The 56,782-nt window shown below is 66.4% G+C and carries 56 protein-coding genes (1 of these 56 running past the window's edge); 24 read left to right on the forward strand and 32 right to left on the reverse strand.

The features are described 5' to 3' along the window. The first annotated feature begins 57 nt into the window (after positions 1 to 57). The 3 genes from ASE82_RS08550 (at position 58) to ASE82_RS08560 (ending at position 2,710) form a co-directional block, all read left to right on the forward strand. Positions 58 to 510, forward strand: coding sequence for an invasion associated locus B family protein (locus ASE82_RS08550; protein ID WP_235524622.1), 453 nt, complete (start codon positions 58 to 60; stop codon positions 508 to 510). 243 nt (positions 511 to 753) lie between these two features. Continuing rightward, the gene (gene rlmN / locus ASE82_RS08555; RefSeq protein ID WP_056061442.1) at positions 754 to 1,959 is read left to right on the forward strand and encodes a 23S rRNA (adenine(2503)-C(2))-methyltransferase RlmN; all 1,206 of its coding nucleotides are present in this window, start codon (positions 754 to 756) and stop codon (positions 1,957 to 1,959) included. Further along, positions 1,952 to 2,710 carry a sulfite exporter TauE/SafE family protein gene (locus ASE82_RS08560; protein ID WP_082441379.1) on the forward strand — a complete coding sequence of 253 codons (759 nt, stop codon included), beginning with the start codon at positions 1,952 to 1,954 and terminating at the stop codon, positions 2,708 to 2,710. Before rlmN ends, ASE82_RS08560 begins: the two co-directional genes overlap by 8 nt. Here ASE82_RS08560 and ASE82_RS08565 read toward each other — a convergent pair. Beyond that, positions 2,701 to 4,245, reverse strand: coding sequence for an ABC transporter permease/substrate-binding protein (locus ASE82_RS08565; protein WP_056061448.1), 1,545 nt, complete (start codon positions 4,243 to 4,245; stop codon positions 2,701 to 2,703). The two genes, ASE82_RS08560 and ASE82_RS08565, sit on opposite strands and share 10 nt — an antisense overlap. 10 nt (positions 4,246 to 4,255) lie before the next feature. Then, positions 4,256 to 5,017 carry an ATP-binding cassette domain-containing protein gene (locus ASE82_RS08570; protein ID WP_056061451.1) on the reverse strand — a complete coding sequence of 254 codons (762 nt, stop codon included), beginning with the start codon at positions 5,015 to 5,017 and terminating at the stop codon, positions 4,256 to 4,258. Positions 5,018 to 5,068: 51 nt separating this feature from the next. On the opposite strand from ASE82_RS08570, the gene ASE82_RS08575 reads away from it, so the two are divergent. After that, positions 5,069 to 5,860, forward strand: coding sequence for an SDR family oxidoreductase (locus tag ASE82_RS08575; RefSeq protein WP_056061455.1), 792 nt, complete (start codon positions 5,069 to 5,071; stop codon positions 5,858 to 5,860). A gap of 144 nt (positions 5,861 to 6,004) precedes the next feature. Here ASE82_RS08575 and ASE82_RS08580 read toward each other — a convergent pair whose 3' ends face one another. Beyond that, entirely contained in the window at positions 6,005 to 6,301 is a 297-nt protein-coding gene (locus ASE82_RS08580; RefSeq protein WP_055881974.1) for a 4a-hydroxytetrahydrobiopterin dehydratase, read from the reverse strand. A 48-nt stretch (positions 6,302 to 6,349) separates the two neighbouring features. Here ASE82_RS08580 and ASE82_RS08585 point away from each other — a divergent pair, with 48 nt between their 5' ends. The 7 genes from ASE82_RS08585 to ASE82_RS08615 all read left to right on the forward strand — a co-directional run bounded on the left by ASE82_RS08585 (position 6,350) and on the right by ASE82_RS08615 (position 11,037). Further along, on the forward strand, positions 6,350 to 6,760 hold the full coding sequence (locus tag ASE82_RS08585) for a metallopeptidase family protein (RefSeq protein ID WP_235524623.1): 411 nt from the start codon (positions 6,350 to 6,352) through the stop codon (positions 6,758 to 6,760). Continuing rightward, positions 6,757 to 7,329 (forward strand): heme ABC exporter ATP-binding protein CcmA, encoded by a 573-nt coding sequence (gene ccmA, locus ASE82_RS08590; protein ID WP_056061461.1) that lies wholly within the window; start codon positions 6,757 to 6,759, stop codon positions 7,327 to 7,329. The genes ASE82_RS08585 and ccmA overlap by 4 nt, the downstream gene beginning before the upstream one ends. Then, the gene (locus tag ASE82_RS08595; RefSeq protein ID WP_056061464.1) at positions 7,326 to 7,967 is read left to right on the forward strand and encodes a heme exporter protein CcmB; all 642 of its coding nucleotides are present in this window, start codon (positions 7,326 to 7,328) and stop codon (positions 7,965 to 7,967) included. Before ccmA ends, ASE82_RS08595 begins: the two co-directional genes overlap by 4 nt. Before the next feature lie 10 nt (positions 7,968 to 7,977). Further along, positions 7,978 to 9,078, forward strand: coding sequence for an oxidoreductase (locus ASE82_RS08600; RefSeq protein ID WP_156348819.1), 1,101 nt, complete (start codon positions 7,978 to 7,980; stop codon positions 9,076 to 9,078). 96 nt (positions 9,079 to 9,174) lie between these two features. Further along, a complete protein-coding gene (locus ASE82_RS08605) occupies positions 9,175 to 9,600 on the forward strand; it encodes a hypothetical protein (protein ID WP_056061469.1) in 426 nt (141 codons plus the stop codon). Continuing rightward, positions 9,590 to 9,886: a hypothetical protein gene (locus ASE82_RS19690; protein WP_056061473.1), complete on the forward strand. Its 297-nt coding sequence runs from the start codon at positions 9,590 to 9,592 to the stop codon at positions 9,884 to 9,886. The genes ASE82_RS08605 and ASE82_RS19690 overlap by 11 nt, the downstream gene beginning before the upstream one ends. Further along, complete coding sequence (locus ASE82_RS08615) at positions 9,883 to 11,037, forward strand: acyltransferase family protein (protein WP_056061475.1); 1,155 nt, start codon at positions 9,883 to 9,885, stop codon at positions 11,035 to 11,037. Before ASE82_RS19690 ends, ASE82_RS08615 begins: the two co-directional genes overlap by 4 nt. Positions 11,038 to 11,039: 2 nt before the next feature. Here the strand turns inward: ASE82_RS08615 and ASE82_RS08620 are convergent, their stop codons facing one another. After that, on the reverse strand, positions 11,040 to 12,140 hold the full coding sequence (locus ASE82_RS08620) for a cell wall hydrolase (protein WP_056061478.1): 1,101 nt from the start codon (positions 12,138 to 12,140) through the stop codon (positions 11,040 to 11,042). A gap of 60 nt (positions 12,141 to 12,200) precedes the next feature. Between ASE82_RS08620 and ASE82_RS08625 the strand changes: the two genes are divergently transcribed. After that, positions 12,201 to 12,656: a Rap1a/Tai family immunity protein gene (locus tag ASE82_RS08625; protein WP_156348821.1), complete on the forward strand. Its 456-nt coding sequence runs from the start codon at positions 12,201 to 12,203 to the stop codon at positions 12,654 to 12,656. A gap of 43 nt (positions 12,657 to 12,699) precedes the next feature. On the opposite strand, the gene ASE82_RS08630 is transcribed toward ASE82_RS08625, so the two are convergent. From ASE82_RS08630 to ASE82_RS08650, 5 genes are all read right to left on the reverse strand, one after another. Further along, the gene (locus tag ASE82_RS08630) at positions 12,700 to 14,829 is read right to left on the reverse strand and encodes a GumC family protein (RefSeq protein ID WP_162236717.1); all 2,130 of its coding nucleotides are present in this window, start codon (positions 14,827 to 14,829) and stop codon (positions 12,700 to 12,702) included. A 125-nt stretch (positions 14,830 to 14,954) separates the two neighbouring features. Then, a complete protein-coding gene (locus ASE82_RS08635) occupies positions 14,955 to 15,656 on the reverse strand; it encodes a polysaccharide biosynthesis/export family protein (RefSeq protein WP_082441380.1) in 702 nt (233 codons plus the stop codon). A gap of 93 nt (positions 15,657 to 15,749) precedes the next feature. Then, positions 15,750 to 18,302, reverse strand: a complete 2,553-nt coding sequence (locus tag ASE82_RS08640; protein WP_156348822.1) for an O-antigen ligase family protein — start codon at positions 18,300 to 18,302, stop codon at positions 15,750 to 15,752. A gap of 542 nt (positions 18,303 to 18,844) precedes the next feature. After that, positions 18,845 to 19,117: a hypothetical protein gene (locus ASE82_RS08645; RefSeq protein ID WP_056061494.1), complete on the reverse strand. Its 273-nt coding sequence runs from the start codon at positions 19,115 to 19,117 to the stop codon at positions 18,845 to 18,847. A gap of 178 nt (positions 19,118 to 19,295) precedes the next feature. Further along, positions 19,296 to 20,021 (reverse strand): metallophosphoesterase family protein, encoded by a 726-nt coding sequence (locus ASE82_RS08650; RefSeq protein ID WP_056061497.1) that lies wholly within the window; start codon positions 20,019 to 20,021, stop codon positions 19,296 to 19,298. Between the two features lie 412 nt (positions 20,022 to 20,433). Here ASE82_RS08650 and ASE82_RS08655 point away from each other — a divergent pair, with 412 nt between their 5' ends. The 8 genes from ASE82_RS08655 (at position 20,434) to ASE82_RS08690 (ending at position 27,738) form a co-directional block, all read left to right on the forward strand. After that, positions 20,434 to 20,880, forward strand: a complete 447-nt coding sequence (locus ASE82_RS08655; RefSeq protein WP_056061499.1) for a hypothetical protein — start codon at positions 20,434 to 20,436, stop codon at positions 20,878 to 20,880. 5 nt (positions 20,881 to 20,885) lie between these two features. Then, positions 20,886 to 21,437 carry a glycosyltransferase gene (locus tag ASE82_RS08660; protein WP_235524625.1) on the forward strand — a complete coding sequence of 184 codons (552 nt, stop codon included), beginning with the start codon at positions 20,886 to 20,888 and terminating at the stop codon, positions 21,435 to 21,437. Between the two features lie 104 nt (positions 21,438 to 21,541). Continuing rightward, positions 21,542 to 22,093: a polysaccharide biosynthesis/export family protein gene (locus ASE82_RS08665; protein ID WP_235524626.1), complete on the forward strand. Its 552-nt coding sequence runs from the start codon at positions 21,542 to 21,544 to the stop codon at positions 22,091 to 22,093. A gap of 77 nt (positions 22,094 to 22,170) precedes the next feature. Further along, positions 22,171 to 23,526, forward strand: a complete 1,356-nt coding sequence (locus ASE82_RS08670) for an outer membrane beta-barrel protein (RefSeq protein ID WP_156348823.1) — start codon at positions 22,171 to 22,173, stop codon at positions 23,524 to 23,526. A gap of 64 nt (positions 23,527 to 23,590) precedes the next feature. Continuing rightward, entirely contained in the window at positions 23,591 to 25,711 is a 2,121-nt protein-coding gene (locus ASE82_RS08675; RefSeq protein WP_056061512.1) for a GumC family protein, read from the forward strand. Positions 25,712 to 26,188: 477 nt separating this feature from the next. Then, positions 26,189 to 26,488, forward strand: a complete 300-nt coding sequence (locus ASE82_RS08680; RefSeq protein ID WP_056061514.1) for a hypothetical protein — start codon at positions 26,189 to 26,191, stop codon at positions 26,486 to 26,488. A gap of 111 nt (positions 26,489 to 26,599) precedes the next feature. Then, a complete protein-coding gene (locus tag ASE82_RS08685; protein WP_056061517.1) occupies positions 26,600 to 27,325 on the forward strand; it encodes a hypothetical protein in 726 nt (241 codons plus the stop codon). Positions 27,326 to 27,414: 89 nt separating this feature from the next. Then, a complete protein-coding gene (locus ASE82_RS08690; RefSeq protein WP_056061521.1) occupies positions 27,415 to 27,738 on the forward strand; it encodes a Rap1a/Tai family immunity protein in 324 nt (107 codons plus the stop codon). An 80-nt stretch (positions 27,739 to 27,818) separates the two neighbouring features. Here ASE82_RS08690 and ASE82_RS08695 read toward each other — a convergent pair whose 3' ends face one another. The 9 genes from ASE82_RS08695 to ASE82_RS19390 form a co-directional block, all read right to left on the reverse strand. Further along, complete coding sequence (locus ASE82_RS08695) at positions 27,819 to 30,236, reverse strand: WD40/YVTN/BNR-like repeat-containing protein (protein ID WP_082441382.1); 2,418 nt, start codon at positions 30,234 to 30,236, stop codon at positions 27,819 to 27,821. Positions 30,237 to 30,273: 37 nt separating this feature from the next. Next, complete coding sequence (locus tag ASE82_RS08700) at positions 30,274 to 31,134, reverse strand: WecB/TagA/CpsF family glycosyltransferase (protein WP_235524627.1); 861 nt, start codon at positions 31,132 to 31,134, stop codon at positions 30,274 to 30,276. A 75-nt stretch (positions 31,135 to 31,209) separates the two neighbouring features. Further along, on the reverse strand, positions 31,210 to 32,811 hold the full coding sequence (locus tag ASE82_RS08705) for a hypothetical protein (RefSeq protein ID WP_056061523.1): 1,602 nt from the start codon (positions 32,809 to 32,811) through the stop codon (positions 31,210 to 31,212). Beyond that, positions 32,811 to 34,181, reverse strand: a complete 1,371-nt coding sequence (locus tag ASE82_RS08710; RefSeq protein ID WP_056061525.1) for an O-antigen ligase family protein — start codon at positions 34,179 to 34,181, stop codon at positions 32,811 to 32,813. Before ASE82_RS08710 ends, ASE82_RS08705 begins: the two co-directional genes overlap by 1 nt. A gap of 9 nt (positions 34,182 to 34,190) precedes the next feature. Beyond that, on the reverse strand, positions 34,191 to 35,285 hold the full coding sequence (locus ASE82_RS08715) for a glycosyltransferase (protein WP_056061529.1): 1,095 nt from the start codon (positions 35,283 to 35,285) through the stop codon (positions 34,191 to 34,193). A gap of 29 nt (positions 35,286 to 35,314) precedes the next feature. Further along, a complete protein-coding gene (locus tag ASE82_RS08720; protein ID WP_056061532.1) occupies positions 35,315 to 36,484 on the reverse strand; it encodes a glycosyltransferase family 4 protein in 1,170 nt (389 codons plus the stop codon). Then, entirely contained in the window at positions 36,481 to 37,818 is a 1,338-nt protein-coding gene (locus tag ASE82_RS08725) for an oligosaccharide flippase family protein (RefSeq protein WP_056061535.1), read from the reverse strand. Before ASE82_RS08725 ends, ASE82_RS08720 begins: the two co-directional genes overlap by 4 nt. Then, a complete protein-coding gene (locus ASE82_RS08730) occupies positions 37,815 to 38,825 on the reverse strand; it encodes a glycosyltransferase (protein ID WP_056061539.1) in 1,011 nt (336 codons plus the stop codon). Before ASE82_RS08730 ends, ASE82_RS08725 begins: the two co-directional genes overlap by 4 nt. Further along, entirely contained in the window at positions 38,822 to 39,994 is a 1,173-nt protein-coding gene (locus tag ASE82_RS19390) for a glycosyltransferase family 4 protein (protein WP_056061542.1), read from the reverse strand. Before ASE82_RS19390 ends, ASE82_RS08730 begins: the two co-directional genes overlap by 4 nt. Positions 39,995 to 40,117: 123 nt before the next feature. Here ASE82_RS19390 and ASE82_RS08740 point away from each other — a divergent pair, with 123 nt between their 5' ends. Continuing rightward, positions 40,118 to 42,058, forward strand: a complete 1,941-nt coding sequence (locus ASE82_RS08740) for an acyltransferase family protein (protein ID WP_056061545.1) — start codon at positions 40,118 to 40,120, stop codon at positions 42,056 to 42,058. Here the strand turns inward: ASE82_RS08740 and ASE82_RS08745 are convergent. Next, positions 42,042 to 43,523 (reverse strand): O-antigen ligase family protein, encoded by a 1,482-nt coding sequence (locus ASE82_RS08745; RefSeq protein WP_056061549.1) that lies wholly within the window; start codon positions 43,521 to 43,523, stop codon positions 42,042 to 42,044. The genes ASE82_RS08740 and ASE82_RS08745 overlap by 17 nt on opposite strands. Positions 43,524 to 43,859: 336 nt before the next feature. Here ASE82_RS08745 and ASE82_RS08750 point away from each other — a divergent pair, with 336 nt between their 5' ends. Continuing rightward, positions 43,860 to 44,363 (forward strand): MucR family transcriptional regulator, encoded by a 504-nt coding sequence (locus tag ASE82_RS08750; protein WP_056061551.1) that lies wholly within the window; start codon positions 43,860 to 43,862, stop codon positions 44,361 to 44,363. A gap of 86 nt (positions 44,364 to 44,449) precedes the next feature. Here ASE82_RS08750 and ASE82_RS08755 read toward each other — a convergent pair whose 3' ends face one another. The 13 genes from ASE82_RS08755 to ASE82_RS08815 form a co-directional block, all read right to left on the reverse strand. After that, positions 44,450 to 45,355: a flagellar motor protein MotB gene (locus tag ASE82_RS08755; RefSeq protein WP_056061553.1), complete on the reverse strand. Its 906-nt coding sequence runs from the start codon at positions 45,353 to 45,355 to the stop codon at positions 44,450 to 44,452. 4 nt (positions 45,356 to 45,359) lie between these two features. Next, a complete protein-coding gene (gene motA, locus ASE82_RS08760) occupies positions 45,360 to 46,223 on the reverse strand; it encodes a flagellar motor stator protein MotA (protein WP_056061555.1) in 864 nt (287 codons plus the stop codon). Positions 46,224 to 46,334: 111 nt separating this feature from the next. Then, positions 46,335 to 47,255, reverse strand: coding sequence for a flagellin N-terminal helical domain-containing protein (locus ASE82_RS08765; RefSeq protein ID WP_056061556.1), 921 nt, complete (start codon positions 47,253 to 47,255; stop codon positions 46,335 to 46,337). Between the two features lie 5 nt (positions 47,256 to 47,260). Then, positions 47,261 to 48,607: a flagellar hook-associated protein FlgK gene (flgK, locus tag ASE82_RS08770; protein ID WP_056061559.1), complete on the reverse strand. Its 1,347-nt coding sequence runs from the start codon at positions 48,605 to 48,607 to the stop codon at positions 47,261 to 47,263. Then, on the reverse strand, positions 48,604 to 48,936 hold the full coding sequence (locus ASE82_RS08775; protein ID WP_056061563.1) for a rod-binding protein: 333 nt from the start codon (positions 48,934 to 48,936) through the stop codon (positions 48,604 to 48,606). The genes flgK and ASE82_RS08775 overlap by 4 nt, the downstream gene beginning before the upstream one ends. Beyond that, positions 48,933 to 50,039 carry a flagellar basal body P-ring protein FlgI gene (locus tag ASE82_RS08780; protein ID WP_056061566.1) on the reverse strand — a complete coding sequence of 369 codons (1,107 nt, stop codon included), beginning with the start codon at positions 50,037 to 50,039 and terminating at the stop codon, positions 48,933 to 48,935. Before ASE82_RS08780 ends, ASE82_RS08775 begins: the two co-directional genes overlap by 4 nt. A gap of 179 nt (positions 50,040 to 50,218) precedes the next feature. Next, positions 50,219 to 50,908 carry a flagellar basal body L-ring protein FlgH gene (locus tag ASE82_RS08785; RefSeq protein ID WP_056061568.1) on the reverse strand — a complete coding sequence of 230 codons (690 nt, stop codon included), beginning with the start codon at positions 50,906 to 50,908 and terminating at the stop codon, positions 50,219 to 50,221. Continuing rightward, positions 50,908 to 51,696 carry a flagellar basal-body rod protein FlgG gene (flgG, locus tag ASE82_RS08790; protein WP_056061573.1) on the reverse strand — a complete coding sequence of 263 codons (789 nt, stop codon included), beginning with the start codon at positions 51,694 to 51,696 and terminating at the stop codon, positions 50,908 to 50,910. The genes ASE82_RS08785 and flgG overlap by 1 nt, the downstream gene beginning before the upstream one ends. Before the next feature lie 13 nt (positions 51,697 to 51,709). Then, a complete protein-coding gene (gene flgF / locus ASE82_RS08795) occupies positions 51,710 to 52,462 on the reverse strand; it encodes a flagellar basal-body rod protein FlgF (protein WP_056061576.1) in 753 nt (250 codons plus the stop codon). A gap of 24 nt (positions 52,463 to 52,486) precedes the next feature. After that, complete coding sequence (locus ASE82_RS08800; protein ID WP_056061578.1) at positions 52,487 to 53,755, reverse strand: flagellar hook protein FlgE; 1,269 nt, start codon at positions 53,753 to 53,755, stop codon at positions 52,487 to 52,489. A 28-nt stretch (positions 53,756 to 53,783) separates the two neighbouring features. Beyond that, positions 53,784 to 54,464 carry a flagellar hook assembly protein FlgD gene (locus ASE82_RS08805; RefSeq protein WP_056061581.1) on the reverse strand — a complete coding sequence of 227 codons (681 nt, stop codon included), beginning with the start codon at positions 54,462 to 54,464 and terminating at the stop codon, positions 53,784 to 53,786. A gap of 2 nt (positions 54,465 to 54,466) precedes the next feature. Continuing rightward, on the reverse strand, positions 54,467 to 54,877 hold the full coding sequence (flgC, locus tag ASE82_RS08810) for a flagellar basal body rod protein FlgC (RefSeq protein ID WP_056061586.1): 411 nt from the start codon (positions 54,875 to 54,877) through the stop codon (positions 54,467 to 54,469). 1 nt (position 54,878) lies between these two features. Continuing rightward, positions 54,879 to 55,241 carry a flagellar basal body rod protein FlgB gene (locus tag ASE82_RS08815; RefSeq protein ID WP_056061591.1) on the reverse strand — a complete coding sequence of 121 codons (363 nt, stop codon included), beginning with the start codon at positions 55,239 to 55,241 and terminating at the stop codon, positions 54,879 to 54,881. Between the two features lie 631 nt (positions 55,242 to 55,872). On the opposite strand from ASE82_RS08815, the gene ASE82_RS08820 reads away from it, so the two are divergent. Together ASE82_RS08820 and ASE82_RS08825 are read left to right on the forward strand one after the other, a co-directional pair. Then, complete coding sequence (locus ASE82_RS08820; RefSeq protein WP_082441386.1) at positions 55,873 to 56,547, forward strand: motility protein A; 675 nt, start codon at positions 55,873 to 55,875, stop codon at positions 56,545 to 56,547. Then, positions 56,544 to 56,782, forward strand: partial view of a hypothetical protein gene (locus ASE82_RS08825; RefSeq protein ID WP_056061593.1) — the 5' end (the start) only. It continues 298 nt past the right edge of the window; only the first 239 of its 537 coding nucleotides appear in the window; its start codon is at positions 56,544 to 56,546; its stop codon lies beyond the right edge, outside the window. Before ASE82_RS08820 ends, ASE82_RS08825 begins: the two co-directional genes overlap by 4 nt.

Genomic DNA, 56,782 nt, shown 5'->3' on the forward strand with positions numbered 1-56,782 from the left:
CCCTGCCCCTCCCTTCCAGGGAGGGGGGTTCTGTGGCGTTTGGTTTTGGCGGTGGGGGTGTTTGCGATTGCTGCTCCGGTAGCGGCGCGTGACACGATCGGCATCTACCAGGGATGGGGAGCGTTTCGCGATGCGAGTCCGGCGCGGTGTTACGCGATTGCGCGGCCGGTGATGGCGGGGGGGCGTTCGTCCGGCTTTGCCAGCGTCGCGACGTGGCCGAAGCGGGGTTTGCGCGCGTCCTTGCATGTGCGGCTCAGTCGGGAGCGGGATCGGTCGGCGGGGGTGACGCTGACGGTCGGCGAGCGGCGGTTCGCGTTGGTGGCGAACGGCTTGGATGCCTGGGCTGGCGATGCGCCGAGCGATCGCGCGATCGTCGCGGCGATGCGATCGGGGCGGAGTATGAGTGTGGAGGCGGTTGGTGTTGGGGGGCGGCCGTTTGTCGATGTGTATGCGCTGTCGGGGGCGGCGACGGCGATCGATGCGGCGGTGTTGGGGTGTAGCGGAGGGTGACGTTTTGCTGCCCCGCGTTTCCAATAGACGTTCCGAACGAACCTTCACGATCCTCCCCCGCAAGGGGGAGGTGTCGCCGCAGGTGACGGAGGGGGAGGACACGGAACGAACGTGAGCGCAGGCCTCCCCCTCCGTCAGGCTACGCCTGCCACCTCCCCCTTGCGGGGGAGGATCGGAAGGGTGTCTACTTCCCTCTCCCGCAGCCAGTAGAAAAATCACGAAAATTCCGCTACGGGCTCGCGCATGCAGACCGCCGCGAACCTCATGCCTATTCCCGGGCACATCGATCCCGTGCCCGTTCCCCGCAGCTTCGTGCCGCGCAGCGATGGGCGGATCGACTTGCTCGGGCTGTCGCTCGCCGATCTGCGGATGGCGCTGGAGACATCGCAGCTTGAGGAGAAGCAGGCCAAGCTGCGCGCGAAACAGCTGTGGCACTGGATCTACAATCGCGGTGCGACCGAGTTCTCGGCGATGACCGATATCTCGAAGACGATGCACCCGTGGCTGGAGCAGCGCTTCGTGATCAGCCGGCCGAACGTGGTCGAGGCTCAAGTGTCGACCGACGGGACGCGGAAGTGGCTGCTGCGGTCGGACGATGCGCAGGATTACGAGATGGTGTTCATCCCCGACGCGGATCGCGGTACGTTGTGCGTGTCGAGCCAGGTCGGCTGCACGCTCAACTGCACCTTCTGCCACACCGGCACGATGCGGCTGGTGCGCAATTTGACGCCCGCCGAGATCGTCGGCCAGGTAATGCTCGCGCGCGATTCGCTGGGCGAATGGCCGAGCCAGCCCGAGGGCCGCATGCTCACCAACATCGTGATGATGGGGATGGGCGAGCCGCTGTATAATTTCGAGAATGTCCGCGATGCGCTGAAGCTGGTGATGGACGGCGCGGGGCTCGCGCTCAGCCGGCGGCGGATCACGTTGTCGACCAGCGGCGTGGTGCCGATGATGGCGCGTGCGGGCGCGGAGATCGGCGTTAATCTGGCGGTGTCGCTGCATGCGGTGACGAAGGAAGTGCGTGACGAGATCGTGCCGCTCAACCGCAAATACGGCATCGAGGAGCTGTTGCAGGCGTGCGCGGATTATCCGGGCACGAACAACGCGCGGCGGATCACGTTCGAGTATGTGATGCTAAAGGACAAGAACGATTCCGACGACGATGCGCGCGAACTCGTGCGGTTGCTGCGGAAGTATGAGCTGCCGGCGAAGGTGAACCTCATTCCGTTCAATCCGTGGCCGGGGGCGCAATACGAGTGCTCGACGCCCGAGCGGATCAAGTCGTTCTCCAGCATCGTGTTCGGCGCGGGAATTTCGGCGCCGGTGCGGACGCCGCGCGGTCGCGATATCGACGCGGCGTGTGGGCAGCTGAAGACCGCGTCGGAGAAGAAGAGCCGCGCGCAGATCGATCGCGAGGCCGCTGCCGAGTCCGACGCCTTTGCTTGAGTGGACTGCGGTCGCGCTGGCGGCAGGGGCTGGGGTTCTCGGCGGGGCGATGAACGCGCTTGCGGGTGGCGGCAGCTTCGCGACGATGCCGACGCTGATCGGACTCGGCGTGCCCTCGACCTTCGCGAACGCGACCAGCAACGTCTCGCTTCAGCCCGGCGCGATGGCGAGCGCATGGGCGTATCGCCACGGGCTCCAGCCGATCTCGGGCGTCAGCATGAAGACGATGGCGGGGATCACCTTCGTCGGCGGGCTGGTCGGGAGCCTGTTGCTGGTGGCGACGTCGGCGCGCGCGTTCGACCTGATCGTGCCGTGGCTGCTGCTGTTCGCGACGCTGGCGATCGCGTTCGGCACGCGCGCATCGCTGTGGCTCCGGTCGCGGGTCGAGATCGGGCCGAAGTCGCTCGTCGCGGTGCAGGCATTGCTGGGGGTGTATGGCGGGTATTTCGGGGGCGGCGTCGGGCTGATGCTGACCGCCGCGTGGGGGCTGCTGTCGGGCGCGACGCCCGCGACGCTCGCGCCGCCGCGGACGCTGATGCTGGCGGTCGCGAACCTCGCCGCGACGATCATCTTCATCGCGACCGGGATGGTGGTGTGGGCGCTATGCGTGCCGATGCTGATCGGCGGGATCGTCGGCGGGCATTTCGGCGCGAAACTCGGGCTGTTGCTGTCGCCGCAGGTGATCCGCGTTTGGACGCTGCTGGTGACGATCGCGACGACGATCGTGTTCTTCTACCGCGCCTATTCCTGAAGCCCGGTCTTCGCGGCGAGCCATGTCGCCGCGGCTTCCGGCGTTTCCTTGTCGGTATCGCGGTCGACCCGGTAGTTCGCGGCGCGCATCGCCTCGACCGGGATTCGGCCGACCATCGGCTTCAGCGCGGCCAGGAACTTGGCGTCACCTGCCCGCTTCGGCGCGACCATCAGGATCGCGTCGTAGCCGGGGATCGCGCGCCGCGGGTCGGTGAGCACGGTAAGCCCGTCCGCGGCGATCCGGCCATCGGACGAGAAGGCGGAGATGACGTCGACATTGCCGCTCTCCAGCGCGCGGTACATGAAGGTCGGGCTGTACGGCGTCGTCTTGGCGAAGCGGAGCGGATAGGCGCGCTTCACCGCGGCCCATTCGGGACGTTCGAGGAATTCGAGATCGCTGCCGAGCGTCATGCCGGGTGCGGCCTTCACCAGATCGTCGAGGCTGGCGATGCGCTTGGCCTTCGCCGCGTCGCCCTTCATCGCGAAGGCATAGGCGTTCTCGAACCCGAGCGACCCGACCAGGCCGACGTGATGCTCGCGCTTCGCCCAGTCGGCGATCGCGGCGACCATCGCCGGGCGTTCGGGGACATCGTTGCGCTTCATCTCGTTCGCCCAGATCGTCCCGGCATAATCGACATAGACGTCGATATCGCCGCCGGAGAGCGCCCCGAAGACGACCGCGGATCCGAGGCCGTCGCGATATTCGACGGTATAGCCGGCATGTTCGAGCCGGTCGCCGATCAGCCGCGCAAGGATGTATTGCTCGGCGAAGTTCTTCGCGCCGACGACCACGGTGCGGTCTGCGCCGCCCTTGGGCCACAGCGGGGCGGTCGCCGCCGCGGTTCCCAAGACCAGCACCACCGCGCTCGCGATCCACAGCCAGCGGCGGCGCGCGCGGATGCCGTATTCGATCGCCCCGATCAGCGCGTCGACCGCCAGCGCAAGCGCCGCCGCCGAGACGCAGCCGGCGAGCACCAGCGCCCAGTTCTGCGTCTGCAATCCCGCGAAGATCATGTCGCCGAGGCTCGGCTGGCCGACCGTCGTCGACAGCGTCGCCGCACCGATCGTCCAGACCGCCGCGGTGCGGATGCCGGCGATCAGCACGGGCGCGACCAGAGGTGCCTCGACCAGCCGCAGTTTCTGCGCGGGCGTCATGCCGACCGCGTCCGCCGCCTGGATCACGGCGGGATCGATGCCGTGCAGGCCGGCGACTGCATTCCGCAGGATCGGCAGCAGCGCGTACAGCGTCAGCGCGATCAGCGACGGGAGGAAGCCCAATGCGGGGATGCCGCCGCCGACCAGCGCGGAGAGGCTGAGCAGCAGCGGATAGAACAAGGCGAGCAGCGCGAGGCTCGGGATCGTCTGGACGAGGCTTGCGAAACCGAGCGACACGCGCGCCACGGTCGCGTTGCGCGCGGACCAGATGCCGAGCGGCAGGCTGATCGCGATGCCGAGGAGCAGCGCCGCCGCGGAGAGCAGGACGTGGTTGGCGAGCAGCGGCGGCACGCGGCCGAGCGCATCGAGGAACGCGCTCATGCGCCCCCCCTCATGCGACTAGCGCCTGGAGGCGTTCGGCCTGCGCGCGCGGCACCTGCACCAGTGCCTGCGCGTCGTCGCCACCCTTGCCGGCGACGAGGTCGGCGGGCGTGGCGTCGGCGACGATCCGCCCCGCCTTCATCACCAGCACGCGGTCGGCGAGCAACAGCGCCTCCGCCATGTCGTGCGTGACGAGGATCGTGGTCAGCCGGAGCCGGTCGTGGAGTTCGCGGATCCGCGTGCCGAGCGCATCGCGCGTGACGGGGTCGAGCGCGCCGAACGCCTCGTCGAGCAGCAGCAGTTTCGCGCCGGGTGCGAGCGCGCGGGCGATGCCGACGCGCTGGCGCTGGCCACCCGAGAGCGCGTCGGGCATCCGGCCCGCAATGTCGCGGGGCAGGTCGACGAGGTCGAGCAACTCGCCGACCTTGGCCTCATCCGTGCGGCCGGCGATGCGCAGGCCGATCGCGATGTTCTCGGCGATCGTCATGTGCGGGAACAGGCCGATGTTCTGGAAGACGTAGCCGATCCGGCGGCGCAGTTCGGGCGCGGGCTCGGCAGCGACGTCGGCACCGTCGATCGTCACCCGGCCTTCGCTCGGCTCGACCAGGCGGTTGAGCGTCTTCAGCAGCGTCGACTTGCCCGAACCGGACGTGCCGACGAGCGCGACGAAACTGCCGCGTGCGATCTCCAGCGAAACGCCGTCGACGGCAATCGTCGTCCCGTATCTTTTGGTAACGCGTTCGAAAGCGAGCGCTGGGGAATTGTCTGGCATCTGCGCGCAGGATGCGGGAAACATACCGGAAAATCAAATGGAGAGGGGCGCATGACGCAGCAGAGCATTTTCATCACCGGTGGCGGATCGGGGATTGGCCGCGCCACGGCGCAACTGTTCGCTGCCAAGGGCTGGCGCGTCGGGTTGGCGGACGTCAACGTCGCAGGGCTTGCCGAGACCGCCGCGCTGCTGCCCGCGGGGATGGTCAGCACCTACCAGATGGACGTGCGCGACCGCGATGCGTGGGTGACGTCGCTCGATGCGTTCGTCGCGACCACGGGCGGGCGGCTCGACGTGCTGTTCAACAATGCCGGGATTGGATCGGGCGGACCGCTCGCGGAGACCGACTTCGCCGAGATCGACCGGGTGATCGCGATCAACCTGGTCGGCGCGTTGAACGGCGCGCGGATCGGCCATCCGTATCTGAAGCGGACGCCGGGATCGTGCCTGCTCAACACTGCGTCCGCGTCGGCGATCTACGGCTCGGCGGGGCTCGCGCCTTATTCCGCGACCAAGTTCGGGGTGCGCGCGATCACCGAGGCGCTCGACGGCGAATGGGCGGCGGACGGGATCAAGGTGCGCTCGATCGTACCGAGCTTCATCGACACGCCGCTGCTCGATTCCGCCGCGGGGAACACCAACCACTCGATCCGCGAGACGGTGACGGGGGCGGGACTGGAACTGACCGGCGTGGACAAGGTCGCGGAGGCGGCCTGGGCCGCGGTGCACGGCGACAAGGTCCACACGTTCGTGGGCAAGACTGCGCACCGCATGGCGTTCGCGGCAAGGTGGATGCCGGGCGCGCTGCGCAAGCGGATGCGCCGGGATATGCGGAAGGGCTGAACCCGCTTTAATCCTCCCCCGCCAGGGGGAGGTGGCTGGCACTTGCCAGACGGAGGGGGCGGTACGCGATGACCGAGGTTCCGTGCCCTCCCCCTCCGTCACCTTCGGTGCCACCTCCCCCTGGCGGGGGAGGATCATTTTACTTCAGGCGTCGCCGACGATCGCGTCGATCGCTTCGGCCATCTCGATGTCGCGTGGTGACAGGCCGCCTGCGTCGTGCGTGGTCAGCAGGATTTCCACGCGGTTCCAGACGTTCTTCCACTCCGGATGGTGGTTCGCGCGTTCGGCGATCAGCGCGACCTGCGTCATGAAGCCGAACGCCTCGACGAAATCGGCGAACACGATCGTCCGCGTGATCGCGTCGCGCGCATCGTCGTAATCCCACTCGTCGAGCCCATCGAGCGCCTCGGCCCGCTCGGTATCGTTCAGCGCTTCGATCATCGGGCTCTCCCTTGCCGCAACAGTTCGCCGACGCGTATGGCTGGCGGCATGAGCGGGCAAGCGACAATATCCGGGGAGGCCCCCGACGCCGACACGATCGAGGCGATCTGTCGCGCGACGATCGCCAGGCTGCCGCAGCAGTTCGCGGAGCATCTCGGCGACATCGTCTTCGCGGTCGAGGAGTTTGCCGACGACGAGACGCTGGCGGCGCTGGGCCTCGAACACCCGCTCGACCTGTCGGGCCTGTATCACGGTCGCCCACTCGGCGAGAAATCGTCGATGGACGTCGCGCCGATGCCCGACCGCATCGTCCTGTACCGCCGCGCTATCCTGGAGGAATGGATCGAGACCGGGGTGCGCCTCGACGATCTCGTCGCGCACGTGACGATCCACGAGATTGGCCATCACTTCGGCCTGAGCGACGACGACATGCACGCGCTGGAAGACTCCGCCGCATGAGTCTCGCGTTTCGCGACGTGGCGTGCGTACGGGGCGGAAGATTGCTGTTCTCAAGCGTGTCGTTCGACCTCGGGCCGGGCGATGCGGCGATCGTCACCGGCCCCAATGGCGTCGGAAAATCGAGCCTGATCCGCATCGCCGCCGGCCTGCTCGCGCCATTCGAAGGCGCCGTGACGTGTGACGCGAACAAGGCGTTGCTGACCGAGGCAAGTGCGCTCGATTCCGACCGCACGCTGATCGCCGCGCTTCGTTTCTGGGCCGCGTTGGACAATGCGCCCGCCCCCGATACCCGGATCGCCCAGGCGCTGTCCGCCCTCAATCTCGACACGCTCGCGGACATTCCGGTCCGCCTGCTGTCGACCGGGCAACGCCGCCGCGCGGCAATCGCCCGCGTTGCCGCTAGCGGAGCGCCGGTCTGGCTGCTCGACGAACCCGCCAACGGGCTCGACACGGTGTCGGTCGCTCGACTGGAAACGCTGATCGCTGAGCACCGCGCCACCGGCGGGATCGCGCTGGTCGCCACGCACCTGTCGCTAGCGATCCCTGCCGCGCGGAAGATCGCGTTGTGATCGCGCTGATCCGCCGCGATCTGCGGCGCAGCGTGTCGAGCGGCGGCGCAACATTGGTGGTCGCGTTCTTCCTGCTGGTCGCGACGCTGTTCCCGTTCGCGATCGGCCCCGACGCGGCGTTGCTCGCGCGGATCGGTGGCGGGGTGATCTGGACCGCGGCATTGCTTGCGGCCTTGTTGCCGGTCGAACGCCTCGTAAGTCCCGATCTGGAGGGGGGGCTGTTCGAACAGTTCGTCGTCCGCGGGATGTCGCTTGCGCTGGTCGCGTTGGCGAAGACGATCGCGCACTGGCTGAGCTTCGGCCCGCCGCTGATGCTCGCCGCAGTGATCGCCGCCGGCCTGCTCAACCTGTCGGCCGACACGCTGCTCCGCGTCGAGGTCGGCCTGCTGATCGGCACGCCCGGCCTCGCCGCGCTTGCCGTCGCGACGAGTGCGCTGGTCGCGGGCGTTCGCGGCGGCGGCGCGGTAACGGGCCTTGTCATGCTGCCGCTCGCGGTACCGTTGCTGATCTTCGGCGCGGGATCGCTCGATCCGGCCGGAGGCGCGGGCGCGGTCAAGCTGCTGGCCGCGGTCAGCCTCGTGTTCGTCGCGGGCGCGCCGTTCCTTGCGGCGGCGGCGATCCGCGCGGGCATGGACTGAGGCGATGAGCATGACGGACGAGCAAGCCGGCCCCGTACGCGTCGGACTGATCGGATACGGGTTCTCGGGCAAGACGTTCCATGCCCCGTTGATAGCGTCGGTCGCGGGGCTCGAACTTCGCGCGGTGTCGTCCAGCGATGCTCACAAGGTGCAGGCGGACTTTCCGGGGATGACGGTCCACGCCGATCCGCACGCGCTGATCGCGGCTGAGGACATAGACTTGGTCGTGATCGCGACGCCGAACGAGACGCACGCACCGCTCGCGAGGGCAGCGATCGCGGCGGGGAAGCACGTCGTGATCGACAAGCCGTTCACGCTCGACCTCGACGAAGCGCGCGGGCTTATCGCGCTGGCGGAAGATCGAGACGTGCTGCTGTCCGTCTTTCACAACCGGCGCTGGGACAGTGATTTCCTCACCGTGCGTGCCGCGATCGACGCCGGTATCGTCGGCAACGTCACGCATTTCGAATCGCATTTCGACCGGTTCCGGCCGGACGTCCGCGACCGCTGGCGCGAGCGATCGGGGCCGGGCAGCGGTGTCTGGTATGATCTCGGTCCGCATCTCGTCGATCAGGCATTGCTCCTGTTCGGCCTGCCGGACACGGTCCAGGCGTCGATCGCGACACAGCGGCCGGGCGCGATGACCGACGATTGGGCACACGTCGTCCTGTCCTACGGCGAGCGCCGCGTGATCCTCCAGGCGAGTATGCTGGTGGCAGGCGGCGTCGACCGGTTCACCGTGCACGGCACCGCCGGCAGCATGACGAAGCACTGCGCCGACCGACAGGAGGCGCAACTTCTAAGCGGAATGCGGCCGGGCGACGCGAACTGGGGCGAGGATCCCGATCCGCTGGTGATCCACGCCGCCGACGGGCAACGCGAACAGCGCGCGCTACCCGGCGACCAGCGCCATTATTATCGGGGCATCGCGGCGGCGGTTCGGGAAGCAGCGAAAAATCCGGTCGCGCCGATCGAAGCGCTGGCGGTGATGGCGGTCGTCGAGGCGGCGTTCCTGTCCGCAAACACCGGCACGACGACGGCATTGGCGCTGACCGATCGCGAGCGGGACGCCGCAGCCCGCGCGCTATCGTCCGCGACTGTACAAATCTGAACGATCCGTCCCGGCGTCGCGCGGGTATCGAATGCGTCGCTTGCGAAGCACCTCCGGTCGGTTGCCGATCCGGATCTTCTCTGACAGGATTGCTGCGTGCCCGACCCTCTTCACCATGGCCTCAACCAATCGCGTTGGCCCAAGCGGATCGGTCGACTGATCGATGCGATCTGCCTGGTGGCGCTGATCGTGGTGATCGTCACGGTCATCTATGGCTTCTGGCTGCGCGCGATCTGGGCGCATGGCTATTACCTGGCGGTCGCGGTCGCGGTGCTGGGCGCGTTCGTCATCCTGATCGGGCTTGCGCAGCAGGCGATCGCCGCGCGCGACGTGGCGACCTGGCGCGACATGGCCGAATGGCAGATCCGCGCGGCGCGGGTGGCGGCTGGACAGGCCGGCGCGACGCAGGCGGACGCCGACGACGAGATCGAGGCGAATGCCGCCGCCTATTACGAAATCCTGATCGGGACGCTGGTCGCGCATGCGGAACAGGACGAGCGGAGCATCGTCGATGAGCGGTGATCCGCATCTCGAACTGGGCGAAAGTCTGCCGCGATTCCTGTCGCACTGGCTGGCGGCGTGCTTCGGGCATTTCCTGATGGTGCTGCTGCCGCTGATCACCGACTGGGCGCATGTGAAGAACGCAACCTGGCCAAGCTGGTGGTCGCTGCTGCTGTTCGCCGCGTCTACCTCGCTGGTGGCGGCGATCATCAACGCCAATTTGCCGGTCACGCCGCGCGAGATGATCAAGAGCGTCGCGCTGGGGTTCGCGCTGAATGCGACCATCGTCATGCTGCGGCTGGCGTGATTGGCGCGCGCGTGCCGCTGGTTTCGCGGCTGTTCTCGCGCGATGCGGCGCTGGACCGCGACCAGATAGCGCCGCTCCAGCTGCTGCGCGGACTGGCGGCGTCGGGCGTCGTCGTGGAGCATTTGCTGGAGCGCTATGTCCGGCGCGGTGCGATTACCCACGACCTTCCCGATTTCACGACTCGGCTCGGCCAGACCGGGGTCGCCACCTTCTTTGCGATCAGCGGCTTCATCATGGTCTATATCGCGCTGCGGGAGGACCGGCCGCCGCCATCGGGCTGGTCGTTCCTGCGCAACCGGTTCCTGCGGGTCGCGCCACTCTATTATCTGACGACGCTGATGATCGTCGCGTTCGGCTGGCTGGCGCAGGCGATGGGCGCACGGACCATCGTCGCGGCGCGCCTGCCGAACGTGACCGAATTCCTCTTGTCGTTCGCGTTCATCCCCCACCGCGGCGCCAACGGTTTGATCCAGCCGATCTACGAGCTGGGGTGGACGCTGCATTACGAGATGTTCTTCTACCTGCTGTTCGCGGCGGGCCTCGCAGTGCTGGCGCGGCGCGGCGCGTTCCTTGTGCTGGCGGTACTTGGGCTGTTGGTCACGGTGGGGACCGGCATCGATGCGCCACCCGACCGGGTCGGCGTGTCGATCGCCGCCTATGTCTTCACGCGGCCGATCATGGGCTATTTCGCGATCGGGATCATCATCGCGCTCGTCCGCCACCGGATCGGCGACCGCCTGCCGGTGCTGCCGATGTCGGTGATCGCGGTCGTCGCCGTGGCCGCGCTGGGAGTCGCCGCAATCGACCCGAGCCAGATCGTGGCGATGGCGGTGATCGCGGTCGCAGTGGCGGTGACCGTGCTCACGACGCCCGCGACGACGCGACGGTCGGACGGGTTCGCCGCATTCTCGCGCGCGTTCGGCAACGCGTCCTACAGCATCTATCTCACGCACAGCTTCGTGTTGGGCGCGTTCGCGTCGGCGACCGTGTCGATCGTTGCATACGGCCTACCGGCGCTGCTCGCGATGGCGGCACTCGCCTGCATGGTGTGCTTCGGCGTGGGGTGGCTGTCCTGGCGGTTGATCGAGCTGCCGATCGCGGAGGCGCTGCGTGGACGGCGGCCGTCCAGGGCCGAACTCGTCGCCCCCTGAGGTTAGTTGGCGGTAGGCGATACCGGCAGGACGCGGCGCTCTGGAGTCGGCGAAGCGCTGCTGTCGCCGACTTCGGGACCACGCGGCAGCACGCGCCGTTCGCCAAGGCTGACGGTCGGCACCGGGGAGTCGTCGGGCAGGCTGGCGCGATAGCCGCTGAGGACGGGTCGCTCGCTCGGCGCAACCGCACCGGATGCGGTGGCCACCGTTGCGGCGGCGTTCGTCGCCGTCGGGGTAACGACCGCGGGAGGCAGCGTCATCGCAGGTTCGTTACCCGCATAGACTCCGCGGAATGCGCCACCGCGTCCGGCGGGACCGTTCCAGCGGTAGAAGATGTGCGCGCCGATCGCCGCGACCTTTTCCAGGCTCGATGCCCAATACGGCACGACGTAGTTGGCGTGATAATGCGTCGCCCAGCCGACCGGAGCGAACACCGCGCCGCCCAGAGCCGACGTCGCGACCCGCGAGGCGCGCAGCCAGCCCTTCTGCGACGGTAACCGGCCAAGCGCGCCGTCGCAGACGAAGGTGAACTGGCAGCCGGTCCTGCGTTGCGATCCGTCGAGGACGACGCCGCAGACCGTCTTGGGATAGGCGGGATGGCGGACGCGGTTGAGGATGACCTGCGCCACCGCGCGCTCGCCATCGTCCGATTCGCTGCCAGCCTCGTAATAGACCGCCATCGTCAGGCATTGCAGCGAGCGGCTGTAATCCTCCGCCTTGCCGGTCCGCAACGCGAAGGTGGACGCGGATTCGACGCGCTTCGCCACGGTCGGCGCGGCGGCGTTCCAGGCGACCGCCTGCTCGGGCGTCAGCGGGCGCATCGTCTTCGGTGCGAACGGTGCCTCGATCCGCGCCGTGCTCGCCCAGCGCGTGCCGCCGGTCGCGTCGAACGCCTTGTCCGGCGGCGTCCCGAGGCTGACGACCGCGACAATGATCGATCCGCCGATCAGGATCAGCGCCAGCAGGGCGGGCACGATCACGCCCAGGTGAAACCGACGCACCGGCGGCAACGACGAAACGGTGTTCGGATCGAGGATCAGCGTCGAGGGCGCCGGCTCGGGCGACGCGGGCGCCTGTCGCCGAATAAGGTCGAGAAGAGCCATTGCTTCGTCGGGTGTTAGTGAATTGAAGCGCACCGCGCCAGCGCGTAACGACGGGCGATCATGGTCATGCCCCTCGTCCTGCTGCTCGCCGCGCCGCTGTTGATCCAGTCCCAGAAACCGAATGGGGCGGTCGCGCAGGCCCCCACCCCGCAAGCGCCAAGCTCGCAAGCCTCAACGGGGCCGCTCGCCGGGGGGTTGTTCAGCGCCGGGCAGTTGCGGCAGCGCTGTTTGTCCAACGTGCCGGCCGACGCGTCCTATTGCTTCGCCTATATCACCGGCGTGCATGACACGGTCCGCGCATACGAGGCGTGGCTGAACCAGCGCGAATTCTGCGTGCCCCGGCATGTTCCGCAGGGCGATTTGCGCCAGGCGTTCATCGACTATCTGCGCGACAAGCCCTCCGACCTGTCCGGCGAAGCGGCCTCGGTCGTCGTCGTCGCGCTGAAGATCCGCTACGCCTGCGGTAGCGGCCCGCGCGGGACGCCGCCTGCCCCGTCTCGGAGCGGCAAACCCTGACGTGCGCTAGCTGCTCCGGCCCGAGCCGGAGCAGCGGTTCGGCTTATTTCGACGCGTCGTCGTAGCGATAGCGGTAGTAATCGTAGGACTGGCCGAAGCCCGCCTTCTTGGCGTTGTACTTGGTCATCACGCAGCCGATCACGGTGCCACCGGCGCGGAGCAGGCGGGACACGGCGTTGCGTGCCTGCCCAAAATGCGCGCTCGAGGCTTCGGCGACGAACACGGTGGCCTGCGCGGCGGCCGTCAACTGCGCCGCGTCGGCGAGTGCAAGAACCGGCGGGCCGTCGACGATCACGACGTCGTAGTCCGCCTCCAGCGCGGCGAGCAGATCCTGCATCGCCGTCCCCGCGAACAACGTCGCGGGATCCGGTGGTAGCCGCCCGCTCGGCAGGAAGCTGAGCCCGGGGAACGCGGTCGGCAGGATCGACGCGCCGCGTTCGGTCATCCGCGCGAGGACCGACGAAAGGCCGATTTCGGGCAAGGTGATCCCCAGCGTGCGGTGCAGCGACGGACGCCGCAAATCCGCATCGATCAGCAGGACGCGGCGGCCGAGCCCGGCGAAGTCGCGCGCGAGGGCGAACGAGGTGGTCGACTTGCCTTCCGACTTGCTGCTGCCGGTGACGAGGATCGACCGCGGCGGACCCTGGTTCGACGACAGTTCGATCGACGTCCGGATCGCGTGATACGCCTCGGCGATCTCCGACTTCGGATTGTTGAGCGCGTCGAGCGGCGAATCGCCCCGCGTGTCGGGCACGACGCCGAGCAGCGGGATGTGCAGCTTCTGCTCGACATCCTGCGGATCGCGGATCGAATCGTCGAGATAGTCCCGACCGAACGCATACAGCATCGCCAGCGCGAGCCCGGCGATCAGCGCGAGCGCGACGTTGAGCAGCGGCCGCGGCGACGTCGGGCGGCGGGGCTGTTCGGCGGTATCGACGCTGGAGACGTTGTTGGTCGTGATCCCCGCCTCGGCGCTGACTTCCTTGTAGCGCTGGAGCAGGCCCTCATAGAGCTGGCGGTTGGTATCCACCTCGCGGCGCAGGATATTGTAGCGAACGCTGCGGCCCTGTTCGGCGAGCGTCGCCCCCTGGAGCGCGGTAACCTGCTGGATGAGCGCGCGGTTCTGACGCTCGGCGGTGAGATACTGGTTCTCGATCGACTTGCGCGTCACCTCCGCAAGCTGGCGGATCTGCTGGTCGAGCGTGGCGATCTCGGCAAGCGCCTGGATCACGACAGGGTGGTCAGGCTTCAGGCGGCGGCGGACTTCGCTGAGGCTGGCGATATCCTCCGCGCGCTTCTGCGACAGGCGCTGGACCGCCTCGTTCGCCTGCACTTCGGGCAGCGACATCAGCGGCGCCCGACGCGCCTGTTCCCACCGCGCGCGCGTCCGCAGGCGATTGGCCTCCGACGTTGCCGAATCGGCGTTGAGCTGGATGAGGTTGGCGGTGACGAGCGAGCGCGGCGCGTTGTCCGCTTCCTGCTGGCGAGCACCCGCACTGGCGTCGATCAACCGCGCGGACCGGGCATAGGCGATCAGGTCGCGCTCCGACCCTTCGAGGCGGGTCTTGGCGAGGCCGAGCTGGTTCTGGAGGAACCGGCGGGAATAGGACGATGCGGAGAATTTCCGCTGGATATTCCCCTCGATGAAGTTGGTCGCGTAGCTGTTGGCGATCTCTGCGGCGAGCGCGGGGTCGCGGCTGGTGAAGATGATGTGGACGACGCGCGAGTTGCGGCGAAGGTCGATCGTCAGGTTCTTTTGCAAGACGTCGACGACCTGATCAGCAAGGCTGGCATCGCCCGGCTTGATCTCGATCTGGCGCGCGCCGGTCATTCGCTTGAGGAACTCGTCGTTCGCACTCAGCGCGAGGCTGTCCGAAACGCGGCGCGCGATCGCCCGGCTGTTGAGCACGTCCGCCTGCGTCTGGAGGAAGCGATCGGCGTCACTGCCGGCGACCTGCGGCTCCGAATCCTCGGTGCCGAGAACCTTGGCGACCTGCTGGTCGATCTGAATGCTCGACTGCGCCGTATACTTGCGCGGCATCAGCAACGCGGAGGCGATGCCGAGCATCAGCGCGACGCCGACGATCGCGATCATCATGTACCGATTGCGGAAGATCGTCGCCCATACCGCGCGAAGATCGATCGCCGGTTCGTCCCCCTCGCCCTCAGGCACGGAAAAGTCCTCGCGCTCGGCGAAATTCGACCCAGGGGCCGAACCGAAGTTCCGCCGGTCGTTCGGCGTGAGAGCGCCCTGAGAGACGTCGACACTCCCCATGAGTCAGTTCTCTTCCTGTGATCTTAGAATTGCGCGAAGACGCCGAAGCCCGCGAGCAACGGTGCCGCGCGCAGAATATCATGCCAGGCCGATTTGCCCGTCGAATGGCCGACGATGATCGTGTCGCGAGCCGCGATCGCGGGATCGGCATCGTCACCGCGGCGGATGCGCTTCAGATCGAACACCGCGCCCATCCGCTTGCCGTCGATGTAGCGGATCACGATCACCTCGCGCAACGACGCGTCCTCGCTCTCGCCCTTGGCGAGCGCGATCGTGTCGAGCAACGTGGTCGGTCCGGAAATCGGATAGATGCCCGGCTCCTTGACGTCGCCCTGCACGGTGACGCGCTGCGCGACCGAACTGGCGACGGTGACCGTGACTTGCGGATTGACGTAGAACCGCTCGGCCAGCTTTGCGGCGAGCAGGTCGGCGAGCTGCGTGCTGGTGTTGCCGGCCGCTTGAATCCGTCCGATCAACGGCATCGATATGACGCCCGCGGCATCGACGACGACGCCGCGGGTCGAGATGTCGGCTTCTTGGAACACGACGATGTCGAGCGTGTCGAGCGCGCCGATACGATAATCCTGCACCCGTGGCGCCCCCACAGGCGCCGGGATCGTCTCATACGCGGCTTCGCCGGTTCGGAGGTTAGGGCCGACATTATCGTCGGCGCACGCGCCGAGCATGGCGCTCAGCGCGACCACCCCTATCAAGGTCGCTCGCATCCGTTGATCTTGCCCCTTTGGAATGACGAACCCTCGCACTACCCGGTGCACTCGGTCAAGCGTCTAACCTGTGTTACCGGCACCTGCACGACGTCACTGCCCGGCCACGGCGGCGATGCGAACCGAATCGATCCAGAATACGCCGGGCTGCCCACCACGTTCGCGCAGGTTGAGACCCAGGATCTGCACCGGACAGCCGGTTCCGACCGTGACGACACCAGCCATCTGCCGCCAGCCCGCCCCTCGCCCGTCGAGCGCGATGCCGTCGGTCGAGATCGTGGCCGGTCGACCGGCGCATGTCAGCGAAAGCGTGGCCGGCACGTCGGCACCGCGAACCATCGCGCTCACCCGCCAGCGGCCCGGCGGCAAGGTTATCGCCTGCGCCAGCGCGGTGCCGCTCGACAGACCGTCCGAAACGATCTGCAGTGCATGGCCGCTGTTATCCGCGCCGCGATCCGCCGGGATCACGCGTACGCCCGGCAAGCTCGGCGCGCCCCAGGCATAGGGGATGACCCCACCCGGCAGTGGTGACGGCAACGCCTCGAACCCGCCATCCGCGACCAGTCCCCGGCCACCGCTCGCGAGCCAGACCTGACGCGCGCCGGCCATGTCGCCCCTGTCACCGAGCTGCCAGCGAATCAGCGTGGTTTCCAGTGGCGTCGCGGCGACGCCCGCCTTCTGCAGCTTGCCGAGAAACTCGAGCGTGCGCGGCACCGATTCGGCAGCGTCCTTGGCGATCAGGTTGAAGAACCCCTGCCGCCATTTGGGCACATCGCCGAGGCGCGCGACGACCGCATCGACGCCGCCGGGCGACAGATAGGTCCGGCGCATCTGGGGCATCAGCGCGTCGGGCAGCTGGGCACGGCGCAACAGCGCGTCTATACGCTCCGCGGCGACACCCGTGCTGCCAACCTCTAGCGCGCGCTCCGCCAGCCACAATTGCATCAACGTATCGCGCCAGCCCAGCGCGGCGCCCGCCTGTAGCAACGCGCTGCCGCGCACCGGCTGGTCGAGCGCGAGATCGGCATAGCCGTGCGCGCGGACTGCCCCCGCGTCGATCGGGTCGATCACCAGCGCACGGGCCGCAGCAGCGCGTGCCGCGGCTGGCTGGCTCGCGAGTTGCTCGGCATTGGCTAACGCGGACCAGGCGCTGGCCGACCACGGCGAGACCGTCGTCGCGGCCGCGGCCTGGCCTCGTATCGTCAGGAAGCGACCCGCCGCATCGCCACTCGCCGCCAACCCGACAATGGCCGCGACGATCGTCATCGTTATCGTCGAGGGCGTCCAGGCGAAGGACGCGGTCGTGCGGGACTGCGGACGACCGACCGCGGCGATCAAGCCGAGCGCGGCGCCGAACAGGCCTGCGATCCCCGCCATGCGCAGTGGATAATCGACCAGCGAGAACAGTAGGATCAGCGCGATCGCCGCCCCGCCCGCGACCAGTGTCGCGCGCTCCTGACGCGTACTCGCGTGGCGATCGCCGCTCTGCCGGTCGCTCGCGCCGCGAACGCCGGCGTGGCGCCAACCCGATACGAGCGCGACGATCAGCACGATCAGCCCTGCCGCGATCAGGATCGCTGCGGACAGCCCTCCTTCGAGGACGAGTTCGAGGAAGTCGTTGTGCGCATGATTGACGCTCAGCGGCGAGACCTGCCCGAGCGGTTCGACGCTGCGATAGACTCGCTCGAAGCTGCCAAAGCCGGTGCCGAACGGGAATGTCTCGCGGACGATGTAGAGCGAGTTTTCCCAATATTGATAGCGCAGCTCTTCGGCGACCGTGGTGAAGCGGGCGAACAGGCGCTGGACCAAATCGGTGCGCGACAACAGGAGCCCGCCGACGACATAGAGCGCGGCGGCCGCAGCGACCGACTTGCCGGTGCGCCGGACATCGCCGACCAGGGCGAACGCGACGATCAGCGAAATCGGCAGCAACAGCAACGCGGTGCGCGAACTGGTCGCGAGAATGCCGAGCGACAGGAAGCCGATGACGCCGAGCATCCCGAGCCGGCGCGCCGCCCCCGTGCCCATCACGCCCGGCACCGCTGCAAACACGATCGACACCAGCAGGAACGTCGCCTGATGATTGCGGTTGACGAAGAAGCCGACGCCGAACCCGCGATGCGCGGTGTCGTACAGGACCGGCGCGCTGCCGCCAGCCGCAACCTGCAACGCGGCGAGCACCGTCGAGATCACTGCGGCGATGACGATCAGCCTGAGCATCGTCACGCGCGACTGGAGCGGAAGTGCCGCCACCGTCAGCATCGCGGCCAGCGGTACGAGCAACGTGAGCAACGCGGTAAACGTCGTGTCGGGCGTCATGCTGAAGGCGTGCCACCGCGTCGTCCAGCCGAGCAGCGTGTAGACCTGCACCGCCGTCTCGCGCGCCGGTAGGCCGTGCCACCAGCTCGCGGGCAGCGGCACCAGCTGCGCCACCAGCAGGAGCGCCGCAGCGGCGAACACCAGCACGAAACGGCTCAGCGCGACCGATCTCGTGGCGGGCGGCGCGGACGCAAGCGTATTGATTTCGGAGGGTGTCGGACGCCCAGCGCGGACGATCAGGACAAGCGCCAGAATTTGCGCGGCGAGTTCGATCAGTGGGTAGCCAGTGCCCGCGCCCCCGCCGAACAGCAGGACCGCCAGGAACACCACCAACGGCGCATGGGCTCGCCACGGCGCCGACAAACCGAACCTATGAGTGCGAGACCGTCCGCTCGGCCGCCCGCCAGACCGGCCACTCTCTCTTCGAGAGCCGCGACGCTCGTTCATGCCGCTCATGCGGAACGCCCCCACGCACTGTAGCGATGATGCTCGCTGCGGCACGGCATGACCATCACGCCCACCGGGTCATGCGATCCCACGCCTGCCGTCAGCGATCGTACGTCACGTAAAGCCATCGATGGACCGCTTCGATAAGGACTGGGACAGGCAGGTGAGCCAGCCAGGCGATCGATCGTCGCGTTCGGCCGGGATGATCGTGCCGATTCGTCGATCAACGGCAATTGGCGAAGATCACGCCTCACAGTCGGTAAGTTATCCCTGCCTACACCCGGACGCACTTGACGTTACCGAACGCGACCGTGGATCAAAAACCACTGAAAGGCACAAAAAGATAAAGGCGAAGCACTCGTTCGAATGCTTCGCCTCAATAACTCTCGCGATCGCGTGCCTAGCGAGGACGCGTCAGCCGATCAGTTTGGGCTGGAGTCGTCGTCACCACCGCTGGCAACGACCGCAACCACTGCAACCAGAGCAACGACACCGAGCAGCGGCAGCAGGAATGGCGCGCCGGCAAGATCATTCTTACGCTTGGCCGACGTTCCGACGCGCATCGGCGAACCGGCAGCATCGACCATCTTTACGCTGTCGAAGCTGACTGCTTGCGGACGCGCCGGTGCTGCATACGCGGTACCGATGAAAGCCTGGCTAGCGAGCGCGGCTCCAAGAATGATCTTTTTGAACATGATTTCCGACCCCTGAATACGGCGGTTCCGCGCCTATACTTCAGTTACTCACGTGCTGGCAGAAGAGTCAAGTACAGGGATCGCGCCACTAACCTGGATTAATTGTACAAACCGTCTGTTTCTTACAACAGAATCGTTTGTTTTTTACAATTTGCTGCAACTGCTCACTTTTGCGAGTTCACATTGGCAACGAGACAGCAAGTATGTCCCTTTTTTCGCCTTCCAAGTAGACTGCACTGAGAACGCCTGTTCGATACGCACCCGTATCGATCCCAATCCGGTTCTCGCGGACATCGACGTCAGGGGTAATGCTGTGTCCGTGGACGACGACCGCACCGAAATCGCGTTCGGACCGAAGGAACTCGCCACGGATCCACAGCATGTCGTCGCGTACCTGCCGCGCAAGCGCGACACCGGGACGAACGCCCGCATGGACGAAGTAATAGTCTCCGGACTGGACGCTGAGCGGCAATTGACGAAGCCAGGCGAGCCATTGCCGCGGGATCGCGCGTCGCGCGCCGTTCATATAGTCACGTGGGTCGTCGTCGGTGCGCAGCGGCGCGATGCCGAAGCTGGCGAGCGTCGCATCGCCGCCCACCGCGAGCCATCGCCGCAATGCGTCCGGATCGCCGTCGAGCGCCTGGAGCATCGCCTCTTCATGATTGCCCAGCAGGACGATGACGCGGCTATTCTGGCGCTGGAGACCATAGAGCATCGCCAGCACCTCGGCGCTTTGCGGCCCGCGATCAACGACGTCTCCGATCAAAACCACGTAGAGCGAGCGGGCCGGCGGCAAGCTTGCAGAATGCTCGCCGATCCGCGCGATCAACATCTGGAGAAGGTCGTATCGGCCATGGATGTCACCGATGGCATATATTCGGTCACCAGAATCGGTGCTTGGCAACGCAACATCTCCGGTATAGCGTTTCCCGCAAGGTCGTGGGGGAAGCGCGGCGATCTAACTTGAATATGCCATTGCGATCAATTGGTTCGATTGCTGAAATATCAAAGTCTGCGATAGTGGAGCACTGCACATCCCATGGGCTGGCCGATAATTGAAGAGGGCCAGTCACGGACGGGATGCACCAAGTCGAGCATGATCCCGATGGACTGGTGGCGCAAGATGGGGACGCGACAAAGTGGCTGAGGTCGGATCAACGTCAGCCCGCTCCCTGCCCGAGCGGTTCTTCGTGAACCCGGGCAATGACAGCGATACTGCCACATCCTCGGCGGATTCTACGCCGCGGCGAACGAATACACCCGTTGCATCGATCGATCATTTGCGCTTCCCGGTAAATCCGGATAGCGGCACCCCAATGCGCGTCCTGCTTGTCGCCTCGGCCGGTGGGCATTGGATCGAACTTCACCGCCTTCGCGCGGCGTTCGTCGGCGCGGACTGCCAATTCGTCAGCACGTCCAAAGGCATGACGCCCCCGCTCGGCGACCGCGAGGTTCTTGAAATTGCCGACACCGCGCGGGATTCGGCGTGGGCGATGGCACCTACCCTGCTTGGCTTGCTGCGGGTCTTCCGCGCGTTCGATCCAGACCTGGTCGTGTCGACCGGTGCCGCACCCGGCGCGCTTGCGCTGATGATCGCCAAGATGTTCGGCGCACGAACGATCTGGATCGACAGTATCGCCAACAGCGAAACATTGTCGCTGTCGGGGCGCCTCGTGAAGCCGTTCGCCGATCTGCGAATCGCGCAGTGGCAACATCTCGCCGACGAGAACCCGTCGCTGCGTTACCTAGGGCAAATCCTGTGATCCTGGTGTCCGTCGGTACGCAATTACCCTTCGATCGCCTGATCCGCGCGGTCGACGGGTGGGCGGTCGACCATGGTCGGTCCGATGTGATCGCGCAGGTCGGGCCGACCCGCTATCGCCCGGTCGCCCTGAAGAGCTTTGCGCACGTCGCCTACGACGTCTTCCGCGATCTGCAGAAGGAGTGTCGCGTGATGGTGTGTCATGCGGGCATGGGATCGATTATCACCGCGATGGAATTCGGCAAGCCGATCATCGTGATGCCGCGAAACCACAAGCTGGGCGAACATCGCAACGGCCACCAGTTCGCGACCTTGCGGCAATTTGGCGATCGCCCCGGCATCTACCCCGCGGACACGGAAGTCGAACTGCGCGCGCTACTCGAGCGGGTCGATGACCTGACTGCGTATCCGACGCTCAATACCATCGCCTCGGATGCGTTTGTCGAGCAATTGGCGGAGATCGTTCATCGGCCCGCCAAGACCTCCAAGATCCGACAACTACGGCATTTTCTCTCCGGCAAACGGGCCGGTGAGCCCGACAGACCCGGTCTCCGATAGATACCGCGATGCAACAAATTACCTTGATGCTTTATTATCGGCATGTTAGCCAAGAACTGACAGTGTAAATGGGGGTTTGCGTGAAAAATAGAGCGGCTTTTGTCTTGCTAGCCGCCTTTGCGCTTGCCGGATGTTCGAAATCCGGCCCGCCCCCTATTTCGAGCGGTGAACGCTATGCCGAGGGCGCAGCTAGCGACGACATCTACAAACTGGGCGCTGGCGACAAGATTCGCGTCATTGTTTACAATGAGCCGCAATTGAGCGGCGATTTCTCGGTCAGCAGCGACGGCGAGATCTCGTTGCCGCTGATCGGCAACGTGCAGGTCGCAGGCAAGCCGATCGAGCGCGTCACGCAGGAGGTGCAGGCGCGCCTGTCCGATGGCTATCTGCGCGACCCCCGCGTGAACATGGAAGTGGCGACGTACCGCCCGTTCTTCATCCTCGGCGAAGTCCGCTCGCCCGGCCAATATCCCTATCTGAGCGGGCTGACCGCTTTGAATGCGATCGCCACGGCACAGGGCTATACGCCCCGCGCGCGCAAGGCGACCGTCCGCATCCGTCGGTTCGGCGATCAATATGAGCAGGAATATGTCCTGACGCCCAACCTGCGGATCTATCCGGGCGACACGATCCGCCTGACCGAGCGGTTTTTCTGATACCGAGCACGATCCGGTCAGGCCGGTCGATACGCTATCGCTTGTTTTCGACGAGCCGGACCTGGGACGCGGACGATATGACGGGGGTACGCAGCATCACGCAGACGCGCGCCGCGTCGAGGCACCGGGCCGCGGCATTGTGGCTTCGGGGCACGCTGATCGCAGCGTCCGCGCTTACCCCCGCCGTTGCCGCCGCGCAGACCAGCAGCCTGTTGCTGCCGCCGGCGACAACCAGCGGTGACGACTATGATCGTGGTCACAATGTCGGTGTCGTCGAACGTGGGCGGCCCGAATATGACGCGCTGGGCGTCCGGCTCGGCAGTTTCATCGTAAACCCGCAGCTAAACACGTCGATCGGTTACAGCGACAACATCTTCAACGACAACACGAACAAGAAGTCCGACGTCTACACGTCGTTCGAACCGTATGTGAACGTCGCGTCCGACTGGTCGGTGCATCAGTTGCGGCTTACCGGCGCCGCGGACATCCGGCGTTTCGCCAAGCAGACCATCCGCAACCAGGATGCGTGGAACGTCCAGGGCAGCGGCCGCATCGACGTGACTCGCGACCTGACGGTGCGGCTCGACGCACAGGCAGACCGGACGTACGAGTCGCCGTTCTCCGCAGACGTCGTCGCGAATCTGATCGAGCCGTCGCGGTATCTGCGCACGTTCCTGGGAACACGGACGTCGTACGATTCTGGCCGGTCGCGCGTGATCGGGACGATCGATCGCACCTCGTACGAATTCAGTTCGGTGCGCTTTGCCGACGGGTTGATCCGTGACCAGCGGTATCGCGATCGCGTCACCTATGCCGGCACTGGCACCTATGAACTCGGTTTCAGCCCCAGCCTGTCGCTTTACGCGCGGCTCGAGGCCGACCGGAACAACTATGGTCTGGCGCAGGCGTTCGGCGCACCCAACCGCGATTCAAACGGCTATCGCGGCGTGTTCGGATCGAACTTCGATATCGCCGGCGTCGCGCGCGGCACCGTCGGCATCGGCTATAGTTATCGCAAGTTCGACGCGAGCCAGACGTATCGTACGACGAGCGGCCTGTCGGTCGAAGCACGGGCGGACTGGTTTCCCAGCGAACTGACTACGGTCGGTATTCTCCTGCAACGCCGGTTGATCGACGTCGACTTGTCCAACGCGGGTAGTTCCTGGGACAACCGGATTCGAGTCACGATCGATCACGAACTTCTGTACAATCTGATCGTCACGGTCGGCGGCGAAGTCAGCAAGCGCGAGTATCCGGAGCGGTCGAGTTCCACGCAAGTCTATCGCGCGGAAGTCGGCAGCCGCTACCAGATCACGCGATGGCTCGGTCTCGATGCGAACATCGGCTACGGGTCCAACAAACCGAGCGGCATTGGCCTCGGCAATCCTTTTGACGAGTTGCGTGCACGTTTCTCGATCCGTATCAGACGATAGGACGCAACCATGTCTCAACTGAAGAACAACGGCCTGTCCGCCAGATACTTAGGAAAATCCTGACATGAAGGTCGTGAACGCGGCAGAGCCCGAGACCCGGTTGAGCGACGTGATCCGCACGGTGCGCGACGTCATCCGCCGGCGCATCCTGATCCTCCTGGGCATCACGGCGGTGGTCGCCGCGATCGGCATCATCCTGACGCTGCGGATCACGCCGGTCTATCAGGGCGTGACCCGCATCCAGATCGATCCGAGCCGCAACCCGCTGGCGCGCACCGCCAACGATGCGCAGGCGCAGCTCGCCAGTGAGGCGATCGAGACCGAGGTGTCGGTGATCCGCTCGCTCGACCTGGCGCGCGTCGTCGTCAAGCGGCTCAACCTGCTCAACGATCCGGAATTCGGTGGTGGCCCGCCCCCCGAAGGCAAGCCTGCGTTGTCGCCGGCGGCCAAGCTCGATGTCGTCGCGCGGTCGGTCAACAGCCACCTCGACGTCGCGCGCGATCGCCTGACCTATATCATGGCGATCCGCTTCAATTCGGAATCCGCCGACAAGGCCGCACGCATCGCCAATGCGTTCGCGACCGGCTATCTCGATACCAAGGTCGGCAACAAGATCGGTACCGCCGAGCGCCAGACGGCGTGGTACCAGAAGCGCATGGATGAACTCGCGGCCGACATCCGCGTCGCCGACGAGCGCGTCGCGCAGTACCAGGCGCAGGCCGGCATCGTCCGCGGTGCCTCGAACCAGACCGGGACGATCGTCGATCAACAGGTTGCGCCGCTGTCATTACAGCTAGCGTCGGCCGAATCCTTTGCCGCCGAAGCGCGTTCGAAGGAGCAGTCGGCTAAACAGCAGGTCCGCCGCGGGGCGCTCGACTCGATTTCCGATGTTCGCCAGTCGGCGACCATTCAGGATCTGCGGAGCAAGCGTGCATCCTTGTCGCAGACGCTCGAAGACGTCCGTGGCCGCTACGGCGAACGTCACCCCGATTTCATCAAGGTTCGCGATCAGGTTGCGGGGATCGACGCCGAACTGAGCAAGGAAATGGGTCGGGTCGTGCGCTCGCTCGATGCCGATGCAGGCGCCGCCGACGCACGGGCGGCCAGCCTGCGCCAATCGATGACCCAGCTCGAACAGAAGCAGGCCGGCAACGCTCGCGCATCGGTCATCGCGGCCAGTCTCCAGCGTGATGCCGACGGCAAGCACGACGCGTACGAGAAAATCTCGCAGATGGCGCTCGAATCGCGTCAGGCTGCGCAGAACTCGATCGCGCAGGCGCAGATCATCGACAATGCCGAGCCGCCACAGTCGCCCAGCTGGCCGAACCGCCCGCTGCTGTTCCTGTTGTCGCTCATCGCCGGGTTCGGCGTCGGCATCGCGGTCATCGTGACGCAGGAAATGCTGGTCACCGGCATGCGCAGCATCGACGAAGTCGAAAGCGAGCTGGGCGTGCCGTTGATCGCGGCGATCCCGAATATCCGGCAGGATCACCCTGCCGATATCGTGGTCGACAAGCCGACGTCGCAATATTCCGAGGCGTTGCGCAATGCCCGCGCCTCGCTGCTCGGCGTCCGCGGCCAGCCTCGGCCAAAGATCATCGCGCTTACCTCGGCGCTGCCGGGCGAAGGCAAGACCACCACCGCGCTGGCCCTCGCGCGCGTGATGGCGATGAACGGGGACAAGACGATCATCGTCGATGCCGACGTCCGCCGCGCGCAGTTGCGGATGATCACGCAGACCAAGGCCGATGGCGTCGGCCTGGTTGAACTGCTTCACGGCGACGTGACGCTCGACGAGGCGATCGAGCCGAGCGGGTTGCAGAATCTCGACCAGATCATCATCCACAAGCCATTCTTCTCGTCCGAGAATCTGTTCGGCAACGACCTGATGCCGAAGATCCTCGAGCAGCTGTCCGAGCGCTACGACACGATCATCCTCGATCTGCCACCGCTCGTCGGTCTGGCGGATGGTCGCTTCCTCGCGGCTCTGGCCGATGCGGTCGCGCTCGTGATCCGCTGGAACAACACGCCGAAGCACGCCGTCACGTCGGCCGCCGCATGGCTGAAGTCGGATGGCGCCAACTTGGTCGGCTCGATGTTCACGATGGTCGACACGAGCTCGCAGGCAGTCGGTTCGTATTATTACTATTCGAAGCAATATTCGGAATATTACCAGGAAGCATGATGGCGTCGCGCCGTTGGTGAAGGCGATTGCCTGACTTCACCAACGGCGTTCGAGCACGGAGCTACCACCGCTAAAGGTGGACCATCGGTGCGCTGCCGATAGGTTTGGCGAGACAGACGCTGACGCAGCGTTCACGACCGCGACAGGCAGGTCCGATCGCATTCCAGCGAACAGTCTAAATTCGCCTCTCACGAACTCTCTCGCAGTCCCGCGCTGCAAAGTGAGGAAGACCGTGGGCCGCGCGGCTTACCGAGCTCAGTCGTGATACGCCGCTAGTCTACCATCGCCTTGCAAACGCTCAACTTATCGCGAACCGGCCAACCTCTGAACGCCGCCAAACTGGCAAAACGACGCGCATATCGGGCAAGCCCGGCGCGTGGTTCCCGACGTATAAGCCGCACGTCTCGACTAAAATCGATTGTCGTGCGCCGCTGGCGTGGGATGGAAGATGCGATCCACGTTCGGAGAGGTGAGTATATGCGTTCCAATCTTCCTAAATTTACCACGGTCGCGCTGATTCTGGTCGGCGCCACGGGCCTTGGCGGTTGCGCCACGAAGGGCTTCGTCCGGGAGCAGATCGCTACCGTGAACACCCGCATCGACGGCATGGACGGGCGTCTGCGCACCGTCGAGGGCACGTCCGGCCAGGCATTGGCACAGGCTCAGGCTGCTGCCGGTCAGGCGCAGCAGAACGGTCAGCGGATCGACCAGATCAACGGTCGCGTCGATGGCATGGAGCAGCAGATGCAACAGCGGCAGCGCAAGCCACGCGGCTAAGCGCAGCATCGCGCACTCGGGTTGCCTGAAGGGACAAGTCTGCTGAACAGGACCGCCGCCGTAGACGGGCCGTGCCGTATCGCCTCGCGTACGGGCATAGCCGCGGCACTCATGATCGCAGTGCTTGCAGCGCAACCGGGTTTCGCCACGGCCCCCGCGTCGCACGCGACCGACCGCAAGGCCGTGTCGCACACGCGCGACCGCAAGGTCGTGGCGAAACCACGCCCGAAAGCCGTTCCGGCCGAGGACGTGACCGAAGATCCGGAACCCATGCGATCGGAAGCGGCCAGCCGCATGATCGCATGGGTGACGGCCGCCCACGACAATGGGCCGCTGCCCTATGTCGTCATCGACAAGCCGACGGCGACTTTGTTCCTGTTCAATGCCAAGGGCGACTACCAGGGACAGACCCCTGTCCTGCTCGGCGTCGGCATGGGCGATGATTCGACGCCCGGCGTGGGCGCGAAGAACCTCGCGGAGATCGGCCCGGCCGAACGGACGACGCCCGCGGGCAGGTTCGTCGCGAAATTCGGCAAGGCGCTGGGGCGCCAGCGAGTCCTCTGGGTGGATTATACGAATTCGGTGGCACTGCATGCGGTGATCACCACGCACAAGTCGGAGCATCGCGTCGAACGGCTGCTGTCTCCGACGCCGGACGACAACCGGATCAGCTTCGGGTGCATCAACGTCGGCACCAGTTTCTATACGAAGAAGCTTCGCCCGCTACTTCAGCGAAAAGGCGGCGTGGTCTATATCCTGCCCGATACCAAGTCGCTCGACGAGGTGTTCCCACGCGTGCGCCTGCTGCCGTATCTGAATAGCGTGGCGAGCGAGTAGGTGTATCCCGGCATGGCCATCGTGGCTTTGCCAATACGCTGGAACAGTGGCGGATCCCGGTCCGGGCGACGTCGAGAGGGACGAAGACGATGATATTGGCGCTTGCCCTGCTTGCTGCCGCGGCAGACCGACCGGTCGTCGTGAGCGCGCTCACCACCGATCAGCTCGTCGAACAGTGTCGCGGCAAGGACAACGACCCCGCGCCGACATTCTGCGCCGGCTATATCCTGGCGGCGTTCGACACGCTGTCGCTGGCCCGCCAGATTTGCCCGTCGCCGACGCGCTCCTCCAACATCGAGGTCATGGCGACTGCGCGCAAATATCTGCGGACGCGGGGCAAGAAGGCGACTGGCGCACCGTCGTTCGTGGTGCGCGACGCGCTGCAGCGCGCGTTCCCGTGCAAACGAAAGTAGCGCCGGCTACGATCTCGGACTGACACTAGGCGGGGAGCGTCAGTCCGCCTGAACCGCTCCCGCGCCCGCGGAGCTATCGCTTAGCGAACCGATGAGCATTGCCGATCCGCCAACGGGCGATAGGCGGCAGGTTTGCACGGAGCAGGCTCGCCCCATATCCAGCTCGAGCCGACATAACCGAGATATACCCGGCCAAAGACGTCGGGATCGGCGCCGACCACGCTGACCTGATCGAGCGTACCGACCGGGAAGTCCGTGAGCTGCTGCCAGCTCGCGGCGTCGTCGACCGAGCGCCAGATCCCGTATTCACCAGCGACCCGCCCCGACAGGAACAGCGTCGGATAGGTCTTGCCCTTGGCCGCCTTGCCGAACGCGATGTCGTCGACGCGGGTAACGCCGGTGACGGTTTGCCAGGTCTTGCCGCCGTCGATGCTGCGACGCAGGCCGGTGTCGCTGGTGTGCTCGAAGGCGGAGGTGAAGAACAGGTTGCCGGGATGGCCGGGCACCGAACGGAGCTTTGCCGCGAGTTCGCTCGACGGTGCGAGTTCGCCGTCGAAGACCTTGTCCCAGCCGACGCCGCCGTCGGTCGTTCGCCACAGGCCCTGAAGACCGGCGTTCGCGCCACCGCCGCTATGATAGAGGTAGAAGGTGCCGGGGACGGCCTTGTCCGCGGTCAGCGTCTTGCGCTGCATCCACTGCGCCTGGAACGATCCGGGGGTATCGCCGCTCGCGCCGGGCAGGCGGACCGGGGTCCAGCTGCGGCCGCCATCCTTGGTGTAATAGGGCTGGCGGTTGAACGCGGGTGCCCAGATGATGTTCTGCGGATCGCCGGACGAGACCGCGATCGTCCCGAACGACATCCGCCAGGGATCGTCGTCCTTGGTGCCGGGCGGCGTCGGCAGCGTCGGGAACTTGCCCCATTTGCGGCCGCCGTCTGTGCTGGTGCCCGCCATCACCGCATTGCCGTCCTCCGAACAGCAGCCCATCCGAGCATCGGACGCGTTGCTGACGACGAAGCCGGGCTTGGCCGGCGTCCAGTCGAGCTGCGGGACAGTCATCAAGGCACGCTCGCCGGGGCCGAACGTGGTCGAATAGGCGTTGAGATCGTCCTTCACGTGGATACCGAAATCCCAGCCCGCGAAGATCGGCGAGCCCCCGGACGGCTGGATGACGTCGTTGGCGACGAGTTCCTCGATCCCGCGAGTCTGGCTGACCCAGTCGAGCGCCCCCGTTCCGGGCGGCACGTCGGCATGGAACACGCCCATGCCCGCCGCGACCCAGACCCGGTTCGGCACCGCGGGATCGAACATCATGTCCGCGGTCGTGAAGAACGGCGCGTTGGCGACGCGCAGCCAGGGGGGATCGCCCTCCCCGGCCTTCGCGCTGTGCGATACGCTGTTCCAGGTCGCGCCGCCGTCTGTGCTGGCATAGCCCTGCCCGCCGCGATCGACGACGATGACCTGGTCGGCACGCGGATTGGCGACGACCGCGGCGTATTCGCGCACGGTCAGGCCGAGGTCTGCGGTGAGATCGCGCCAGCGTCCGTCGCGGTACGACCAGATCGACTTGGTCAGATCATCGACGCCGAAGAACGTGCCGCGACGATCGAACGTACCGCGCTGGAGCGTCATTGGCTGCGACCCGACCGCCGGAAGGGGGCGGAACGTCGCACCCGCATCGCTCGACACGAACATGCCCGCACCCGACGCGAGCGCGAACAGCCGCCCGGTCGGCTTGCCGCCGGCGGGTCGTTCGAACCACAGCATCGTGCCGGGTGTCTGCGCGCCGGCATCGGGCTTGCGATCCTTGCTGACCGGGACCGAGCCGACATGGGACCACTGTGCGCCGCCATCGGTCGAGCGCCACAGCCCGGTCGCCGGGGTACCGAGCAGGACGATGTCCGGATTGGTCGGATCGACCGCCATGAACGGGCCGTGCAGCCGGAACTCGCTGTTCGCGTCCCACACCATCGGGAACGGATTGCCGGCGTTGGGCTGGACCCAGTGCCTGCCGGTATCGTCGGAGCGGTAGACCCGGCCCTGCAGCGCCATGTAGAGGCGTTGCGCGCGCGAGGGGGCGACGACGATCTCGTACGCACCCGCGGCGGCGCCGTTCTGCGTGCGGATGCTGTCGGGCATCGACGCCGCTGTGACGAGCTGGCTCCAGCGGTTCGCCGACGCGTCCCAGATATACGCGCCATAGACGTCGGTGCGCGCGACGAAGGTCTTGCCCGACGCATCGCTCGACAGGCCGGAGATCATGCCGCCGCCGCCGATCGCGACGTGCTTCCACTGATAGGCCTCGGATGCGACCGGGCCACCGGCCTGCGACAAAGCGCGCGGCGCGGCATGCGCCTGGTGGTCGCCCCCGAACCAGAAGGCGGCGATCCCGGCGGCGAGTGCGAGCAGCATCACGACGCCCAGGATCCACGGCCAGCGACGGCGGCGGGGCTGGACGAAATCCTCGTAGCGGACGGTGCGGCGTACATGTGGTTCCATCGAACTCCCTGCCGATCCCGGCCCCGCGCGAGGGCTGTCAATCATGCGTTCTGGTTGCCAGATAGTAGATCGCGACCGGACTTGTCACGAGATAGCGCCAGCCGAGCCGCACCGGTTCGCGCGCGGCACGGTAGAGCCACTCCAGCCCGGTCGCCTGCATCCATGCCGGCGCGCGCGATACGCCGCCGCCATAATGATCGAACAGCCCGCCACAGGTCCGGATCCACGCGACCCCGCCGAGCAGATGGCGGTTGTCGAGCGCGAACCGCTCCTGCGCGGGGCTGCCCATGCCGATCCACAATACGTCGGCGCCGGACGCGCGGACCTTCGCGCAAATGTCCGGGATCGCGTCCGCCGAGAAGAACCCGTGGCGCGTGCCGACGACCTTGAGGCCGGGGAAGCGACTGCGGAGATGTTGCGCGGCGCGGGCCGCGACACCCGGTCGCGAGCCGAGGAAGAAGAAGCGGATGTCATCGCGCGCGGCGATGGTCGCCGCGTCGAGCAGGAAGTCGGTGGTGGCGATGCGCTCCTCGAGCGGCTCGCGGCACAACAGCCGGCTGGCGAACACCAGCGGCATGCCGTCCGCATCGACGATATCCGCGCCATCGATCAGCCGTCGATACTCTTCGTCGCGGTTATACGCGGCGATGACGCTGCCATTGGCCGAGGTGACGATGCGCGGTTCCGCCAGCGTCCCAGCCCGCGCGCGCGCCGTATCGGCGAGCATCAACGCCGCGAGTTCGTCGCGCCGCAGCCGGGCGATCTTCATGCCGCCGATCGTCGCGGTCCGCACGAGGCCTTCATCGACAGCGGACGCATCGACGGCATTTGGCGCAATACTGTGATGATCGCGTTCGAACAGCGGCTCGTCTCCCGTCCAGATCTTACAAGACCGCAAACGTCTGACCTGTATTGAGGATGCTATGCGCGAGCCCACCAAGGCATGGCAAGCCCGAGACCGTAATTGTGGACGTTACGGTGCCAGTCGATAGACGTCGTATACTTCATCGCCCGATGCGGTCCGCAGTGTCGCGAGCTTGGTGGTCGCCGCGCGGAACTTGGCGATGTCGTCCGGATCGAGGACCAGCGGCCCGAACGTGCCGCGATCGATGACCGTGCGCTGCCTGATATCGTCGAACGACGCGGAGAGCAGGATCACGACCGGCCTGTGCGTGGCCGTGGTGAGGCGCTTTGCGGTGGCGAGCAGGCGACCCGGGCTCATCGGCGCGGTCTCGGCCAGCGTCATCGGCACGAGCGACGTGAACCGATCGCGGCGCACCGACCAGGTCGGGTTCGCGCCGTAATAGGCGATGCTCTCGATCAGGAAGTCCGGATCGGCGATCACGACCGACCGGGACAGGCCTTCGGTCGCGAGCAGATCGACGAGCGCTTTCGCCTCGCCCTGCGGCTGCGCCTTCGCCGCCTGGACGACAGCGCGCACGGTCGCGGGAAGCTGCGTGGCGAGCAAGGCGAGGAAGGCGATCCGTCCGATCCGCTCTGCGCGACGGGCGAATACCGTGTCGTACCAGCCGCCAAACCCCTTCGCCGTCAGCCAGTGGAGCACGACGACGAACACGATCAGCAACGCATCGTGGCGATAGTGGCCCGGGTAGACGAACACGAACAGCAGTTGCAGCCCAGCCAGCGCTGCGATCGCGGCGACCAAGGCGGCAGGGCGACGCGCAAAGGCGGCGACGCTGCCGGTAACGAGCACCGCCGCCAAGATCGTGATCGGCAGGCTGGCGTTGAAATTGCCGAAGATCCGCTGGAACTCGACGCCGGGTATGAGGTGCAGCAGCGTCTGACCGAAACTCTGGTGCACGGCGGCGGGTGCGTCCTCGACCGACGGATAGACCGATACGAACGCGAGCAACGCCCCTACTGCGGCGACGATCATCGCGGTAAGCCATTGCCGCTTCGCCCGGCTCCAGCCCCTTCCCTCCTGCACGATCAGGTCGCCGAGCCAGAAGATACCGAACGCTCCGGTCAGCACGACCGCATGGACGTTGGCATTGCACAGCAGGAACAACAGGCCGCCGAGGATCAGCGGGTGAGCCCGGCCGCGCTCCCGAACTCCCGGATAGGCCCAGGCGACGAGCAACAGCAGCAGCATCGCGAGCCCGTAGTTCCGCGCCATCACGACATAATCGAACGTCGCGAACCCGCCGAACAGCGTCAGGATCATCACCGGCAGGGACAGGCGGGCGACAAATGCCAGGATCGCCGCGGCAACGATGCCGATCGCCAGCGCAAGGCCCGGTAAGACGAGTTTCGTCTCCAACAGGTCGGTGCCGAACCGCAGGAGCACATGCCAGAGCAGCGGATGCCCGTAACCGCGCGCCGCCGCCGGCATGTCGAGGATCGACGCCCCTTGCGTCGCAAGGCTGAGCGCGCGGACCTCGTCGCGCCACATCACATGATGCGCGACCAGAAACACCACGAGCGCGAGCCATGCGACGAAGATCAGGAGGCGTAGCGGCCAATGGCGTGCCGGCGGTCGCGCGGCGCCATCTTCAGCGGGAAACAGCCCGTCCACCAGTTCCCACAACCGCGCCGAACCGATCGCGCGGGCCATCAGCGGCGCGACAGCCGGGCCGGCCTCCGCAACAACCGCGTCATCCTCACACGCAGCGCGTGATGTGCGCCAGGGCTCGCATCGGACTCGCGATAGGTGATCGCGATCGCGATCAACAGGAACACTTCGACGAGCGACGCGGTGTTCAGCAACGTGGATTCAGCCAGATTATGCCCGGCGCAGAAGATGATGATCGCCACCAGCAGCGATCGCCGCGGCTTGCCGATCGACTGGCTGAGCAACAGCCGCAGCAACGGCCAGACGATCATCATGACGATCGCCAACAACAGGCCGGGCAGGCCGATCGTGACGAGCAGGTCGAGGAAGCCGTTATGCCCATGCGCGGCATACACCGCGACCCAACCACTGGTCAGCGTCCAGATCGGACTGTCCGGGCCGATCTGCCAGAACGAACTGAAGCCGGCGCCGGTCCAGAGATGCTCGCGCGAATATTCGAACAACAGCGGCCAGATCGCGCCGCGGCCGGTCAAGGCTCCGGGATCGTTGACGAAATCGCTCAACGCCGTGAGGTTTACGAACAGGATCTGCAACGCCAGCCCGACGACCATCGCAAGGCAAATCCCGACGGCGAAGCGATGACTGGCGTCATAGGGCCGGATCGCAAAACCCATCGCCAGCGCGAGGACGAGCGACAATTCCGACGTGCTCGAATGCGTGTAATACAGGAAGATCGTCGCCGCCGCGATCACCAGCGCAGAAACGATCCGCGGAAACTGCCGGTTGTCGAACGTGAAGAAGAGCACGGTGAACGCACATGCCGCCCCCGCGACGTTCTTATGCGGGATGATCCCGCGCCAGTCGCCGACCACCGACGACTCCTCGCCGAACACTTCCGAATGGATGCCGTAGGGCGTCAGGAACACCATCAAATAATTGACGATCAGCACCGCGATCAACACGTAGCGAATGAGCTTCAGTGCGCGTTCGGTACCGAGATCGTTGATCTGCCGGAACGTCACCCAGACGACGAGCGCGGTCAGCGAAATACGCCGGAACGAGATGAACGGCGCGATCGCCCAGGTCACCGAGAAGAAGCAATAGGCGAGCAACACCGCAAGTCCGAGGGGGATGCAGAACAGCTGACGCTTGCTCGGCATGCCGCTGCCCGCGAGCAGCATCACGAAGATGACGACGTGCAGCACCTGGTTGGCCGCGTCGCCTTGGCCGATCGCCCCGGAAAACGCCCATTCCTGGAACGCCGACGTGCCGACCAGCACCAGCGCGAGGAACACCACGAAACAGGCATTGGCGATGGCGTAGCGCCGACGCGTACGCAGGCGCGTCGCGCGTTGCTGGGGCGTGATCGGCCCCGATGCGGGTCGTCGCGCTACGTTGATCGCCGTCGCCATGACCTGTTCCTATCGCGCCGGTGCCGCGGGAGCCAGTACCGCCTCGTACCGATCCAGCATTCGCGCGTTCGACGCCTCGCCGCCCAGCCGTGCGGCAAGATCCGCCCAGTGCGACCGGCGTGCGGGATCGTCCTGCAATCCCCGGAGCGCGGTCGCCAGCGCCGCCGGATCCTCGAGCGGCACGACGATCCCACACCGCGTTCCGTCGCGTGCGGTAATACCCTCGACCTGTACCGGCACGTCCGACACGACCAGCGGCAGGCCTAGCCGCGCGGCCTCGATCAGGGCGAGGCTGTGCCCCTCGTAGCGGCTGACCTGGACGAAGACGTCGGCGGACGCAGCCTTGGCGAGTGCGGCGTCGCGCGGGATCAGGCCGGCGAACGTCACGCGGTCACCGAGGTCGAGGTCCGCGACGAGCGTGCGCAACGCCGCCTCGTCCTCGCCGCCGCCGACGATCTGCAGATCCGCGCCCGGCACTTCGGCCATGGCGCGGATCAGCATCGGATAGTTCTTCTGGTAGGACAGCCGGCCCAGCGCGACGACGCGCAACCGGTCGCCCGCCGCCTTTGCCCGAGGCAAGGCATCGAGGACCCGTTCGACCCGCTCCGACAGCGCGTTGTGGATCGTGAGCGTCCGCGCGCGATAGGTGGCAGGCTTGTGCGCCAGCGTCGCGCCGACCGCGTCCGACACGCTGATGATCCCGGCGACACACGGCAAACTGCCGGTCCAGCCGTCGATCCGATCGAGCAGGCGGTTATGCGTGTCGGTCGGCGAGTGATGCGACAGGAACACGCGGGTGCGCACGCGCGCGATCGTCACCGCGAGCGGGAGCAGCACGTTGGCTGCAGGCATCGCCGACACGACCGCGGCGGGTCGCTCTCGGCGTAGGTAGCGGACCAGCGCCGCGAAGGTGCGGATCGCGCCGAGCACCGACTGCGGGCGGGCGTCGGCAATGTGGTGCCAGACCGCCATGTCGACGCCTTCGCGCTCCGCGTCGGCGGGCGGATAGAGGACGAAGCGCTTCACCGGATGGCCGCGTGCGATCAGTCCCTCGGCGATGTCGTCCCAGAGTTCGCGCAAGCCGCCGGCCGTCGAATGCGTCATCGTAAAATGGATAGCGCCGGTTCGAGCCGTCATGCCGGCCCGTCCAGTGCCGCGACGGTGTGCGCCGACAGCCAGGCGCGATCCTCGGCATCGTCGCGCACCCAGCGATCGATCATCTCGCCCCATTTGACCGGGTTCTGCATCCGGTGCCACGCTGCCGCCGACCCTTGCGACACCCGCGCATACAGCGCCGGATCGGTCATCAGCCGCGCGATCGCATCCGCCAACGCGCGTGGCTTGCCGGCGGCGAACACCAGCGCGCTCTCGCCGTCCTCCAGATGCCCGTCGAACATCGGATGATCCGACGCGATCACCGGCGTGCGCGAGGCGAGCCCCTCGAACAGCGTCAGCGGCAGGCCTTCGGGGAAATTGTGACGGCTGGGTACGATCACCGCATCGGCCTCCTGCATCATCGCCGGGATCGCACCGTTCGGGACGAGCCCAAGGAACCGGACACGATCGGCAACGCCGAGGCGTGTCGCCAGCGCCGCGAACTTATCCGTTGCGCCTAAGCCCGCTACATCGAGCCGGACGTCGAGGCGGTCCTTCAGCAACGCTACCGCGCGAACCAGGTCGCCGACGCCCTTCTTCGCGCTGATCGAGCCGACGAACAGGAGCGTGAAGGGCGGTCCCGACGCCCGCGCCTTGCAGGCCTGCGTCTCGGGCGTGCGATCGTGGGGGAAATCCCATGCGAGCACCTTGTCCGCGCGCAAACCGATCCCGACCAGCGCCCGCGCGGCATTGGCGCCGTGATTGGCGACCAGCGTCACGCGGCGATCGTTGAGCAGCTTCGGCAGCCGCCGGAACCGGACCCAGCGATAATAGGGATTGGCGAACGAATCGGCCATGATCACGCCCAGCCGGACATCGTGCTCCAGTCCCCAGCGGATCAAATGCAGCATCGGCCCGAACACGATCAGGTGGGTCGGCGCGAACCGCTCGATCAACGCCAGCACCGGTACGGGATCCTGGTCCGGGTTGGTATCGGCGCCGATCACCGTCACGCCGCTGTCGAGCGTCTCCCAATAAGACGGCGCGAGCGAACACAGGAACCCGACCGCCTCGTGCTTTGCCTGCCACGCGGCGAGCTGGTCGAGCACATAGCCGTGCCCGTAATAGGTCTCGCCCCCGGTGGCGCGGCGCAGGCGGTCGGCCTCGCGGTAGTCGCCGGCATAATGGACGATCAGCAGGCGAGTCATCCGATCCTCCCAAGGCCCGCGAGCGGCGTGCCGAACCCGAGCTGCCAGCGGACCGCGAGCATCACCGCGAACACCGCGCAGGCCGCGCCGATCGCCAGCGCGTCCTGCCGCCAGAAGCTCATCCGCACGCGGTGCAGGCCGACCGCGATATAGCCATATTGCAGCAGCTCGGTGACCGCGACCGCGACGACCGCGCCGGGAAAGCCCGCGAGCCGGTGACCGGTCGGCAGCAATATGGCGAGCGTCGCCAGCCGCATCATGTTGGCGACGCTCGCATAGAAGGGCCGCCCCGCGCTCAGCAGCAACGCCTCGTTGAGGTTCGACAGCACCGCGAACACCGCGCCGCCGAGCAGCACCGACAGCATCCAGCTCGCCGCCTGGTAACGCGGATCGTAGATCACCAGGATCAGGCCGTCCGCTACCGACGCCGCCAACGCCAGCGCCGCGCAGACGCCGAGCGTGAACACCGCGCGCGAGCCGGCGATCGCCGCCATCTGCCCCGCCCGGTCGGTTTCGGAAACGCTGGCAAGCGCGGGGAAGATGATCTGATAGCTCATCCGCCGCGCGAGCGTGGTCGGCAGCTCGGCGATCGCGCGCGCGATGCCGTAGATGCCGAGCAGCGCGAGCGGCGCGACCCGGCCGAGATACAGCCGATCGAGATTGGTCGCGGCGTACATCACCAGCGACGTGATCGCGATCCACTTGCCGAAATGAATGATCCGCCGGACGATTTCGCGGTCGAAGCGGAGGCGCTGGCCGGGATCGGGCAGCAGGTAGCTCAGCGCCGAGCGGATCGCGACCGCTAGGACGAGGCCGATGACCGGTGCCCACACCGAGCGCAGCCACGCCGCCAGCGCGACCTGCACCGCGAACGCCAGCGCCTCGCACGACAGTTCGAACAGGTTGCGGCGGCGGACCTCCATCTGCTTGACCAGTACGAAGATCGCGGTCGAGTGCGCGCCACCGATCATCGGCGACAGCGCCGCGACCAGGAAGATGCGGACGTCGATGCCGTAGGCGTGGGCGAGGAACGGCGCGGCGATCAGGAAGACCAGGCTCAACAGCACGCCGCGCAGCAGTTGCAGCGTCCACGCGGTGTCGCGAAACTGGCGGTCGAGCCCGTCGCGGTGGTGGATGATGTTCTGCTCGATCCCGACATCGGTCAGCAATTCGACGCCGAGCCGGATCGCGTTGACGACCACCATCACGCCCAGGATCTCCGGCGCGAGCAGATAGGCGAGGACGATGTTGAGCCCGAACTTCAGCCCGGCGGACACGACGAAGGTGCCCGCGGTCCAGACGAACTTGCCGAGATAACCGGACGCGGTGCTCATCGCCCCGGCGCGGACAGGTCGCGCGCGCGAACCGGCGCATCGGCGGGGCGGCGCGCGCGCATGAGGCCCTGGAGCATGCCGATCGCGATCACGTTCCACGTCACCAGCGAGTAGATCCCGACCCGCAGGCTCCGCCGGCGCATCGTCAGGAACACGACCGGCAGCAGCACGACCGCGAGCAAGGCGATCCCCTGCCCCATCGCGAGCGCGACGAGCATCGCCAGCCACCAGCCATAGACGATCACGCTGTAGCGCAACTGGGCGAACCCACGCAGGACCTGCGACCAGTGCGGGCGGCCCCAGGCGGCGCGGATCACTTCGCCCGGACCGCCGGCATAGCCGGTGCGCAACCGTCGCCACATCAGCTGGTAGCCGCCGGTCGCATGGCCGTGATGCTCGACCGCGGGCACGTCGATCCGCGCCAGCCGCCAGCCATCCGCGCGCAACCTGGCGCCGAGTTCATATTCCTCGAACGCGTGGAGGTTGCGGTCGGCGAAATGCCCGACGCGCTGCACCGCGGCGACGCGGTACAGCCCGCCGCAATCGAGCCGGTCGACATCGCCCGCCACCGCGCTCCCCTTCACGCGATCGTTGCGCGCGCGCAGTTCGAACTCGATGCTGTCGGTGTTGACCTCGCGCACGCGGCCTCCGACCGCGGCGTGGCGGGGGTTCGCCTCGAGGAAGGCGATGCCTGCTTCGAGGAAGCTGGAGTCGAGCACCATGTCGCCGTCGAGCAAGTAGAAATAGTCGACGCCGGGGGTCTCGGACGCAGCCTGGAATGCGAGTTGTGCCCCCGTGCCGCAGGACCGCTCGGCAGGATCAGCGAGCTGCGCAATCCGCGTGCCCGGATACGCCTGCGCCAGCTTTATCGTCTCATCGGACGATCCGCTGTCGGCAAGCACGACCAGCCCGCCACCGACCCGATCGAGCGCGGCGCGCGCGCTGCCGATCGCGGCGTCGATATGCGCCGCCTCGTTCAGCGCCTTGATCCCGACTGCGACCGTCACTCTGCCCCCGTATCCCCACGCGAGCGATAGCGTGCCAGATACGCCGACGCCATCGCCTCCGGACTGAAGCTACGCGCGAGGCCTGCGCCGTAGCGTGCCGCGGTGACGCGCGCGGTCGCCGGATCGTCGATCACCTTCGCCAGTTGCGCGCCAATCCCCGCGACGTCGTCAACTGCGGCCTTGAACGGATAGTCGGCCGGGATCGCCTCATCGAGGCCTGGAGCGTCGGTGGTCACCAGTGCGATGCGCGCCATCAGCACCTCGAGTGGGAGCAGCGCGAACCCTTCGAACCGTGACGGCAGCAGCACCGCATCATACTCCTGCAGGCGTTCGGACAGGCGCTCGATCGGCGCGGTCATCCGGACATCCCAGCCCTCCAGGCCCTCCGCTAATCCTTGCGCCACCGAGTCTCGCATCGCGCCGGAGCCGGCGATCGTCACCACGACGTCGCGGCGTATCGTGCGGGCATGGGCCTCGCGGAGGATGGCAGGCAAAATATCGGCGCCCTTCTGGTGAACGAGGCGTCCCGCGAACAACAGGCGTACCAGGCCCTCTTCCCGCACGATCGGAAGAGCCGCCGGTGGCGACACGCCGTTGTAGATGACGTCGGCGAGCGGTCGGCGCCCGCGCGTGACGATCGCCGCGTCAGCGTTGGCGGCGTTACGCGACACCGCCACCGCGTCGCCCTTGGCGAGGCGTTGCGTCACCCATCGGCCGATGCTGCCCCAAGCGATCCACAACTCGCTGTTGTGGACGGTGCGCAGCAACGGCGTGCGGCGGACGCGCCGCGAGATCAGGCCCGCGACCGCCAGCGTCAGTTCCGGGATCTCGGTATGGACATGGATCAGGTCGGGTCGCTGCTCGGCTACCGCGCGGGCGAGCGACCGCGCCGCGAAGACCACGCCGCCCGACTTGAACCCGCGCTCGGTGCCGAACCGGAACGGCACGTGCCAACGCTCCAGCCGCTCGGCCATATCCTGCCCGACCTTGCTCAGCGGCGACTGGCGCAGCACCGCGAACAGCGAGAACTCGACCCGGTCGCGCAAGGCATTGATCAACCCCAGCGCGACGTTCTCGGCGCCGCCCATGTCGAGATGCGTGATGACGTGCATCACCCGAAGGCGCCGTGCATCTGCCGCTTGCGAAGGCTCGTCGTTCGTACCCGTCACCAGATGATCCGCCCCCCGCCGCCGTCTGCGCGTAGCAACGCCCGGCAGGCGCGTCCATGCCGGCCCTAGCAGCATGCCGCCACCCGCTATAGACCGACGGCGCAAGTGGGGGCGTCGGTACAGGTGAGCGAGAGCATAGCGACAGGGTCGGCCGCGCACGCAGGCACGCGAACGTCGGCATCGCAGGACGGACGCGCGCTCCGCTATCGGCCGGATATCGACGGGCTGCGGGCGCTTGCGATCCTGCCGATCCTGCTCCTGCATTGCGGCGTGACGAAGTTGCGGGGCGGTTTCGTCGGGGTCGACATCTTCTTCGTGATCTCTGGGTTCCTGATCACCGCGATCATGGTGCGCGATATCGCCGAGGAGCGCTTCTCGATCGCGCGCTTCTATCGACACCGGATCGTCCGCATCCTGCCGGCGCTGCTCGTGATGATGACGGTCACGCTGGCGCTCGGCTGCGTGCTCCTGCTGCCCAACCAGTTGCGCGATCTCGGGCGGAGCGCGGCGGCGACCAGCGTGTTTGGGTCGAACGTCTATTTCTACCTGACCTCGGACTATTTTGCGGCGGCATCGGACGCAAAGCCGCTCGTCCATACCTGGTCGCTGGCGGTGGAGGAGCAATTCTATCTGCTCTACCCAGTGTTGCTGTGGTCGCTCCGGGGGCTATCGCGCCAACGTCTCGCGCAAGTGATCGCCGGCCTCGCACTCGCCTCGTTCGCGATCGGCGGATGGCTGGCGACGACCTACCCTTCCGCCGCGTTCTTCCTGCTGCCCGCGCGAATCTGGGAATTGTCGCTTGGCGCGCTGGTCGCGCTCGGCGCCGTACCGACGATCGCGAACCGCTCGATCCGCGCGGCCCTGTGCATCCTCGCCATCGCAGTGATCGCCGCGAGTTGCATCGCGATCAGCAGCGGATGGCCGTTTCCCGTGCCCTTCGCGCTGCCCCCCGCGATCGCGGCCGCGGTGCTGCTGGCGTACGGCGGCGAGGGTCCGACGGCACGACTGCTCGGTGCGTGGCCACTGCGGACGGTCGGACTGATCTCCTATTCGGCGTATCTCTGGCATCGCCCGATCATCGCCTTCTACCAGATCCGCCACGGCTCGACGCTCGCGCCGGTCGAGACTTTCGGACTGCTCTGCGCGTCGCTTGGCGCGGCATGGCTGAGCTTTGCACTGATCGAGCGTCCGGCGAGCCGGCGTTGGCGCAGCGGATCAGGGCTTGTTCCGCACGCCGTCGCGGTCGTGCTGCTCGCAGCGATGGCTATCACCGGACTGACGATCGCCGCCAAGGCCGACGACATCCGCCCGCTCTCGCCGCGCCAGGCGATGGCCGCCAGCTATCTCGGCTGGGACTCGACGGACGCGGGCAAACGGCAGTTCAGTACGGATCGCTGCTTCGTCTTGCCGACCGGCCGCGGCTTCTCGCCCGATTGCCTGCGTCTATCGGCGACCAAGCCCAACATCGCGCTGTTCGGCGACAGCCATGGCGCGCATTTCTCGCAAGCGCTGCACACGCTGCTGCCGGGCGCGAACATCGTGCAGGTGACCGCAGCGGGGTGTCGGCCGTTGCTGCATGGGAAGGGCCTGCCGACCTGTCGCACGACCATGGATGCCGCGTTCGGCACACTGAATTTCAAGCGGATCGACACGGTCGTGCTGTCCGCACGGTGGCTAGACTTCGAGCAGCCAGCGTTGCTCGATACGATCCGCTGGCTGCGGGCGCGTGGCACGCGCGTTCTGGTGATCGGGCCCTCGGTCGAATATGACGCGGACCTGCCTACCTTGATCGTGCGATCGGACGCGGACGGCGACTCGACGCTCGCGGATGGGTTTCGCCTATCCGACCGTATCGCGCTCGATCGCGCGATGGCGGGGCCGGTCCGCGCAGCGGGCGCCGATTACGCCTCGGCGATCGACACCGAATGCACCGGCACGACCTGCCGCCTGACCACCGCTGACGGCACGCCGCTACACTTCGATCATTCGCACTTCACGCCGGCCGGCGCACAGGCTGCGCTGGCGGCGATCCTCGCACGTCACCCGGTCATTCGCCGGCGGTAAGCACCGGGCGATGCTTGCGCTTGCGACGGCGGAGTTCGCGCATCACGTCGTCGCCCGCCTGCTTGACCGGTGCGGTCCGCTTGTCGTCCATCGTGCAATAATGCGCGAGCGCGACCGCGAAGAAGAAGATCGTGCTGACGATGCCGTCGCGCTCGAACAGGCCGCTCTCGGTGATGTTGTGGCCGATGCAGAACATTAGCATCGCCGAGATCAGCGCGCCTCGCCCCTTCGCGACGTCCGCGCTCGCGAGCAGCCTTCCCAACGGCCATACCGCCATCGCGAAAACCATCAGCAACACGCCGGGAATACCGACCGTCACGAGCTGGTCGATATACCCCGAATGGCCGACGGTGATCTTGGTGACATAGCCATGGCCGTATTGGAACACCGGGCTGCTGCCCTCGATGTTCCAGAACGACCCGAAGCCTGCGCCGAGCAGGGGGTGATCGCCGGCATAGTTCAGCAGCGCCCCCCAGATCTGGCCGCGGCCGGTAAATGCCTTTGGCTGGAGGAAGTTGGACTGGACCATGTCGGCATAGGCGCTGGTCAGGAACCAGAAGACCGATCCGACGATCATCAGGATCGGGATGATGTAGCGACGCAGCCGGATGCTGACCGTCTCGAAGACAATGCCGCCGACGGAGGCGAGCACCACCATGCCACCCGACGTCTTCGACTGCGACTTGAACAGGAAATACCCGGCCACGACGATCGCGAAAATGCGGATCGTCGGTCGGATCCGCTTGGCATCGAACAGGAACATGATGATGCACAGCGCACACACTGCGCCGGCGAAGTTCTTGTGCCCGAGAAAGCCGCGCCAATTACCGATCAGCGCCATCGCCTGCTCTTCACCCTCAAGATGAATGCCTACCATCGGATCCAGCACGACTACGAGATACGAGATCAGGATCGCGGCGAGCAGCGAATAGCGAAGCAGGTCGACGTTCAGTTGATAGCCGCCGTGCCGGACGAGACTGAACACCATCCATGCGACCAGCGTCGTCAGGAATACACGGCGGAATGCGGTGCCCGGGTCTAGCGCCCAGGATACGCTGATCCAGCACCATGCGAGCGCCAGCAGCATCGGCCAGGTGAACGCGACTAGCGACTTCGGACTTGCCGAGGGACGGATCGCGAAGATCGTGCCGGCCAGGATCGCGAGATAGCCGATCTGTCGTACGGCGCTCCCGTCACCGCCATTGCCGCCCTCGACATTGGTCATGATCGGACCGAGCATCACCAGGGAAATCAGCGCGATGATCGCGATCCGCAGCGGCATCAGGCGATCGCCGACGCTTCTCAGCATCGGCGCGTCGTCGTCCGCACTGCCCTTGCCGAGCTTGGCGAGCCAGTCGCTGCCCGAATAGGCGTCCGCCTTCGACAGCGCCTTCGCGGTCCCGCCCATGCCGGTGGATCGGTTCGCGCGTTCGGATCGGTTCGCGCCGTCGGGACCTGAAAGCATGCGGAAACTCTCTCGATAGGATGCATCGCAGCTACGATGCGTGCCGAACAGGTTGCACGATAGCTATCGATGCGGCCGACGATACGCAGGCGACCGTCACGTGAGTTCTATCCGCCGCGACGACAGGCGTCCAGCCATCCGCGACCCGCGATATCTTCGCCGTGCTTGCTTTGTTCATGCTCGGAAACTCTAATTTAGAGCAATCGAAATGAACCGATCTTCATCCGTTCCCACTTCCAATGTCGATTTTTACAATTTAATGGGCTGAAAACGTCTTTGGATGGTTGAACCCGATGTCGCACGTCGTTACGGCGTCCGCAGACAATGGAGTATACTATGGCCGAAGATACCACCGACCTGAATGCCGTCGAGCTGGCAACAGAACTGACGATCGCATGGCTCGGCAACCCGAATACCCGGAGTTCGGCTGATGACGTTCCCGCGTTTCTCGGCAAGATGCATGAGACCGTCGCGTCGTTGCTCGGCGCTACCACCGAAGCTGCTCCGGTCGAAGCTGCGGCCGAATACACGCCTGCCGTAACGGCACGCAAATCGCTCGCGTCGAAGGATCACATCATCTCGATGATCGACGGCAAGTCGTACAAGACCTTGCGCCGTCACCTCGCGACGCACGGCATGACGCCGGCCGAGTACCGCGAACGTTACGGCCTGAAGCCCGATTACCCGATGGTCGCCGAGAACTACTCGGAAAGCCGTCGCGCGATGGCGAAGAAGATCGGCCTCGGACGCAAGCCCGGTCCGCGCAAGACCGAATCGGCGCCTGCCCAGCAGACGACGACGCGCAAGCGCAAGACGGACACTGCCGCCGCCGCCGAATAAGCGACGCAGCCAGTGACGACAAAAAGGACCGGCGCCTCGCGGCACCGGTCCTTTTTTGTTGCGCATACCGTGGGAAGGCAGCGGCGTTACTTGGCGAAGATCCCACGCCTATAGAGCAACGTGATCGCGACGCGGCGATTGCGCGGGTCGGCAGGGTCTTTCACGATCAGCGGTTCGCGATCAGCGACGCCTTCGATCCGCTCGAACCGTTGCTCGGGCGTACCACCCGACAACAGCCGCCGCCGGGTCGCCTCGGCGCGACCCGAAGACAGCATCCAGTTGTTCATCGCACGCGGGTCGCCATACGGCACGCTGTCGGTATGGCCGCGGATCATGATCGGGTTCTGCATGCCCTGCACCGAGCCTGCGATCATGCCGATCAACGCCGACGCTTCCGGATCGAGCGCGGTCGTGCCGAGTGCGAACATCGAGTAATCCGCGTCGTCGACCAGATCGATCCGCATCCCGTCCTGCGTCGGTACGAAGCGGACATGGTTCTGCAGGCGCGACAGTTTCGCATTGCCCGACATCTCGCCGAGCACGCGCCGACGCAGAGCCTGGAAGTTCTTCTGATCTTCCTTCGTCAGCGCATCGCGGCTTTTCAGCGAACCCTTGGGCCCCGTCCCCGCCGACGGCCCACCGAGCCCGGCATCCGGAATCGCCAGTTGTGCCATGCTCGTCTGCCCCGGCTTCGGCCCGATGCGATTCTTGTCGAGGATCGATTCGCCGCCGAACAGTCCCCCGCCGCCGATCCCGAGCGAGCGCGTGTTGAGGATGGTAGGCGCGAAGTAATCGGCGATGCCCTTGCGCTGTTTTTCGGTGGTCGCGCCGACGATCCACAGCAACAGGAAGAACGCCATCATCGCGGTCACGAAATCGGCGTACGCGACTTTCCACGCACCGCCGTGATGGCCGCCGTGCCCCTCGATATAGATCTTCTTGACGATGACCTTGGGCGGCTGATTCGTACCGTGAGGGGCGCGGGCGGCCACCGGGTTACTTCCCGCGCAACCCGTCGAAGACTTCGGCGAAGCCCGGCTGGTTCTTGTGTGCGATGCCCGAGCGTGCAGCCTCGATCACTAGCGGCTGCGGATGGCCGTGCAGCGAGGCGATGATGATCTGCTTCACGACATCATAGATCGACGCATCGGCATCGAGCACCTGCTTCAACCGGTTCGCGAGCGGCGCGACGATGCCGTACGCCAGCAGCACGCCCATGAACGTGCCGACCAGCGCCGAGCCGATCATCGCACCGAGGATCGACGGCGGCTTGTCGATCGAGCCCATCGTCTTCACCACGCCGAGCACCGCGGCGACGATGCCGAGCGCGGGCAGTGCATCGGCGAGGCTGGCCAGCGTGCCATGCGCCGCCTCCTCCTCGTGATGATGCGTCTTGATCGAGTGGTCCATCACCTCCTCGACCGCATGCACGTCGAGCGTTCCCGACGACACCACGACCAGGCGCAGCGTATCGGCAATCAGGTTGACGAGCGCCTTGTCCTTCAGAAGCTTCGGATATTCGGCGAATACGGCCGAAGATTGCGGATCCTCGACATGCGGCTCGAGCGCGATCGGCCCGTCCATCCGCAGCATCTTCATCAGCTTGCTGACCAGGAAGATGACGTCGAGATAGTCCTGCTTCTTGTACTTGGGGCCCTTGAAGACCTTCCCCAGGCCAGCGCCGAGCCCCTTCAGCTCCTTGCCCGAATTGCCGATGATCAGCGCGCCGGCAGCGGCACCACCGATGATCAGCATCTCGTGCGGGATCGCCTCCATGACGGGGCCGAGCGCGCCGCCGGTGAACGCGAATCCGCCAAACACCATGACGAGCAGGACGACGATGCCGATGACCGGAAACATGGTGTTCGAAATTCCCCCAGGGCCGATGGCGGCGCTTGCGTCGCCACAGAATTAACCGGCTTTGGTAGCCAACCGGTTACCAAGACGACGTCGCGCGCGATTAAATTCGGATCAGCGCAGATAATCGAACAGCGACAGCGCCGAGAGCTTCGAGAAGCTCGCCTGCGTCGCCGACAGGATCGTCATCGTCTTCTGCAACTCGACCACCGTCGTGGTGATGTCGGTATCTTCCAGCCCCGACCGGGTCGCCTCGCGGTCGGCCGCGACATCGGTCAGACGCGAAGCCTCCAGATCGACGCGCGCGGCACGCGCCCCGAGCGAGGCCTGCACCGTCGACACCTGATCCGACGCCGCGCTGATGTCGGCGAGCGACGTATCGAGCGAACTCGCCTTGAAATCGTCCGATTGCAGCGCGGTCGCGATCGCCGAGAGCATCGCCAGCGTATTGGTGCCACCCTCGATGCTGCCATCCGGCTTGCCCTTGCCGCCAACGGTGAAGATGCGCGCCGCGGTCTCGTTCGCCTGGACAGTCTGGCCGTCGCCGATCGGAATGCCCGAGACCGGCTTCGACGCGAGCGCGTAGCTGCCGCCTGCAGCGACTGCGGGCGCGCCGTCGGCGCCGCCGAACAGCGCCTGTCCGCGCGCGTCCTTGGCGTTGGCAAGGTTGGTCAGCGTCGCGACGAGGCCGGCGATCTGTTCGCCGATCGCCTTGCGGTTGGCCGCATTCAGCGTGCCGGTCTTCGCCTGCGTCACCAGCTCGGTCGCGCTCTGCAACTGGTCGGTGATTGCGGACAGGCTGGTGTCGCCCTGCTTCAGCACCGATTCGGCGGTGCCGAGATTGGCGGCATAGGCCTTGTCGTCGACGGTATCGCGCTTGATCCCGGCAAGCCGCTGATAGGCGGCGCTGTCCGACGAGGGCGCCGACAGCTTGGTCCCGGTCGAGATCTGGTTCTGCAACGACTCCGCCTTGCCACCGAGCGAAGTCATCGACGCCGAGGCGCGGTCGTAGAAGAGGCGAGTCGCGATCTGCATGGGCGTTACCGTAGATCGAGGATGGTCTGGAGCGTGTCGCGCGCGGTCTGGATCACGCGGCTCGACGCCTGATAGGCCTGCTGGAAGCGCAGTAGGTCGACCGCTTCGCTATCGAGATCGACACCCGACGCGGACGCAAGCGAGCTCACCGCGCCGTCGCGGATTGCAGTTTGCGCATCGGCCACGACCTTGCGCTGTTCGAGCGCGGCGGCGTTGCCGGCGATCAGCGTCGTGGTGCGCGTTTCGAAGCCACCGCTGGAGCGGGCTCCCTGCAACACGGAGAGATTGGACGCATCGCGCTTGCCGCCGGTGGCGCTCGCCGCGGCGATCCCGCGTCCGTCGGCGAGCGCAACCGAGATGTCGGTCGGCGTGCGACCAGTCGCGAACATCGCCGCCCCCGCATTGCCGTCGAGATCGCGACCCTGCGCCTGCACCGCGTTGATCTTGCTCGTGAAGTCGGTGGCGATCGCATTGAGCGACCCGCGCGCCGCGGCGATCCGCTGCGCGCCTTCCGCGAACCCGGCAAGTGCGCCGCCGGTCGGCGACAGCGCAGACGTGACGTTGCCGCGCGTGACGGCGAACTGGACCGCGCCCTCGTCGTTGCGCGCATAGGACGCCTGCCCGCTCTCGCCGCCCGCGACGAACACCGAGCCCGCCGCGCCACCGAGCCGGACGGTGGTCCGCCCGAGATCGTCGAACGACGTGGTGATGTCGGTGATCGTGCTCATCTGCTCGAGCATCTGGTCGCGCTGGTCGGCGAGCTGTGCAGCGGTCGACGAACCCGGCGCAGTGCGCGCGATGCCGTCGTTGATCTTGGCTAGCGCAGTGCCGAGCGCATTGAGCGACTGCACCGCCTGCGACGCGGTCGAATCGAGATCGGCCGCCGCGGTATCGAGCGCCGCACCGGTCGCGGTGAACGCCGCCGCCGCCGTGCCGGCCGATTCGAGCATCACCGCACGCGCCGGCTCCGAGGTCGGATCGGCGGCGAGCTTCTGTGCGGACGTGAAGAAGCTGGTGAGCCGGTCGCCGAGCTGGTTGTTGCCCAGCGCGGTCTCGATCCGGTTCATCCAGGTGACGCCGGCTTCGGTCTTGGCGAGATCGGTGCCGGCCGAGCGGACCGCCTGCGACCGGTATGCATCGGCGTTGCGGCCGATCCCCGTGACCGTGACGCCGTTGCTGCTGACCGACTTTTGCGCGTTCAGTCCGCCATTGACCGACGACACTTCGGAAAGCGTCGTCGTCCGCCGGGTATAGCCCGCATTGCCGGTGTTCGCGATGTTCTCCGACACCGTGGACAGCGCGGTCTGGTACGCGCGCACGCCCGAGGCGCCGATCGAAAGGAGATCGCTCATGGCGGCGAGTCTGCCGCAGCCTGGTTAAGATCGGATTGAGACTTGGCGAGAAAATCGGTCATCGCCTTGCCGATGCCGAGCGGCGTGTGCTCGGCCATCGACTTCGCGATCAGCCCGTCCTGCATGTCGGTGAAGGTGTCGATCGCCTTCGAATCGAACAGCGGATCGGCGAGTTTCGCCTGGCGCATGCTCTTCAGCATCATGCCGGTGAAGACCGCCTCGAACTTCTCCCCCGCCTTGTCGAGATTGTCCTTCGACTTGAGGCGGCTTGTATCGGTCGAGATGCCGGTCGTAGGTGCTACGGCTGCGGGTGCGTTGAGCGGGCTCACAGGACGATCAACTCGGCCTTGAGCGCGCCGGCTTCCTTCAGCGCCTCGAGGATCGCGACCAGGTCGGCCGGCGAAGCGCCGATCGCGTTCACCGCCTTGACGATGTCGGCAAGCTTGGGGCCGGGGTTCAGCAGGAACATCGGGCGACGCTCCTCCTCGACTGCGACGCGGCTGTTCGGCGTGATCGCGGTCTGGCCCTGGCTGAATGGGGCGGGCTGGCTGACCTGCGGCTTTTCGTCGATCCGCACCGTCATCTTGCCGTGCGTGATCGCCGCAGGCCCCACGCGGACCGCCGAGTTGATGACGACGGTGCCGGTGCGCGCGTTGACGATCACCTTGGCGGACGGCTCGGCGGAGACCACGTCGAGATTCTCGATCGTCGACATCAACGTTGCGCGGATATCGGCACCGATCGGCGCACGAACCGCGACGGAGACTGCATCGATCGCCTGCGCGCTGCCGAAGCCGAGCTTGGAGTTGATCGCACCGGCGACGTTCTGCGCGGTGGTGAAATCGGCACGCGCAAGGTTGAAGGTGAGCGTCGGCGCGCTGTCGAACCCGGTGGCGACAGCGCGTTCGACGGTCGCACCCTCGGGGATGCGGCCGGTCGAGGGTACGTTGACGACGATCTTCGACCCGTCCGCGCCCTCTGCACCGAGCCCGCCGACCGCGAGGTTGCCCTGCGCCATCGCGTAGATCTGGTTATCCGCGCCCAGCAGCGGCGTCATGATCAGGCTGCCGCCGCGAAGGCTCTTCGCCTTGCCCATCGAGGCGACGGTGATGTCGAGGCGCTGGCCGGGCTTGGCGAACGGCGGCAGTTCGGCGGTGATCATCACGACTGCCGCGTTCTTCATGCCCGGGTTCGCGGACGGCGGCAGCTGCAGGCCGAAGCGCGAGGCGACCGCCTTCAGCGACTGCACGGTGTATTCGAGGTTGTCGTCGCCGGTGCCTGGCAGGCCGACGACGATGCCGTAGCCGGTCAGCTGGTTCGACCGGATACCCTGGAACCCGCCCAGATCCTTGATCCGGTCGGCCGAGGCCGGCGCGGCGATCAGGAGCGAGGCCAGGAGGGTGGTGAGGAGACCTGCGAAAGTACGAAACACGGTCTGTAGTCCTTTACCGTTCGTGCTGAGTAGCGACCGAGTAGGCGCGCTGCGGCGTATCGCGGGTGCGTATCGAAGCATGAGTTCCGCGCGCCAACCTGTCCTTCGATACGAGCCCTCGATACGCGCCTTCGGCGCTACTCGGTCTCTACTCAGGACGAACGGCTGGGGGGTGTGCATCAAAACGGGCTGACGACGGAGAAGAAGCGGCTGAGCCACCCCTGGCGGCCGGCGCGGGCGACGTCGCCCTTGCCGGTGTACGAGATCTGCGCGTCGGCGACCCGCGTCGACAGTACGCGGTTGTTCGCATCGACGTCGGCGGTGCGGACCAGGCCCTTGATCTTGAGGAACTCGTCGCCGCGGTTGAGCGTGACACGCTTCTGGCCCTGCACCAGCATCGTCCCGTTGGGATAGACTTGCGCCACCGTCACGCTGACTTCACCCGACAGCGAGTTCGTCTGGTCAGCCGCGCCATTCCCGTTGAAACTACGCCCGCCGCTGAGCGTCGCGTCGGTCTTGTTGAACAGGTTGAGGAATCCGGTGGCCGGCGGCGTGATGCTGCCCGAGCCGTTGCTGTCGAGCTTCGAGCCCGACGACTTCGACGCAGCAGTGCGCTCGACCAGCACGATCGTCAGCGGATCGCCGACTTTCCGTGCGCGCCAGCCTTCGTACAGTGCGGCATAGCCGTCCTGCGCCTGGAAGATCGAGCCGGTGGCGACGACCGGCACCGGCTGGACCGGCAACGGCCGCGCGACCGAGAAATCCTCGGGCGGCGCCTTCTTGCCGAACAGGCTGGCGTCCACCGGGGACGCGCCGAGCCCGGCGATGAAAAGCGTGCCGACAAGCGCGGCGATGTGAGCGTTGCGCATCACAGGTTCTGGTTGACGTATTTGAGCATGTCGTCGGTCGCCGAGATCATCTTCGAATTGACCTCGTACGCGCGCTGAGTCTCGATCATGTCGACCAGTTCCTCGACGACGTTGACGTTCGATGCCTCGAGCATGCCCTGCTTGATGCCGCCGCGACCGTCCTGCCCGGCGACGCCGACGTTCGCCGCGCCGCTGGCCGCAGTCTCGACGAGGTAATTGTCGCCGGTCGCCTGGAGCCCTGCCCCGTTCGGGAAGCTGGCGACCTGGATCTGGCCGATCTGCGACGCCTCGGTCTGGCCGGGGACCATCGCCGACACGGTGCCGTCGCGGCCGATCGTGATCCCCGTCGTCCCCTCGGGCACGGTGATGCCGGGTTGCACCTGATAGCCTTCGCTGGTGACCAGCAACCCCTCGGCGGAGCGCGAGAAATTGCCGGCGCGGGTATAGCCGAGCGTGCCGCCGGGCATCTGAACCTGGAAATAGCCGTCGCCGTCGAGCGCGAGATCTAGGCTGTTGCCGGTCGTCTGCATTGCGCCCTGCGTGTCGATCCGCGCAGTGCCCTGGATACGGACGCCGGTGCCGAGGTTGAGCCCGGTCGCGTATTTGGTCTCGGCGGTGCTCTGCGTGCCGGGCGTCGTGACGGTCTGATAGGCGAGCGTCTCGAACGCGGCGCGATCCTTCTTGAAGCCCGTGGTGTTCACGTTTGCGAGATTGTTCGAGATGACGCGCATGCGCATGTCCTGGGCGTCGAGCCCGGTGCGCGCGATATGCATGGCTGCGGATGACATCGGTCTGTTTCCTCTAGCTCGGCAGGCGCATCAGCGATGCACCGCTCTCGTCGATTTCCTTGGCGGATTTCATCATGTTGGCCTGGACTTCGTAGCTGCGCTGGTTCTCGATCATGTCGACCAGCGCCTGCGTCATGTTGACGTTCGATCCCTCGATCGCGCCGCCCTGAACCTTCGCGTCCATGTCCTCGGGCAGCGCCCCACCGCCGCGCACGCGCAGAAGGTTGTCGAGGCCCTTCACGGTGTCCGACCCCTTGGTGTCGGCGAGCTTGAGCTTGTCGATCACCTGCGTATCCTTCGCATCGCCACCCTGCGGCACGATCGAGATCGTCCCGTCGGAGGAGATCGTCAGCGACTGATAGGGCGGCAGGGTGATCGGTCCCCCCGAACCGATCACCGGATGCCCGTCGCCGGTCTGCAGCACGCCCGACGGCGCAACCTCCAGGTCACCGCGGCGGGTGTACGCTTCCGATCCGTCCGACGCCTGCACCGCGAGCCATGCCGTCGTGCCGGTGATCGCGACGTCGAGCGGACGCCCGGTCAACTGGATCGCGCCCGGCGAACGATCGGCGTCGGTCACCTCTTCCGAGATCGGCGCGCGCGCCTCGATCGTCGAGCCGTCGCCCTTCAGGTTGAGCCGGTCGAACACCACGCGATCGGCGCGGAAACCGGTGGTCGACGCGTTCGCCATGTTGTTGGCGATCGCCGCCTGCGCCGCCATGTGCGCGCGCAGGCCCGTCGCCGCGGTGTAGACCAGCTTGTCCATTCAGGGTCCCCTGCTCGCTCTTGCTTAGCTGCGGATGTTGAAGATGGTTTCGGAGATCTGGTTGGCCGTATCCAAGGCCTTCGAGTTCGCCTGGAAATTGCGCTGTGCCGCGATCAGGTTGACCAGCTCCTCGGTGATGTCGACGTTCGATCCCTCGATCGTTCCCGACATCAGCTTGCCGAAGCCGTTGGTGTCCGCCGAGCCGAGCTTCGCCGAGCCGGAGATGCCGGTCGACTGCCAATAGCTGCTGCCAAGCTGTCGCAGGCCTTCGGGATTGGAGAAGTTCGCGAGCATCACCTGCCCCAGCACCTGCGTGTCGCCGTTCGAGAAGCTCGCATTGACGAGCCCCTTCTCGTCGACCGTCACGCCCTGGATCTGGCCGACCGCCTTGCCGTCCTGCGTCCGCGAGGCGACGTTGAACGCGCTCGACAGCTGCGTCGTGCCGCTGCCGAAGGTGAAGGCGATCGCCTGCGGATCGGTCGAGTTCGCGGTGGTGAACTGGTCGAACTTGATCGCGGCGGTCGGCGCGGTCATCTTGCCGGTCGGGTCGAACGTCATTGCCGTCCCGGCGGTGCCGTTCGTCGTCAGCTCCTTGTCGCCGACGAAGCTGTGGACTTCCCAGGTGCTGTTCGCGTTGGTCGTCGTCGGTGCCGAGGTCCGCTTGAAATAGTTGGTCAGCGTCATCGCATTGCCGCTGGCATCGTACACCGTGGTCTGCGCGGACTGGTTGTAGCTCGACGGATCGAACCGGTCGAACGTCGCCGTCGTCGGCAGCGCCGAATTGGCGTTGAGGTTGAGGGTCATCGTAACCGCCGAAGTCGGCACCGGCGTCCCGCTCGTTTCCGGCAGGCGCAGGCTGACCGCGGAATCGGAGCCGGTCGCAACCACCGCGCCCGAGCCGTCGACCGGGAACACCTGCAGATGCGAGCCCTGCGAATCGACGACATAGCGGTTCGAGTCGACCAGGAAGCCACCGTTGCGCGTATAGTTGATCGAGGCGGATTCGATGCTTGGCTTGACCGCGAAGAAGCCGTCGCCCGACACCGCGAGATCAAGGCTGTTCGAGGTCTGGATCAGGCTGCCTTGCGCGAACTGCTGGCGATTGGCCTGGACGATCGCGCCCGAGCCGATCTGCTGCGACGGCGCGACCGACACGCTGGAGGCGATCACGTCGGCGAATTCGGTGCGGCTCTTCTTGAAGCCGTTGGTCGCGACGTTCGCGAGGTTGTGCGAGATCGTCGACATCTCGGCCTGCGACGCCTGGAGACCGGAGAGCGAAGTGTAGAAGGACATGGCGGTTTAACTCCTGGAAACTCTGGGTTCAGCCGATCTGGCGGACGGCGCTGGCGGGGATTTCGCCGAGGCCGGGAAGCGTGAGGATGGCGGCACCGGTGGTGGTCGACACCGACTGGACGGGCGCCCAGACCAAGCCGGTCGCGCCGACCGTGGTGCCGGCGTTCTGCGCGTTGACCTGAACCGTGAACGGGCCGTTGCCGGTTTCCGCACCGGCGGCGTCCTTGCCGTCCCAGTCGTAGCCGATCGTGCCCTTGGCCTGCTTGCCGAGCGACATGGTCTTCAGGACCGCGCCGTTCGCATCGCTGATCGTGACGTTGACGTCGGTCGCTGCGCCGGCCAGCTCGACCGAACCCGCGATCCCGCCGGTTGCGCGACCATAGGCGGTGCTGCCCGGGGTCAGGACGGTCTTGCCGACATAGCCGAGCGCTTCACCGGTGCTGGTGACGCCGAGCTTGTCGGCGATCGCCTTCATCGTCGTGTTCATCTCGGAAATGCCCGAGGTGGTTGAGATCTGCGCCATCTGCGCGACCATCTGGGTGTTGTCGACCGGGTTGAACGGGTCCTGGTTCTGCATCTGTGCGGTCATCAGCTTCAGGAAATCGGACTGGCCGAGCGACGTCGACGACTTGGTCGTGGTGGTCGCCGCGGCAGTCGACGTGCGCGTAATGCCGAGGTTGGACAGCGTGGAGTCGAAGGAGGTTGCCATGATCAGCGGCCTAGCTTGAGGGTATCGATGATGAGCGACTTGGCCGTGTTCATCACTTCGATGTTGTTCTGGTAGCTGCGGGCGGTCTCCATCATGTCGACCATCTCGCGGGTTTCATCGACCGCCGCTTCGAAGATGTTGCCATCCTTGTCGGCCATCGGGTTGTCGGGGTCGTAGCGCTTGGTCGGCGCTTCACCGGCCGTGACGACGCGCTCGACGTCGACCGTCGACATGCCGCTCGCGGCGTCGAAGCTGGTGCGGAACACCGGCTTCATCGTCTTGTATGCGGTCTCCGCGGAGCCGGTGGTGCCGCCGGCATTGGCGAGATTGGACGCCGTGGTGTTCATCCGGACGAGCTGCGCGGACATCGCGCGGCCGGCGACCTGGAAGATCGTCATGGGCTGGTTGGACATCTCATTCCCCCTTCAGCGCGCGGGTGATCTGGCCGATCCGCCCGTTCAGGAACGACAGCGTCGTCTGATACTGGACGGCGTTCTCGGCGAAGGCGGTCTGCTCCTGGCTCAGCTCAACGGTGTTGCCGTCCATCGAGGTCTGGGTGGGGATGCGGTACTTGGTCGCAGCAGTCAGGCCCTGGTCGTGCTCGACCGAGGCGAGCGCCGACTGAAAATCGATGTCGCGCGCCTTGAAGCCGGGCGTCGAGGCGTTGGCGATGTTCGACGCCAGCACACCCATGCGCTGCGACCGCACCTCGAGTGCCGCCCCGTGAACTCCGAAAAGCGTGTCGCCTGACACAAGCCCGTCTCCCGGCGCACCCATTGCGCAATCGGACACAAGCAATGGGCGTGCCAGTTTTTGTGGCGAGGGTGGGGGATGGTGGTTTGCCGGGTGGTGGCGGGCTGGCGGCAAGGGGAGCGGCAAGAGGTTGCCGGTGTTGCAGGGGTGGGCGGCAATCGGGTTGCCGGTTGGTGCGGTGGCTTGTTGAAAGCGGCAAGCCGAACTGCCGGTCCGCGCCCCCACTGTGTTTCCCCGCGAAGGCGGGGACCCAGTCTGGGCTCCCGCCTTCGCGGGAGAACAAGGAAGCAGGTGCTGCCGTACGATGAACGCAACTCCCGCCAACACTCCGTCGGATTGGTGCAGACGCCCCCCCCCCACAGGTCCACCACCCCGGCGGAGGCCGGGCCCAGTTGGCGAGGTCGCAGTAACAAAGCGCGCGCTCAGTGAACAACGTCCCCCAACTGGGCCCCGGCCTCCGCCGGGGAAGCGCCAAATGCCCGCAGGCATCCCCCCTTATTCCCCCTCCCTCGTGAAGGGAGGGGCCGGGGGTAGGTGGGCCGCTTGGCGAACTCCGCGACCTATAACGAGCCCACCCACCCCTAGCCCCTCCCTTCACGAGGAAGGGGAACAGAAGATTACGCCAATTGGCCCACCCCTTGCATCACCCCCGCACATGATCACGCTCGCCCAACTCCTCGACCCCGCAGCGCTCGCCATCGTCGGTGGCGGCACGACGCTCGCCGTCGTCCTCCGCACACCCCTCCGCGACTTCGGCCGAGCACTCGCCGCCGTCACCACGCTCGGCTGCGGCAGGTTCGACGCAGATCCGCTCCTTCTGCAAATCACCGCCCTGGCCCGCATCGCCAAGCGCCACGGCGTCATGGCGCTCGATCGCTCGGTCATCACCGACGCGGACGTCGCCGCGGGGATCGCGGCGATCGTCGACGGCGCCTCCGCGACCGACGTCGCGACGCTGGTCCAGCATCGCCGCCGCGCCCGCATCGAGCGCCACGTCGCCGCCGCCGACGTCTGGGCCGGCGCCGCCGAGGCCGCGCCGGCAATGGGCATGGTCGGCACGCTGATCGGCTTAGCGCAGATGTTCGCGACGATGAGCGATCCCGGCGCGATCGGTGGCGCGATGGCGGTGGCGCTACTCGCCACGCTGTACGGCGCACTGTTCGCCAATTTGCTCTTCATGCCGATCGCCAACCGCCTCCGCGCGCTAGGGCGTAACGAGGCGTTCGAGCGCGCGCGCCTCGAAGCGCCGCTGGTAGCCCTCGCCGAACGCGAGACGCCGCGCGGCTATGTCGCCCCGATAGCGCCGCCGACTCTGGCCACCGTCGCATGAACGCCAGCGAATATCCCGATGCGCCGACCGGCAAGCCGCTCTGGCTGATCACGCTTGCCGACCTCGCCTTGCTGCTGGTCGGCTTCCTCGTGCTGCTTCAGGCCACGCAACATATCGGTGGCAAGGACCTCGCAAAGGGCATTCGCGAAGGCTTCGGTGCGAACGATACCGAGCCGACGCCGATGCCCGTCGCCGCCGCCGGCATCCTCGATTTCGCGCCCGGCTCGGCAATCCT

It is taken from the genome of Sphingomonas sp. Leaf230 (genome assembly GCF_001421745.1).
Lineage (GTDB): Bacteria > Pseudomonadota > Alphaproteobacteria > Sphingomonadales > Sphingomonadaceae > Sphingomonas.

What these genes read in the sequence shown, in the direction of transcription:
- flgC (WP_056061586.1), bottom strand. Translation starts at nt 54,877, where the DNA reads ATGTCCAACCAGCCCATGACGATCTTCCAGGTCGCCGGCCGCGCGATG.
- ASE82_RS08815 (WP_056061591.1), bottom strand. Translation starts at nt 55,241, where the DNA reads ATGGGTGCGCCGGGAGACGGGCTTGTGTCAGGCGACACGCTTTTCGGA.
- ASE82_RS08625 (WP_156348821.1), top strand. Translation starts at nt 12,201, where the DNA reads ATGGTCATGCCCCTCGTCCTGCTGCTCGCCGCGCCGCTGTTGATCCAG.
- rlmN (WP_056061442.1), top strand. Translation starts at nt 754, where the DNA reads ATGCAGACCGCCGCGAACCTCATGCCTATTCCCGGGCACATCGATCCC.
- ASE82_RS08670 (WP_156348823.1), top strand. Translation starts at nt 22,171, where the DNA reads ATGACGGGGGTACGCAGCATCACGCAGACGCGCGCCGCGTCGAGGCAC.
- ASE82_RS08685 (WP_056061517.1), top strand. Translation starts at nt 26,600, where the DNA reads ATGATCGCAGTGCTTGCAGCGCAACCGGGTTTCGCCACGGCCCCCGCG.
- ASE82_RS08745 (WP_056061549.1), bottom strand. Translation starts at nt 43,523, where the DNA reads ATGCTTTCAGGTCCCGACGGCGCGAACCGATCCGAACGCGCGAACCGA.
- flgG (WP_056061573.1), bottom strand. Translation starts at nt 51,696, where the DNA reads ATGTCATCCGCAGCCATGCATATCGCGCGCACCGGGCTCGACGCCCAG.
- ASE82_RS08715 (WP_056061529.1), bottom strand. Translation starts at nt 35,285, where the DNA reads ATGACGCATTCGACGGCCGGCGGCTTGCGCGAACTCTGGGACGACATC.
- ASE82_RS08580 (WP_055881974.1), bottom strand. Translation starts at nt 6,301, where the DNA reads ATGATCGAAGCGCTGAACGATACCGAGCGGGCCGAGGCGCTCGATGGG.
- flgK (WP_056061559.1), bottom strand. Translation starts at nt 48,607, where the DNA reads ATGAGCGATCTCCTTTCGATCGGCGCCTCGGGCGTGCGCGCGTACCAG.
- ASE82_RS08565 (WP_056061448.1), bottom strand. Translation starts at nt 4,245, where the DNA reads ATGAGCGCGTTCCTCGATGCGCTCGGCCGCGTGCCGCCGCTGCTCGCC.
- ASE82_RS08600 (WP_156348819.1), top strand. Translation starts at nt 7,978, where the DNA reads ATGACGGACGAGCAAGCCGGCCCCGTACGCGTCGGACTGATCGGATAC.
- ASE82_RS08820 (WP_082441386.1), top strand. Translation starts at nt 55,873, where the DNA reads ATGATCACGCTCGCCCAACTCCTCGACCCCGCAGCGCTCGCCATCGTC.
- ASE82_RS08575 (WP_056061455.1), top strand. Translation starts at nt 5,069, where the DNA reads ATGACGCAGCAGAGCATTTTCATCACCGGTGGCGGATCGGGGATTGGC.
- ccmA (WP_056061461.1), top strand. Translation starts at nt 6,757, where the DNA reads ATGAGTCTCGCGTTTCGCGACGTGGCGTGCGTACGGGGCGGAAGATTG.
- ASE82_RS08675 (WP_056061512.1), top strand. Translation starts at nt 23,591, where the DNA reads ATGAAGGTCGTGAACGCGGCAGAGCCCGAGACCCGGTTGAGCGACGTG.
- ASE82_RS08620 (WP_056061478.1), bottom strand. Translation starts at nt 12,140, where the DNA reads ATGGCTCTTCTCGACCTTATTCGGCGACAGGCGCCCGCGTCGCCCGAG.
- ASE82_RS08805 (WP_056061581.1), bottom strand. Translation starts at nt 54,464, where the DNA reads ATGGCAACCTCCTTCGACTCCACGCTGTCCAACCTCGGCATTACGCGC.
- ASE82_RS08695 (WP_082441382.1), bottom strand. Translation starts at nt 30,236, where the DNA reads ATGGAACCACATGTACGCCGCACCGTCCGCTACGAGGATTTCGTCCAG.
- flgF (WP_056061576.1), bottom strand. Translation starts at nt 52,462, where the DNA reads ATGGACAAGCTGGTCTACACCGCGGCGACGGGCCTGCGCGCGCACATG.
- ASE82_RS08585 (WP_235524623.1), top strand. Translation starts at nt 6,350, where the DNA reads ATGAGCGGGCAAGCGACAATATCCGGGGAGGCCCCCGACGCCGACACG.
- motA (WP_056061555.1), bottom strand. Translation starts at nt 46,223, where the DNA reads ATGTTTCCGGTCATCGGCATCGTCGTCCTGCTCGTCATGGTGTTTGGC.
- ASE82_RS19690 (WP_056061473.1), top strand. Translation starts at nt 9,590, where the DNA reads ATGAGCGGTGATCCGCATCTCGAACTGGGCGAAAGTCTGCCGCGATTC.
- ASE82_RS08800 (WP_056061578.1), bottom strand. Translation starts at nt 53,755, where the DNA reads ATGTCCTTCTACACTTCGCTCTCCGGTCTCCAGGCGTCGCAGGCCGAG.
- ASE82_RS08570 (WP_056061451.1), bottom strand. Translation starts at nt 5,017, where the DNA reads ATGCCAGACAATTCCCCAGCGCTCGCTTTCGAACGCGTTACCAAAAGA.
- ASE82_RS08655 (WP_056061499.1), top strand. Translation starts at nt 20,434, where the DNA reads ATGCGCGTCCTGCTTGTCGCCTCGGCCGGTGGGCATTGGATCGAACTT.
- ASE82_RS08690 (WP_056061521.1), top strand. Translation starts at nt 27,415, where the DNA reads ATGATATTGGCGCTTGCCCTGCTTGCTGCCGCGGCAGACCGACCGGTC.
- ASE82_RS08710 (WP_056061525.1), bottom strand. Translation starts at nt 34,181, where the DNA reads ATGGCGACGGCGATCAACGTAGCGCGACGACCCGCATCGGGGCCGATC.
- ASE82_RS08765 (WP_056061556.1), bottom strand. Translation starts at nt 47,255, where the DNA reads ATGCAGATCGCGACTCGCCTCTTCTACGACCGCGCCTCGGCGTCGATG.
- ASE82_RS08725 (WP_056061535.1), bottom strand. Translation starts at nt 37,818, where the DNA reads ATGAGCACCGCGTCCGGTTATCTCGGCAAGTTCGTCTGGACCGCGGGC.
- ASE82_RS08720 (WP_056061532.1), bottom strand. Translation starts at nt 36,484, where the DNA reads ATGACTCGCCTGCTGATCGTCCATTATGCCGGCGACTACCGCGAGGCC.
- ASE82_RS08785 (WP_056061568.1), bottom strand. Translation starts at nt 50,908, where the DNA reads ATGCGCAACGCTCACATCGCCGCGCTTGTCGGCACGCTTTTCATCGCC.
- ASE82_RS08680 (WP_056061514.1), top strand. Translation starts at nt 26,189, where the DNA reads ATGCGTTCCAATCTTCCTAAATTTACCACGGTCGCGCTGATTCTGGTC.
- ASE82_RS08705 (WP_056061523.1), bottom strand. Translation starts at nt 32,811, where the DNA reads ATGGCCCGCGCGATCGGTTCGGCGCGGTTGTGGGAACTGGTGGACGGG.
- ASE82_RS08635 (WP_082441380.1), bottom strand. Translation starts at nt 15,656, where the DNA reads ATGCGAGCGACCTTGATAGGGGTGGTCGCGCTGAGCGCCATGCTCGGC.
- ASE82_RS08645 (WP_056061494.1), bottom strand. Translation starts at nt 19,117, where the DNA reads ATGTTCAAAAAGATCATTCTTGGAGCCGCGCTCGCTAGCCAGGCTTTC.
- ASE82_RS08750 (WP_056061551.1), top strand. Translation starts at nt 43,860, where the DNA reads ATGGCCGAAGATACCACCGACCTGAATGCCGTCGAGCTGGCAACAGAA.